Raw genomic sequence first — 57,671 nt, 5'->3', positions numbered from 1 at the left:
TGATCGAGATCTTTCAGCGGATGGCGAATATCCATCAGTACAACCAGCCCCTTCAGGCTGTTACGCTTTTGTAGGTATTCACCGAGTGCACGCTGCCATTTGATCTTCATTTGCTCCGGCACTTCGGCATAGCCATAGCCGGGTAGGTCGACCAAACGCACGCCATCTGCCACCTGAAACAGGTTGATCAACTGGGTACGGCCCGGTGTTTTACTGGTTCGCGCCAGGTTTTTCTGGTTGGTCAGCGTATTCAGCGCGCTGGATTTTCCGGCGTTAGAGCGCCCAGCAAAGGCCACTTCAATACCGCTATCCGTTGCCAGATGACGAATATCCGGGGCGCTGATGATAAAACGCGTCATGTGGTAGTTATATTGCTGGGTCACGATGGTTATCTCTATCTGGATCTCTGTCTGGTTGGCGATTATACCTGTAACTGACAATAAAGGCGGCTTTATCTGCCTCGAAATGCAACAAGTGAGTGTGAAAAGAAAAGCTCAGCCGTCTGATGCGGGCGCTTTTTTATTACCCAACTTTCTGCTAGATTCCGCCGCACTTCCCTTATATCTGTGTACCTGAGAACAACATTATGAACCGACCTGTCAAAGGGGCTGCCGATAAGGCAGGAAAACCTAAAGTAAAAAGAAAAACCCGCGAAGAGCTAGAGCGTGAAGCGCGTGAGCGGAAAAGAGATAAAAAACATCGTGGTCATGCTGCGGGTAGCCGGACTCAGGAAAAATCGTCTACCGATCAGAATTCTGGCCAACGTAAAGTGGCCGATCCACGTATCGGTAGCAAAAGGCCTGTACAGCTTGGCGTGTTGGATAGCGCTGTCGCCAAACCGAAGCCTAAGTCGAAGCCTTCTGAGCCCGTGGAGAAAGTTGTTGCTGCCAAGCCAGCGATGTCACCGGAAGAAGAGCTGGAAATGTTAGAAAACGATACGCGTCTGGATGCATTGTTGGATCGGCTGGATAGCGGTGAAACGCTAAGTGCCAAAGATCAGTCATGGGTTGATGAAACACTGGATCGCATCGATATTCTGATGGAAGAGCTTGGAATCGAACTGGGTGACGACGATGACGAAGAAGAGCAACAGGAAGACATGTTGCAGCTTTTAAAACGTAACAACCCGAAAGACGCGTTCTAATCAATGAAATGGCTGTTTCTGTTTCTGATATTGCTGGTTGCGTTTTATCTGCTCTGTCTGTTCAGTAAACTATGGCTATTATCGAAGCGTAAGCACCGGTTGCATCGCGCCCTGTTTAATGGGCGCGTGAATCAGGTTCGACGCCAACGCCCCAGACAAAAACGCCGGGAGCGTTTTTGAGCGTCACAAACGTGACGGCCCTTTAGGGCGAGTCTCAAGGATGAGACGAGTAACAAAACGTAGGAAACGTCTTTGAACGCCATTTTTGGCGATCTGAAGGAGGGGAAGGATAACCCACCGAGTAAAAACTGGAAGGAGTGAGCGAATATGTCGATACAGTCCGTTGACTGGGATCTGGCCCTGATTCAAAAATATAACTATTCCGGGCCGCGTTATACATCATATCCCACAGCGTTAGAATTCAGTGAAGCTTACGATGAGCCTGCTTTTCAGCATGCCGTCGCCCGTTATCCGCAGCGACCGCTGTCGCTGTATATTCATATCCCTTTTTGTCATCGGCTGTGCTATTTCTGCGGCTGTAATAAGCTGGTTACGCGTCAGCAGCATAAAGCGGATGAATATCTTGATGTGCTGGAGCAGGAAATTCGCCAGCGTGCGCCACTATTTGCAGGACGAACGGTGACGCAACTACATTGGGGCGGCGGTACGCCAACCTACCTGAATAAAGTACAAATTAGCCGACTGATGTCACTGCTGCGCGAGCAGTTCTCTTTTTCCGAGCAGGCTGAGCTGTCGCTTGAAGTCGACCCGAGAGAAATTGAACTGGATGTCCTCGACCATCTGCGTGCTGAAGGGTTTAACCGCCTGAGCATGGGGGTGCAGGATTTTAATAAAGACGTTCAGAAGCTGGTCAATCGCGAGCAAGATGAAGACTTTATTTTTTCCCTCATTGAGCGGGCAAAGGCGCTTGGTTTCTCCTCAACCAATATTGATTTAATTTACGGCCTGCCGAAGCAAACGCCGGAAAGCTTCGCTTTTACACTACAGCGCGTTGCTGAATTAAGTCCGCACCGGCTTAGCGTTTTTAACTATGCGCATTTACCCAACTTGTTTGCGGCACAGCGCAAGATTAAAGAAGCGGATTTGCCAAGTGCGGAGCAAAAGCTGGATATTCTGCAACAGACGATTGGGTCGCTGACGCAATCGGGCTACCAGTTTATTGGTATGGATCACTTTGCTCGCCCGGACGATGAACTGGCTGTGGCACAAAGGGAAGGGAAGCTGCATCGCAATTTCCAGGGTTATACGACGCAGGGCGATAGCGATCTTCTCGGTATGGGTGTTTCGGCGATTAGTATGATCGGTGATAGCTATGCCCAGAACCAGAAGGAGCTGAAACAGTATTATGCGCAGGTCAAAGACAAAGGAAATGGCTTGTGGCGTGGGTTACAACTGACGCGTGATGATTGTCTCCGTCGTGACGTGATTAAGACGCTGATTTGTAATTTCCAACTCTGCTATGCGCCTATTGAAGCGGAATATGCGATCGATTTTAAAACCTACTTTGAGCAGGATTTAGCGTTATTGGCACCGCTGGTGGCTGATGGGCTAGTCGATAGTCAGGAAGATGGGTTGGAGGTGACGCCGAAAGGACGTTTGCTGATCCGTAATATCTGTATGTGTTTTGATGTTTATTTACGTAGCAAGCTTAGAACGCAGCAATTTTCCCGGGTGATATGACCTGTTTCGTTGATGAATGAGTAAAAATATTGTTTGTAAGTAGTAGAAAATAAGATGCGCATCTACCCTGAATAATGTGAGTTTCAGGAAGACGGTAAGGCAAGGAATCCTGATGAGCCTACTCAGATAAGTATTCGGGTGACTGACAATTATGTCAGAGACTGATTTGAATGCTGCTGGCGGTAGTCACTACGGAGCTAGGCACACACGAGTGTGCCTAGTAGCGCACCCAACGCACATGCAACTTGAAGTATGACGGTATAAAAAACTCCGGTGTGTGAAAAACCACACACATCGGAGTGATATTTATATATTGATTCACAATATGAGTAAAAACACTTCGTACCTTTATAATTCTATAATTAGAATGTTCCCATTTAGAAAAACATATTTTCATAAAATGTTTATAAAGATTGAGTGGTAGGGAATCGGAAGTATAGAGAATATCTAGTGTTTACATGAAAATGACTGGATAGAATCAAGAAATAAATGGAAATAGAAATGATTTAGATATGTTAATAAGTGAGAATGGTTATGCGTAAACTTATTGATTTCAGGTCATTGTTTTTTAAGATTATTGTTTTGTTTTTACCATTGTTTTCTTTGTTTTTTTTAACTGGCTGGGGTGTTTATGAGTTCTATCTGAAGAGTGTGATGAACACAGATAAGATGAGATTGGACATGTATAAGGCAACACTGCATTCAACAATAGAGCAATACTATTATCTGCCTTATATGATGGCGATGGATCAAGTCGTTTTTTCTGCTGTCAAAAATCAGGATGAAAAAGAAAAACTCAATGAGTTAAATCTGCATTTAAAGAAAATTAATGAGCTGACTAAAGCGGCCGCACTTTATGTCGTTGATGTGAATGGTAAGACGATTGCGTCCAGTAATTGGGATGAACCTGGAAGCTATGTTGGGCATAATTACAGTTTTCGTCCTTATTTCATTCAGGCGATGAAAGGAACATTAGGGAAGTTTTATGGTATAGGGGACACGACATATAAGCCCGGTTTTTTCATTTCATGGGCGATTGAGGATAAGGGGAAAAAGATTGGCGTCATTATTGTTAAGATAAGCCTGAATATTTTGGAGAATGCCTGGTCGGAAGGGCCTGATAATATTATGATTTCCGATGAAAATGGTATTGTTTTTCTCAGTTCTGATGAAGATTGGCGTATGAAAGTGCTACAGCCACTTAGCGTGCAAACCAGAAAAAAACTACAAGAAACCCGACAATATTTTATTCAGTCTTTAGACTCCATCAACATATACACGTGTTTTTCTACTAATGATTTTATGTTGTTGAATTTTACCGCTCAAGAAAGCTGTTATTTTCCAAGTTATTATTCTCAAAAAATACTTATACCGGAATTTAACTGGACAGTGACCTTGCTGTCTAATATTGAAGGTGAGTATTGGTCTGTGGCGATAGTCTTTTTTGTCGTGATAAGTACTTACTCTATATTACTGGTCATTATTGGTTATGTCCGTATGAAGATGCGTTCGCAAGCGTTGCTGAAAGAAGCCAATGAATTGCTGGAACTCAAAGTTAATGCCAGAACGCAGGAGTTAAAGGAGATTAATCAGCAGCTCATTCTGGAAATGAATGAGCGAATTCAGGCGGAGAAAGGGTTGCAGACTGTACGGGAAGCATTAGCCGAGTCCAGCAAGTTAGCCGCTCTAGGGCAGATGGCAACGGAGATGGCTCATGAACAAAATCAACCGTTAGCCGCTATCCGGGCGCTAACGGATAATGCTCGAAAAATGCTAGAAAAAGAGATGTATACGCAGCTCGACCAGAATTTGAAATATATCATTTCACTGGTCGAAAGAATGACCCAGTTAATTACTGAACTCAAAACATTTGCGTGTCGGCACCGGGTACCGAAAGGACAGGCTGACGTGGTAAAAGCAATTTATAAAGCGGTAGCGTTACTTAATCACAATCTGGAAAAAAATAACGTCATTCTACGAGTTAATGCACCGTCAACTCCATTAATCGCAATATGTGATGAGTTAGGATTGGAACAGATATTTAGCAATCTGTTAATTAATGCGTTGGATGCAATGGAGCTATCTCCGGTAAAACGATTGGATATTCATTTAAAACGAATGGCGGACCGGGTCTTAGTCACGATTAAGGATTCAGGGCCTGGTTTTGCATCTGATGTGGTGGATCGAGTATTTGACCCATTTTTTACCACCAAAAAGCGGGGAATGGGGCTGGGGTTGGCGATAGTGAAAGAAATTATTCGTAATTCTGAAGGCAATATACAGGCAGAAAATCATGCCGATGGTGGAGCCATTTTTACTATTTCCTGGCCGGAAAGGAGAGACACACATGAATCAACCGAAAATTAACGTCAAAATCGTTTATGTGGAAGATAGCCCGGATGTGCGTTTTGCCTGTGAACAGACAATGCAACTTGCTGGATATGAAGTCTTGTCTGTAGCGGATGCGGAACAAGGGCTTGTGATGATCAATCAGGAACCGGCATCGATTCTAATGACTGATTTGCGCTTGCCTGGGATGTCTGGTCTGGAACTGATGAACCGTGTCCTTCAGTTGGATTCCGGCATCCCGGTGATCCTGATCACTGGTCATGGGGATGTTGAGATGGCAGTAGAAGCGATGCGTGAAGGCGCTTTTGATTTTATCGAAAAACCCAGTACGGCGGAAAAAATACTGGAGGTTATTGAAAAAGCGAGGGAAAAACGGCGTCTTATTTTAGAAAATCGTGAACTGACATCTCGGTTACAACAAGGGCAAGGCCCCCTGTTGATAGGACACAGCCATGGCATGAATCAACTGCGTGAAGCCCTAGCCAATGTCGCGGATACTTGCGCTGATGTGCTAATTCAAGGAGAAACAGGCTGCGGGAAAGAGGTAGTGGCACGCACGCTGCATCATTGGAGCTCATGCCGTAATGGTAATTTTGTTGCGCTTAATTGTGCAGCATTGCCGGAACCGTTGTTTGAGAGTGAAATATTTGGTCATGAACTTGGGGCGTTTACCGGTGCGGCTAAACGTCGGGTTGGTAAGATTGAACACGCGAATGACGGCACATTATTTCTGGATGAAATAGAAGGTATGCCGCTCAGTATGCAAAGCAAATTGTTAAGGGTATTGCAGGAGCGAACCCTTGAACGTCTTGGCGCTAATCAATTGATTCCGGTTAACTGCCGAGTGATTGCCGCAACGAAAGATGATCTTCTGGCACTGAGTAAAGACGGGCAATTTCGTCTTGATCTCTATTACCGTCTGAATGTTGTGGCTATTCGTGTCCCTCCGTTGCGTGAGCGACGTGAAGATATCCCTGAACTCTTTTATTGGTTTGCTAGTCGGGCGGCGCAGACTTACCGTCGCCCATTACCGGATATTTCCCCGATGTTGCTTGCCTGGTTACAGGCTCAGAGTTGGCCCGGCAATGTGAGGGAACTGAAACATTATGCGCAGCGTTTTGTTCTGGGATTAAACACGCCAGATGAAATCTCTATTACCTGCCGTGAGGCGCTGGGGTTAACTGCCAGTATTGATGCGTTTGAAAAGAAGCTTATTGAAGACATGTTGCGCCAGACGGGGGGGCAAGTGAGTTTGACTGCGCGGCAGTTGATACTGCCGCGCAAAACGCTCTATGACAAACTCAATCGGCATAACATCAATCCGCAGGATTTCCGTTTTACCGAATTGCCTAACAAATCAGATCGACGGTCTGATGATGTACATCGAGGCTGATGCCTTTCGCGGTGTAAGTCATGGTTAGCCATTGCCAAAATGAAGATGACAAGGTCAGCGATTGATTCCGCTGACGTGACGCAGCTTCTGGCATTCCAGGATAAACCACTTCTGAGTTTCCTGATTGTGGTTGAGTTGCCAGAAGGTATTCCATGAAATACGCGCATTTTTGCGATGATTGATCGCAAAAATGCTCAGGTGAGAGCAGTAAGGCGAAAAAATTATTGTGGGGTGAACCAGATTCAGCCTGATCTTCTGCGATGGTTTCTCCACCGGAGAGTATCCCCGCCATCAGCTCGATCATCAACGCCAGACCAAAGCCTTTATGCTGGCCGAACGGCAGCAGCGCACCAGCAGGAGTGGTGAACAGTACTCCTGGGTCATTTGTCGGGTGGCCGCTGGCGTCAATTAACTGTCCTGCTGCGACATGCTCCCCTTGCTCTGCCAGTATTCTGGCTTTATTGAGCGCCATACTGCTCGTGGCGAAGTCAACCAGAACAGCTGGCTTTCCGCCGGGAACGGGCCAGGTGAAACAGAACGGATTGGTGGTCAGACGAGCCTCCGCCCCACCCCAGGGGGCGACGGTTGGACTTCTGCCAGTAACGTTACTAAATGACAACATGCAAAGCTCATTGTCAGCGGCGAGCTGGCCGTAATGTCCTAACCGGCCGAGATGGTGGCAGTGGCTAAGGGTTAAAATGCAGTAGCCGTCTTGTTTCGCTTTATTAATGGCCGCTTTTGTTGCTGTTTTAGCGATGTGTTGTCCGAAGCCGCCCTGTCCATTTATTTGCAGTAAACCGTGGGTGGAGGCAGTAATATCTGCACGGGCATTCGGTTTGACCTCGCCTTTAGCGATACTATCGAGATACTTTGGTAGCAATGCTACCCCGTGGCTGGCGTAGCCGTTTTGTTCGGCTTCGATCATGTGCTCGGCGATATCCTGAGCAATGTCTGCGGCACAGCCGTTAAGTTCAAACAGCCCTGTGACTAACCAGCGTAATTTTTCGGAAGAGATCGTGATTGACATGATTTTTTCTCCGTTACATGAGTCCCAGCATTGGCCACAAGGTTGCTGCGAACAGTAGCAGCGTCAGGTAACCAATGATGGTCAAGCTAATACCGATACGAGTGAACTGGCGCGGGCTGAATGTGTCCGTTCCCAGACACACCATATTTTGTGGTGCATTGATTGGCAGGATAAAACCAAAGCTGACACTGAAAGCCAGAATGACGGTCATCCCGACTGGGTTGACGCCAAGTTCTGGCGGCAGGCTACTCAGCAAGCTGATAAGAATAGGTAGAAGCGCAGCGGTCAATGCGGTGGCGCTGGCAAATCCCAGATGAATAATAATGAGGAACGCGGTCAGTACCGCCAAAATACCGATAGGGGGCAATGCGTGCAGGTTAAACCCTTTGACGACATAATTCGCCAGCCAGGATGCCGCTTGTGTATCCAACAAGGCAGAGCCGAGGCTAATTCCAATACCGAACATGAGCAACGTGCCCCATTGCACACGCTTTTCTACATCCTTCCAATTCATCACGCCGATTCCCGGCATCAGCATGATTGCCAGACCAGCCAGAGTCACAGAGGTCGTATCGATATTGTGCAACTTGCCTTCCGTCGCCCAAAACAAAAGCAACAGAACCGAAATTGCGATTAGACGTTTTTCCACACTTTTTGCCGGACCAAGTTCAGCCAGCGATTTTTTTATCGCATCTGTACCACCTTCTATCGCTTCAGTTTCCGGTGGCATCATCTTTCTCACCAGAAAAAATAGCACTACAGACATGGTGAGGCTCCAGGGTGCCCCCGCCAACAACCAATCGAGCCAGCTGATCGTATATTCAGCGCCGAATGTTTTGTTGATAAAGCCAATCGAGAGTAAATTTTGCGCGGCTGATGTTTGAATACCAACATTCCAGATGCTGGTGGCTTGTGCGACAACGATCATCATAGACGCCGCCAGCCGGGAGTGTTTATCAACATTGAAGGCTGCGATCACGCCCATCATGATCGGGACAACGCAGGCGGTACGGGCTGTCGCGCTGGGGACAACCAGACTTAGCACGATAGTCACGACGATCGCGCCGATCAGAATACTGCTGCTGCTGGCACCGATGCGAGACATCGTGAACAGCGCGATGCGTTTGTCCAGCCCGGTGATGGTCATTGCGGCGGCGATAAACATCGCTGCCGCTACTAATGCCAGTGCAGAGTTCGAGAAGCCAGACAGGGTCATTTTCAACGCATTGACCGTGCCAGTCATCGTTTCTGGATGGTGGATATCCGGCGAGAAGCCAATCATAAAAATGATCAGCGCGGAAATGACAATAGCGCTGGAAGTGTAGTCCATCGCTTCGCTGATCCAGACGATGATCGCAAACACCAGAATCGCGATCATATTTTGGCCAGCTTTGGGAATATCATCTCCTAATGGGAGTAGCGTGATGGCGATTGCGGCGATAATCGCGATGTAGAGTCCCAGATAAGAGGATAGCTTGTTCTTCTTAATTATTGGTTTTGATACGTCAGTCATAATAACCTCGTCGTAGAGAAGTAATATTTCCTGACGGGGAATTGCAGGTCTTATGCCAGTTTGTTTTTATTTTTAATTGTTTGTTTTATATTTATTTTTTTGTTTTTTGCGTTGTTTTTTAGGCGGGTATCCGCACAAGCCAGCCATAGGGTGTGGTAAAGCCACACAGCGTCAATTGGCGAGTCATGTCATCCGATCGCCTGCGGTTGAAAAGGGTCAATCATGATGAAAAACTTGTATTCCTGATAAATAGAAAGGTGGGCAGAAGCGGGAAGGGTGTCGTTTTGAGCGGCGTCATCGCTGACGCCGCGAGGGGGGTTAACTGACAGTGAGTGCGCGGCTAACTGCTATCATGATAAGGGTCAGGAAATGGCCTCAAGTAACGTGGTACCGATCTGTGCGGGGTTGCGCGTCCATACCATCCCTGCGCGTTCAAACGCCTGAAATTTTTCCTCTGCCGTTCCTTTGCCGCCAGCGATAATGGCACCTGCGTGTCCCATACGTTTCCCTTTCGGCGCTGTCGCTCCGGCGATATAGCCCACGACGGGCTTACTCACGTTAGTTTGAATAAATTCCGCAGCCTCTTCTTCCGCTGTTCCACCAATTTCCCCAATCATGATGATGGCATCGGTGTCGGGATCGCTTTCAAATAAATGCAACGCGTCAATAAAACTGGTGCCGGGAATAGGGTCGCCACCAATACCAATACAAGTAGATTGACCCAGACCAAGTGCGGTGGTTTGGGCAACGGCTTCATAGGTGAGGGTGCCGGAGCGGGAGATGATTCCGATGCGTCCGGGTTGATGAATACTGCCCGGCATAATACCGATTTTGCATTCACCGGGGGTGATGATCCCTGGGCAGTTGGGACCAATCAGACGAACGTCGGGATACGCTCTGAGGAGGCGTTTGGCTTTTAGCATATCTTGAGTCGGTACGCCTTCTGTGATGACCACAATCAGCCCGATACCTGATTCCACCGCATCTACAATCGAATCTAGTACTGCGGGAGCAGGGACGTAGATCACACTGGCTTCCGCACCCGTGGCCGGAACGGCTTCTTTCATGCTGTTGAATACCGTTCGACCCAGATGCATCTGTCCACCTTTACCCGGCGTCACGCCGCCCACGATTTGGGTGCCGTAGGCGATAGCGTGTTCAGAATGAAAACTGCCGTTTTTTCCGGTAAAGCCTTGAACCAACACTTTGGTTTGTTTATTGATTAATACGCTCACGCTACCCTCCTAGTTATTGACAGTTGCAATGATGGTCTGTGCTGCTTCATCCAGTGTGTGGACGGGCGTAATCGGCAATCCGCTTTCTCGTAACAGCCTCATGCCTTCCGCCGCATGGTTGCCGGATAAGCGGGCGACAACAGGCAGGGTAATTTTTTCCTGTAGTAAGGCGTTGATGATCGCTTTTGCGATCATGTCGCAGCGCACAATACCGCCAAAGATATTGACCAGAATTCCATTCACCTTAGTGTCGGAACTAATGAGTTTGAAGGCTTCCGTTACTCGTTCTTGCGTGGCACCGCCGCCCACATCAAGAAAATTGGCAGGTTCACCACCATAGAGTTTGATGATATCCATCGTGGCCATCGCTAGCCCTGCGCCGTTAACCATGCAGCCGATATTGCCGTCCAGCGCCACATAATTCAGATCCAGTGCGGCGGCGGCGCGTTCACGCGGATCTTCCTGTGTTTCATCTCGCAGGTCGGCTAATTCGGGGTGACGGTATAGCGCATTGTCGTCAATGGTGATCTTGGCATCGACGCACATAAAACGGCCGTCCTGAAGGATGGCCAGTGGATTGATTTCCAGCAGCGAGAAATCCTGCGTGGTGAATGCTTGCCAGATGTTATCGATCAGCGTGCCAAACTCCACCAGTTGAGATTTTTCCAGTTTTAGCACGGATGCCAATTGACGGATGTGGCAAGGCTGTACGCCAACTAACGGCTCGATACTCACCTTGGAAATCTTTTCTGGCATTTCCTGCGCCACCTGTTCTATTTCCATACCGCCTTCTGCGCTGGCGATAAAGGTGACTAACTGACTACCGCGATCCACCACGGCGCTGAGGTACAGTTCCTGACGCACTGGATAAATATTTTCACACACCAGAACGCCACTAACCGGTTGGCCTTCTGGTCCGGTCTGATAGGTAGCCAGCCGAGAACCGAGCATATTTTGGGTGAATTCCTTCGCGCTCTGATAGTGGTTTACTACCTTGACTCCTCCCGCTTTACCGCGTCCTCCGGCATGGACTTGTGCTTTTAGTACTGCCCCTTTTTCTCTATCCGCCAGTACATCCCATGCCTCTTGTAACTGAGGCAAGGCATCAATATAGATCTCGCGTGGCACTGGTAGCCCGAATGTCGCCAACAGTCGTTTTGCCTGATATTCATGTAGGTTCATATCGTTTTCCGTTTTGGATGGTTAGCCGTGCAGGGCTTGTTTATTGATGGCCAGTGCAGCTTCATGCAACACCTCGCTTAACGTCGGGTGTGCATGAACGGTACAGGCGAGATCTTCTCCAGATGCGCAAAATGCCATCGCCAACGCGATTTCATTGATGAGTTCAGAGGCTTGTGGACCGATGATGGTTGCGCCCAGAAGGCGATCGCTGGCGGCGTCAGCCAAAAGCGATACACGCCCTTCCGCTTGTCCTAACGCCATCGCTCGCCCGTTTGCCGCAAATAACGCGTTGCCTTTATTGAACGTGATACCACGCTGTTTAAGCTGTGCTTCAGATTGCCCTATCCAGGCGATTTCTGGATGGGTGTAAATCACCCAGGGGATCAGATTAAAATCTACCGGCTCCGCTGCTTGACCCGCGATGAGATCGGCAACCATGACACCTTCGGCCATCGCCTTGTGTGCCAGCATCGGCCCTCGAACCACATCGCCAATTGCCCAGAGTTGCGGGTGAGAGGTGCGACAAAATTCATCGACTACCACCCCGCCCCGGATGTCTTTCTCCAGCCCTAACTCCTCGATTCCCAGCCCTTCCAGCATCGGTTCTCGCCCGATAGCGACGATGAGTTTATCGACGATCAGCTCATGAGTTTGGTCACCTTGTTCATAGGTCACCTGCACCTCATTTTTGCGTGTGACGATCTTGACGATACGGATACCGAACTGCATATGTAAGCCGTCAGCGGCCAGCTGTTTCTGAGCCTCTTTTGCCAGACGGGATTCCAGCGCAGGCAGAAAAGTCTCTGCCATTTCCAGTAATGTGACGTCAGAACCCAGCCGATTCCAGACGGAACCCAGCTCCAGCCCGATGACGCCTGCTCCAATCACCGCCAGCCGTTTGGGGGGCACCGTCATTGCCAGTGCCCCCTGATTATCCAGAACCAGCTCGTTGTCTACCGTGATATCAGGGAGTGCGCGTGGACGAGATCCCGTGGCGATAATGACGTGATGCGCCTGGATGATTTGTGATTCGCCTCCTTGTGTGACATCAAGGCACCAGATGCCGTCAGCGTAACGTTGCAGCGTGGCCCGACCGGCGAGTGTCGTTACGCCATTCTTCTGAAACAACAGGCCAATCCCTTGAGTCAACCGTGCAACGATATCGTCTTTACGCTGGACCATTTGGGCGGCGTTTATCTGCACCGAGTGCGCGGTGATGCCGTGTTCCTGTGCTTTATGACTGATTTGGTTAAACAACTCAGAAGATTGCAATAGAGATTTGGATGGTATACAGCCCACATTCAGGCAGGTGCCGCCCAGAGAAGGATCGCCGTTGGCATTGGTGAACGCATCGATACATATCGTATCGAGTTTACGTTGTGCGGCTCTGATGGCGGCGATATAGCCGCCTGGACCTGCACCAATGACGGCGACGTCATACACTTTTGTCATGTTTTTCCCCTTGTCAGATATCCAGCAAAAGCTGTGCAGGCGCTTCCAGCAGGCGTTTAATCGTCGCTAGTGTTTGTACGGCTTCCTGGCCGTCAATCAGGCGATGGTCGTAACTCAGCGCCAGATACATCATCGGGCGAATAACGACACAATCGTTTTCTGCTACCGGGCGTGGCGTGATGGCGTGCATCCCTAAAATGGCAGACTGGGGCGGGTTGATGATTGGCGTTGACATCATGGAGCCGAAAGTGCCGCCGTTAGTGATGGAAAATGTGCCGCCCTGTAGCGCTTCCAGCGGTAGTTTTCCTGCTCGTGCTAATTCGGCGTACTCATTTATCTGGCGCTCGATTTCTGCCAGAGACAGCAATTCAGCATTACGTAATATCGGAACCATCAATCCACGTGCGCTGCTGACCGCGATGCCTATATCACAGTAGTCACGCCAGATGATGTTCTGCCCATCAATAGCGGCATTAACGATAGGGAATTGACGGAGCGCGTGACTGGTAGCTTTGACAAAAAACGACATAAAACCCAGTTTTACCCCGTGTTGCTTTTCAAAACGCGCTTTATAGGTATTACGCAGCGTGATGATCTCTTGCATATTGACTTCATTGAATGTCGTCAGAATGGCGTTTTCCCGCTGTGAAGCGAGTAAGCGTTCGGCGATCCGTGTTCGTAGACGACTCATTGGTTCGCGGCGTTCTTGTCGGCTATCCGTCGGTTTTTTCTCCGGTATTGTGGTTTTTGCTACTGTATCTGTTGGGCGGTCGAGTATTGGCACGGCTGTGTCGGTGGGAAGCGTGTCCGTTGGTGCGCTGGTATGGCTAGCCTGCGTCAGAACATCCTCTTTTATTATTCTGTTATGGCGTCCGGTACCCGTAACCTGCGCCAGATCGATATCCTGACGGATTGCCTCTTTGCGGGCGGCAGGCATGGCAATCGGCGTTTCGGTTGGAATTTCTGGTGTGGGGGAAGGTGCGGTGTTCTGGGGAATGATCCGCGCCAGTAGCTGACCTGATGTAACGCTCTCGCCTTCGGCGATGAGCTGCTCGGATAACAGGCCATCGGCAGGCGCGGGAATTTCCAGTATGACCTTGTCGGTTTCCAGTTCAGCAACAACATCATCGCGTTTGACGATATCGCCAGCCTGTTTGCACCACGTTGCCAGAACGCCTTCTGTGACGGATTCCGGTAGTTGTGGGACATTGATTTCTATCATTTTTTTCTCCGGTATTCGTGATTGTTTTTATGAAAATTATCAAACGTTAACGAAGTGAAATGCCTCAGCGAGAAAATCGGCTATTTGTTGTTGATGTACGGCTCTATATCCGGTAGCTGGAGCGGCGGCGGCGGGGCGTCCGGCATATTGAAAGTGCATGTTTTCCGGAAGGAGGCGATCCAGTTCATGACGGATTTGTCGCCATGCCCCTTGATTGGCGGGTTCTTCCTGAAGCCATAGCCAGTTTTTTACCTGTTGATAGGGCGAGATTGCCGCTTTGAGGGCCTGATGAGGAAATGGATAGAGCTGCTCAACACGGATCAACACAACTTTATCGGTTAATCCCTGAGCTTCTCTTGCCTGCAAGATGTCATAATAGACCTGTCCCGCACACAGGATGACTTGCGTGACATCTTTGGCATCCGGGTTACGCGCATCGGCGATCGCTGGCCGGAACGCTCCCTCACTCAGTGCAGTTAACGGACTCATGGCATCTTTGAAGCGCAGCAGGCGTTTGCTCATGAAGATAATGAGCGGCTTGCGCATATTGCTTAACATTTGTCCCCGCAGGAGATGGAACATTTGCGCGGATTCTGATGGCATCACCACCCGCATGTTGTTTTCTGCGCAGAGTTGCAACCAACGCTCTAGACGTCCTGAAGAGTGCTCGGGCCCCTGACCGTCATAACCATGCGGCAGAATGACGGTCAGCCCACAGTAGCGATCCCATTTAGTTTCGCTGGAGGAAATAAACTGATCGATGGCAATCTGGGCACCGTTGGCGAAATCACCGAATTGTGCTTCCCAGATAACCAGTTGGTCGGGGGCAGAACTGGCATAGCCATATTCGTAAGCCAGAATGGATTCTTCGTTCAGAACGGAGTCGATGATCTGAAAATCGGCCTGTGAGTCACTAATGTGCTGAAGTGGAATGTATTGGCGCTGATCGTTTTGTTGTGGTTTTTGGTTGTGTACCACTGCATGACGGTGACTGAAGGTGCCGCGTCCAGAGTCCTCTCCTGAAATCCGTACACCAACACCGTCGTCCAGTAGAGAGGCATAAGCCAGTGTTTCCGCCATGCCCCAGTCCAGCGGGGCCTCATTGCTGCCCATTTTCTGACGTAGTGCGAGCTGTTTTTGAATCGTCGGATGCGGCACGATCTCATCAGGAAGGGTAGTCACTTTGTCTGCATAAGACATCAGTGTTTTCAGTGGTAGGCTGGTGTTCGGCGCATCATGCCAGCTGCGATTGTCAAAACGCTCCCAGATATTATCCCTGAGAGGAGATGTCTCCACGGCGGTATTGGCATCGGTAATTGCACAGGAAGAAAGCCACTGGCGGTAGCGCTCGATCATCCCGTTTTGCTGTTCGTTTGTTATCAGGCCGCGCTGTATCAGTTTTTCACCATAACGGGTGCGTATACCGGGGTGATTATCCACGGCCTGATACATTAACGGTTGAGTCAGGCGTGGTTCGTCACTTTCGTTGTGTCCTAATTTGCGAAAACAGACCAGATCGATAACGATGTCGCGGTTGAAAGCCATACGCCATTCACAGGCCAGCGCAATGACCTGACAAATCGCATCTACATCGTCGCCATTGACGTGGATAATGGGGGCGCCAATCATTTTCGCGATATCAGTACAGTAGTGAGAAGAACGCATGTCATGCGGATTGGAAGTGGTAAAACCGACTTGATTGTTGATAACCAGATGAAGTGTGCCGCCTGTACCATAGCCAGCGGTTTGTGAAAGGTTAAAGGTGGTTTGATTAACGCCCAGTCCTCCCAGTGCTGAATCACCATGAATGAGTAATGCCATGACTTTATCTTTACCATGATGATGATGGCGCTGCTGATGTGCACGCACCTGGCCTTGTACTACTGGGTTGACGATTTCCAAATGAGAAGGGTTGTAAGCCAGTGAGAGATGCATGACCCCTGCCGATGTGGCGACTTTACTGGCATAACCCATGTGATATTTAACATCGCCAGAACCCGTTCCGATGGGCTGTCGGCCCTCAAATTCGGCAAACAGCAATGCCGGATCTTTCCCCATGATGTTGACCAACACATTCAAACGTCCCCGGTGTGCCATTCCCATCACAATTTCTTCCACACCGTGCTGGCTGGCGTGGTTGATTACGCCATCCAGTGCGGCAATAGCACTCTCTGCGCCTTCGAGCGAGAAGCGTTTCTGCCCGACGTAGCGGGTATGGAGATAGCGCTCCAGAGTTTCGGCTGCAATTAGTTTTTCCAGCGTGTGCAGGCTTTTCTCGGCACTTTCCTGTTGCGGGGACAGGTGTTCGATTCGTTCCAGCCACCAGCGTTTCGCATCTGCATCGTCTACATGATCGAACTCATAACCGATATGGCCACAATAGGTTTGCTCCAGTAGCGACAGGAGTTGCCTGAGCGACATCATGGTTGTGTGGCGTCCGACGTTAACCATGAATTCGGCGGATAAGTCCTCAGTGCTCAACCCCCAGCCTGCCAGGGTGAGCTCTGGAATATCTGATAAAGGAGAGAGAGAAAGCGGATCGAGGTGGGCTTTCAAATGACCTTTACGCCGGAATGCGTCTGCCAGTTGGGTGACGGCGGCTTGTTTTTTCAGCCAGAGAACGGTGTTGCCGGGTAAATCTCCTCCCAGAATGTCGGCGGGTGTGGTTCCAGAGGCAAAAAACGTTTTCCAATCGGCTGGGAGATCGTTGGGTGACGCTAGCCAGATGTTGTAGAGGGCTTCCAGAAATGAAGCGTTTTCGCCAGAGAGTGGGGTACGGGTTGGCATGATAGTCTCCTATGAATGTGACCTCATTTTTCTCTCCCGTGACTTAGCAGGGAATGTGCCAACCTTTAAGGTTATTTATTATCAATAGCTTATGTTGTTTTATTGCTGAAGGAGTGGCTGGAAAGAGAAACAATTTTACTTCGGGTGGCGGAAAAGGTGACAAGAAGGGCTAGATGAATGTAAGGCGAGACGATAACGCTGTTCGATGAGAAAAAAAGTAATAACAAAAACAGCCAGTCGATGTTAACACCGACTGGCTGTTCTCGCGCTTTTATAGGATCAACTAAAGAAGTTAATCAGTGCGGCACACAAAACGGCGGCAATAGCAGCCTGCGGCGAATGGCTTGCCGCGGAGCCAATTTCAGCGCCGTGTGTTGCAACGGAAATCAATGAGTCCAGCATGGTGTTCCTCCCGAATCAGCGACACGATCATACTGCTGACTCGAGGCAAGTAAAGGACAAATTAATGACAATTTCGTGCGCCAGATTGTATTTTTAATCACCAGTTTGTTTATTAACAATTGAGCAATAAAAAAACAATCTCGCTACTCCATTCCCAGCTCTTTTAGTTTACGCGTCAGGGTATTTCTGCCCCATCCCAGCAATCTTGCGGCTTCCTGTTTATGTCCCTGCGTGTGCCGTAATGCTGTCGTAAGCAGGGTTCTTTCCATTTCTGGTTGTGCTTCCGCTAGCAGATTTTGATGACCGGAACGCAGCGCGCGATCGGCCCATTGTGCCAATAGCGTTGCCCAACTGTCAGGCAGAATATGCACGGTAGAATCGGGCGCTGTGGTCTCGAACAGCTCAGGCGGCAGATCCTGAATCAGCACTTCCTGACCGGCAGCCATGACCGTCAACCAGCGGCAGGTGTTCTCTAACTGGCGCACGTTACCGGGCCACGGTAAACGGGTTAGCGCGGTTTCCGCTTCTGGGTGCAGATTTTTCGGCTCGACGCCCAGCTCTTTGGCCGTCGCCTGCAAGAAATAACGCGCCAGGCGGGGAATATCTTCCCTACGTTCACGCAGTGGTGGCAAATGAACGCGGATCACATTCAGGCGATGAAACAGGTCATCACGGAATTTACCTTCCTGCACACGCTGCTCAAGATTTTGGTGTGTTGCCGCGATAATGCGGACATCCACCTTCACCGCGGCATAGCCGCCAACGCGATAAAACTGCCCGTCGGCTAATACGCGCAACAGGCGTGTCTGCACGTCTAGCGGCATATCGCCGATTTCATCCAGAAACAGCGTACCGCCATCGGCCTGTTCAAAGCGGCCCTGACGAATTTGGTTCGCGCCCGTAAATGCGCCTTTCTCATGACCAAACAATTCCGATTCGATCAGATCCTTGGGAATGGCGGCCATATTCAGGGCAATAAAAGGGGCTTTGGTACGTGGGCTGTGGCGATGCAGGGCATGTGCCACCAGCTCTTTACCCGTTCCCGATTCGCCGTTAATCAGCACGCTGATCGATGAGCGAGATAGGCGACCAATGATGCGAAAGACATCCTGCATGGCAGGTGCTTCGCCAATAATGTCCGTTGTCGGGCCATTGATCGGCTGATTGCGTACCGGTTGCTGTTGTTCCAGATAATGACTGATTGCACGCTCAACCAGTGCGACAGCTTCATCAATATCAAACGGTTTCGGCAAATAGTCGAACGCGCCCTGTTGATAAGCACTGACGGCGGCATCCAGATCGGAATGTGCCGTCATAATGATGACCGGGAGCATCGGGTGACGCTGTTTGATTTGCTGTAAGAGCGCTAATCCATCCATCCCTGGCATGCGGATGTCGGACAGCAAAACGTCAGGCGTTTGTGTTGCTAGCGCATGCAGTACCTGATTTCCGTTTTCAAACGTTGCGCAGGTTAAACCCGCACCAGCAAGCGCGCGCTCAAGCACCCAACGGATGGAGCTATCGTCATCGACAATCCAGACTATCCCTCGTTGCATTGTGAACCTCACTGGCGAATGGGCAGGTAAACCGAGAATTCGGTGTGTCCTGGCCAACTGTTAAATTCAATTTTACCGGAGTGCTGGTCGATAAGACTGCGGGCGATGGAAAGCCCTAAACCGGTTCCCCCTTCGCGTCCGCTCACCATCGGGTAAAATAGTGTGTCCTGAAGCTGAGCAGGTACGCCGGGGCCGTCATCTTCCACGTCAATACGTGCTGCAAGACGATAGCGCACGCCGTGCAGAGTAAGCTGAAAAGCCGTTCGAGTACGTATCGTAATGGTTCCGCCTTCCTCACCCAGCGCCTGTAGCGCATTGCGGGTAATATTCAGCAGTACCTGTTCAATCTGGTCGGGGTCGTGCGTCAACTCTGGCAGGCTGGGATCATAGTCTTTCACCAGCGTCACGTTATCTGGTTTTTCCAACGAGACGAGCTGGCAAACGCGTTCAGCGACTTGATGGATACTCTGGGTGACGTGCAAGCCGGGCTGCTGTGGCCCGAGCAGGCGATCAACCAGATTACGCAGACGATCCGCCTGTTCGATGATGACCTTGGTATATTCCGTCAATGCTGGATCTGGCAAGGCCTTGGCAAGCAACTGTGCAGCCCCGCGCAATCCACCAAGCGGATTTTTTATCTCATGCGCCAGGCCTCGGACCAAATCACGAGCGGCCTGCTGCTGTGCATGTTGAAGCTGTTCTTGGCTGAGACGGCGCTGGTTATCCATCGGCGCCATTTCCAGTAAAATAAAATCGTTTTGTACCCGCTGAGCGGTGAGCGACATGATGTGCGCTTTACCATCCACGACGAGAGTGACTTCGTTATCGGTAAAACCTTGCCCTGAATCCAGACTCTCACGCAGTAAATCGATATTCAGAGAAAAATATCCCAGCAAGTCTGGCAGCGGTGTGCCGGATAATTTACGCGAACTTTGTGCCAGTAATTGCTGTGCTGCCGGGTTGGAATAGTGAATCGCCAGATCGTTATCCAGCAATAAGATGCTGTTTATCAGGGAATTTAGGATCTGCCCAGCATCGGGCAGCGTGCCTGTTGCCATAACGCAGACTCCCGCACCAGCATGGTGCATTGTAGTGTGGATGATGGATGTTACGTCGCAACGGCCAATGCCGATGGTGAAAAAAGCCCATCCGAAGATGGGCTGAAGCGTTTCCACGGCAACAAGAACAAACTTCTTAGTATTCTGTTGTTTATCGGTCATGGTTGGGTATCAGCACACCCAACCACGCCAAGGCAGAGATTATTAAACGCTGTAGTACAGTTCGAACTCAACTGGGTGTGGCGTCATACGAACGCGGTCAATTTCAGATTTACGCAGTTCGATATACGCTTCGATAGCGTCATCAGTGAACACGCCACCACGGGTCAGGAACTCGCGGTCTTCGTTCAGTGCAGCCAGGGCCTCGTCCAGAGAACCGGCAACTTTTGGAATCTCTGCTTCTTCTTCCGGCGGCAAGTCGTACAGGTTTTTGTCCATTGCATCGCCAGGGTGGATTTTGTTGATGATGCCGTCGAGGCCAGCCATCAGCAGTGCAGCGAAACACAGGTACGGGTTAGCCGCTGGATCCGGGAAGCGCGCTTCGATACGACGTGCTTTCGGGCTGGCAACAACTGGGATACGGATTGAAGCAGAACGGTTACGGGCAGAGTAAGCCAGCATAACTGGTGCTTCGTAGCCTGGAACCAGACGCTTGTAGGAGTTGGTGGTCGGGTTCGCCAGGGCGTTGATAGCTTTAGCGTGCTTGATAACACCGCCGATGTAGAACAGAGCCAGTTCAGACAGGCCGCCGTATTTGTCGCCAGCGAACAGGTTAGTGCCGTCTTTAGACAGAGACATGTGGCAGTGCATACCAGAACCGTTATCACCGAACATTGGTTTTGGCATGAAGGTCGCCGTTTTACCGTAAGCGTGAGCCACGTTGTGCACGACATATTTGTAGATCTGAATTTCGTCCGCTTTTTTGGTCATGGTGTTGAAGCGGGTAGCCACTTCGTTCTGACCAGCAGTAGCCACTTCGTGGTGGTGAGCTTCAACAACCAGACCCATTTGCTCCATGGTCAGACACATAGCAGAACGGATGTCCTGTGATGAATCGACTGGTGGAACTGGGAAGTAGCCGCCTTTCAGACCTGGACGGTGACCTTTGTTACCGCCTTCGTATTCTTTACCGGAGTTCCAGTAAGCTTCGACGTCGTCGATAGCAACGTGGGAACCGGAAGTGCTGCTACCGAAACGGATGTCATCAAACAGGAAGAACTCTGGCTCTGGCCCGAACAGTACGGTATCGGCGATGCCTGAAGAACGCAGGAAATCTTCCGCACGTTTCGCGATAGAACGCGGGTCACGGTCGTAGCCCTGCATGGTGCCTGGCTCAAGGATGTCACAACGAATGATCAGCGTGGAATCTTCGAAGAACGGATCAATCATCGCGGTGCTGGCATCGGGCATCAGAACCATGTCTGACTCGTTAATACCTTTCCAGCCGCCAATCGAGGAACCATCAAACATTTTACCTTCTTCGAAGAAGTCGGCATTGACTTGATGAGCCGGAATGGTGACGTGCTGCTCTTTACCTTTAGTATCCGTGAAGCGTAAATCAACAAACTTCACTTCGTGCTCATTCAGCATCGTCAAAACATGTTCTGCGGACATACTTGGTTCTCCCGATTGGTCATTTATCGTCGTGGAACGAATATCGTTGTGGATTGATGTTGTTGCCGTGAGTAGACTAAAGCTAAAAGTGTGCCAACTTTTTAAATGTGTGCAATGTGTTGCTACTTGGGGCTTTCTCACGGAAATCCACTGCACCATTATAGTCTAAAGCACCAAAATGGTGCTCCATGTGTGAATTATTGCACTTGTTTAGTGCATTCGTGTTCGCTTGTTGCGCTTTTGCACCGTGAAAGGGATCACAAAGCAGGCAGCTCTAGGTTGTTTATCATAGATGCTTGTGATCTTGTTTAGTCCCTCGATTAATACGTGTACAATAGCGCGCTATTTCTAAATGCCTGAGGCAAAGCTGTGATCGAAAATTTGCGTAACATCGCCATTATTGCGCACGTTGACCATGGGAAAACCACCCTGGTTGACAAGCTGTTGCAACAATCCGGAACGTTCGGTGAACGTGTCGAAGCAACCGAGCGTGTAATGGACTCCAACGATTTGGAGAAAGAGCGTGGAATTACTATCCTCGCAAAAAATACCGCCATTAATTGGAAAGACTATCGTATTAACATCGTAGATACCCCGGGACACGCCGACTTCGGCGGCGAGGTTGAGCGTGTAATGTCGATGGTTGACTCGGTACTGCTGGTTGTGGATGCGATGGATGGCCCGATGCCGCAAACTCGTTTCGTGACCAAAAAAGCGTTTGCCAACGGTCTGAAACCAATCGTGGTTATCAACAAAGTTGACCGTCCTGGCGCGCGTCCTGACTGGGTTGTCGATCAGGTATTCGACCTGTTCGTGAACCTGGATGCGACTGACGAGCAACTGGATTTCCCAATCATTTATGCTTCTGCGCTGAATGGTATCGCGGGACTCGACCATACCGACATGGCGGAAGATATGACCCCGCTGTATCAGGCGATTGTCGATCATGTGTCTCCGCCTCAGGTTGAGATGGATGCGCCGTTCCAGATGCAGATCTCTCAGCTGGACTACAACAACTATGTTGGCGTTATCGGTATCGGCCGTATCAAGCGCGGTAAAGTTAAGCCTAACCAACAAGTGACTATTGTTGATAGCGAAGGCAAAACCCGTAACGGTAAAGTAGGTAAAGTTCTGACTCACCTGGGTCTGGAGCGCATCGACGCAACTGAAGCGGAAGCGGGCGATATCATCGCGATTACCGGTCTGGGCGAGCTGAACATTTCCGACACTATCTGCGATCCGCAGAATGTCGAAGCGCTGCCAGCACTGAGCGTCGATGAACCGACGGTTACCATGTTCTTCAACGTCAATACTTCACCATTCTGCGGTAAAGAAGGTAAGTATGTGACCTCGCGCCAGATTCTGGAGCGTCTGAACAAAGAGCTGGTACATAACGTTGCCTTGCGCGTTGACGAAACTGAAGACGCCGATGCGTTCCGCGTTTCCGGCCGTGGTGAATTACACCTGTCAGTTCTGATCGAAAACATGCGTCGTGAAGGCTTTGAACTGGCCGTATCACGTCCGAAGGTTATTAACCGTGTTATCGACGGTCGTAACCAAGAGCCGTTTGAAAACGTTACGCTGGACATCGAAGAACAGCACCAGGGTTCAGTCATGCAAGCCATGGGTGAGCGTAAAGGTGATGTGAAAGACATGATTCCAGATGGCAAAGGTCGTATCCGTCTGGATTACCTGATCCCAGCTCGCGGTCTGATCGGTTTCCGTACCGAATTCATGACGATGACGTCTGGTACGGGTCTGCTGTACTCCACTTTCAGCCATTACGATGATGTACGTCCGGGTGAAATCGGCCAGCGTCAGAACGGCGTGCTGATCTCTAACGGTCAAGGTAAAGCTGTCGCATTTGCACTGTTCAGCCTGCAAGATCGCGGTAAGTTGTTCCTCGGACACGGTGCGGAAGTGTATGAAGGCCAGATCATCGGTATTCACTCACGTTCTAACGATCTGACAGTAAACTGTCTGACCGGTAAGAAACTGACCAACATGCGTGCATCAGGTACTGATGAAGCAACCACACTGGTTCCGGCGATCAAAATGTCTCTGGAGCAAGCGCTGGAGTTCATTGATGACGACGAACTGGTTGAAGTTACACCGCAATCTATTCGTATTCGTAAGCGTCACCTGACCGAAAACGATCGTAAACGCGCTAGCCGCGGCAGCAAAGACGTCTAATTTCTGACGGATTTGTCTTGTTACGCAACAGGGCACCTTCGGGTGCCCTGAATTTTATGCGCTTTCTTCCACTTTAACCTTTCCTTATATTTCCTCCCTGTTCAGTTCCGCTATTTCCCGCTACAGTGAAAATCCTACGATTACGTCAGGAGGTGGCTGCCATGCTGTATATCTTTGATTTGGGTAATGTCGTCATTGATATTGATTTCAAAAGAGTATTGGGCGTCTGGAGTAATCTGAGCAGCGCGCCGCTCGCGACGTTGCAAGAACGCTTTGTCATGGGGGAAGCGTTTGAGCAGCATGAACGGGGTGAAATCAGCGATGAAGAATTTGCCACCAGACTGTGTCAGGAAATGGGCATTGCTCTGAGCTTTGAGCAGTTCACTGCTGGCTGGCAGGCTATTTTTGTCGCGTTGCGTCCTGAGGTTATCGACATCATGCAGCGCCTGCGTGAGGAAGGGCATCGTGTGGTGATTCTGTCGAATACCAACCGCCTCCATTGTTCACACTGGCCGGCGTTATTCCCGGAAGTGGGAGCTGCAGCTGACCGACTTTATCTGTCTCAAGACATTGGATTACGTAAGCCGGAATTGGAAATTTATCAATATGTTCTGACGCAGGAAGGCGCTACGCCAGCTCAAGCCGTCTTTTTTGACGATAATTCCGCTAACGTCGATGCTGCTCAGAGTTTGGGCATTTACAGCATTCTGGTGACCGATCGTCAGGTAGTGCCGGACTTTTTCGCTATGCAGGTGACGACGGCCAAAGCATGATTTATATCGCAGGGGTGGATACAGTCCCTATTGAGAACAATAACATCAGGAGTAGTTGGGTTTTATGATTGCGCTAATTCAGCGAGTTTCCAGCGCCAGCGTTACGGTAGAAGGCAATATCATTGGGGAAATCGATAAGGGTTTGCTGATATTGCTGGGTGTTGAGCAGGGCGATGACGAACAAAAAGCCACGCGACTTTGCGAACGCGTGTTGGGCTACCGAATATTCGGTGACGATGATGGGAAAATGAACCTCAATGTGCGTCAGGCTGGCGGTAACGTGCTGGTGGTTTCCCAGTTCACGCTGGTGGCTGATACGCAGCGTGGCATGCGACCTGGGTTTTCTCGTGGTGCGCATCCCTCAGAGGCCGATCGTCTCTATCAGTATTTTGTCGGGCAGTGTCGTGAGCAAGGTGTTCATACGGAAACGGGACAGTTTGCGGCGGATATGAAAGTGGCATTGGTGAATGATGGCCCGGTGACGTTCTGGCTACAGACATAATTGGGTTACAGACATCGGTTATAAAAGCGGTGTCACCGTTGTTGTTCCGTGTAGTAGTTTGTTGGCAGTTTGAGATCTTATGAAGCATGGTGCACTAAAGCATCATCGGCACAGAGGAAGGGTTATGTATCATCTGAGAGTACCTGAAAGCGCGGAAGAACTGGATGCGTACTATCAATTCCGCTGGGAAATGTTGCGTAAACCTCTACACCAGCCGCTAGGTTCTGAGCGCGATGCCTATGATGCATTGGCGCACCACCAAACAGTGGTCGATGAACAAGGAAGGATGGTCGCGATTGGGCGTCTTTCTATCAATGCGGATAATGAGGCGGCAATCCGCTTTCTAGCCGTCCATCCCGATCTACGGGGAAAAGGGTTAGGAACACTGCTTGCGATTACTCTGGAGTCTGTTGCACGTCAGGAAGGTGTCAAGCGCGTAGTCTGTAGTGCCCGCGAAGACGCAATGGATTTCTTCTCCAAGTTGGGCTTTGTTAATCAAGGGGAAATCACTGCGCCACAAACCACGCCTGTGCGGCACTTCCTGATGATCAAGCCAGTGGCGACGTTGGATGATATTTTGCACCGTGCTGACTGGTGCGGGCAGTTGCAACAGGCCTGGTACGATCATATCCCTCTAAGTGAAAAAATGGGCGTACGGATAAGCCAGTACACTGGGAAAAAATTTATCACTACCATGCCTGAAGCGGGTAATCAGAACCCGCATCACACGCTTTTTGCTGGCAGCATGTTTTCTCTCGCTACGCTCACGGGTTGGGGATTGATTTGGCTATTGCTGCGCGAACGGCACCTTGGTGGAACGATCATTCTGGCGGATGCGCATATTCGTTACAGCATGCCAGTAAGTGGCCGACCGAGTGCTATTGCTGATTTAGGGTCGCTGAGTGGCGATCTGGATCGTCTTGCGCGCGGGCGTAAGGCACGTGTGCAGTTAAACGTTGAGCTATTCGGTGATGACCATAAAGGGGCGCTATTTGAGGGCGTGTATATTGTGCTGCCTGCTCAACCGGATGCGCCATTGGAAGAGGGCGGGTCAGAAGTGGATTAACCTACGGCTGGACGTTATGACGTTCTTCCCATCCGTACATCATTCTTCGCGCTAACCAGCAGTACCTCATGACATCTGTATTTCGTTTTAGTGATTCCCGTGGTTTTCACGGGGTTTATCCTAATGCCGAGCGTTTAAGGATCGAGATACTGCGTGCTAACACGGTGCGAGGCATCCCAGTGGGAGCCTCATCACCGTATCTCCCCCTAAGACTATACGTTAGTGGCCTGTATGAGGGTTTACCCTGTTGTTTCAGCACGCTATGACGCTACGATACTTTGCTGCACGACCATATTTTGAAAACGTAATCGTTATGGCGTTTCCGTCACCGTTCCCTGATGCATTTGCTGCCTGACAGTGTGATCGTTGCTATCCACAGCTTGCAGCGTACCGTTTAACGTCGGCTTTAGCGGTGTATCGGCGGCAATCCGCCCATTCAACTGCAATTGCAGATTCGTGTTGCCCGTCGTTGCGGTTGCAGGTTCAGGCCATCCCCAACGCGTCAGAACATCCAGTGGTACGGCTCGCCCTGTCAGTGACAGGGAGAAGTTACGTGCTGGTTGCTGATTGATAGTCGCCTTGGCATCCAGCATGCCATTTTGCGTAAATGCGCTGAGTTCGTTAATGGCGATCTGGTTATCGTCGGCGACCAGTGCCATCGAAGGACGACGCACATCGACTTTATTGAACGTTGCATCGCTGGCATTAAGGTTCAACGATCCTGTCCACATTCCCCACTGGTGATTACGAGCCAGCAGTAAATCACTGCCGTAGCCATCTAATGCGGTCAGCTGGAAAGGAAAATCCGGGTTGATATCGATTAGCAGGTTGCGATTCGCCGTGAATTTTCGCACATTCACTTCCGCTAGCCATGATGGCAGTGTCGCTTGCCAGCGCTGACGCCAGTCGCCAGGGAGCGTGTATTCCATCCCAGCGACAACAAATTCGTTCAACTGTAGACGGCGATTACTACGCTGCCAATTGCCATTGGTTCGCAGCAGGCCGCCTTCCCAGCGGGTAGAGAATTGCTTGATGGCAACGCCCGCCGGTGACAAATCCAGATTCACGATAGGGTCGATGAGATGCATGTTGCCGTTCACAATGTCGGTGGCATTGAACGACAGCGTACCGCCTTCGCTCTGCCAGTCATTCTGCTTAAATGTGACATTTTGCAGTGCGACATCAAGGTCGATAAATGCCCATCCTGGCCCTTCAATACGGGCATCAATCAGGTCAAAGCGGTTAACCGTAACGGAAGGCAATTCGGTGACGGGCTGCCAGAAGGCTTCCGGCGTTCTCTGTGTTTGCAAACGAACATTGCTGAGCCGTAGGCTACCTATCTGCCAACTGCCATCTTCTGCGCGGCTGGCGTTACCCGTTAACTGCCCCTGAGCGACATCAGCGCCGAAATTGCTCAGAATCAGCTGGTTGTGGTTGATTTCGCCCTGAACCAATACCTGACTGGCAGGAATATCGTTGAGTTCGAGTGAACGCGCGCTGAGCTGAAACTGCCCTTCTTTGCCCAATAGATAACCCGCTTCGGGCTGCCACGGCATAATACCGCCGTTGATCTGTTGACCATTCAGGCGCCAATCACCGTCCTTTGCCTGCAATGCCATTGTACGCAACTGTAGTACATCGGCTTCGATAGGGAGCGTGGCAGCCTGTGAGGAAAGGTTTAGCGTTCCGCCTTCCAGTTCCAGGCTAGCAAAATGGCGCGGTTCGGTAATTTGACGCACGCTAAACCCTGCGGAAACCTGCTTTGCAGTGAGGGTCGGCGGCTGGTTTTTCTGACCAAAACTGACGTCGGTGAGTTGGATATGATCGGCGGTTGACCAGTCATGATTAATTTTTCCCAGTGATAACTGGTAGTCGGTGTTCTGGTTTACCCAATTACTTACCCAGCCTGCCGCCCAACTGGTTTGCAGTAATACGTAGACCACCACCAGCGCTAAAAAGGCTAGGAGTAGTAGGGTCAGCAATAATTTCCCGATAAATTTCATCGTGTCAGTCCATGCCAATCGTCAGGGAGAACTGTTCTTATGCCGCAATTTCCCTGAAGGCTCAATAGGTAATGCTGTTACAGACAGTAAAAAGCGAGCAGTGTTGCATCACCGCTCGCTTTTACATGAACTGAACAGAAATTATTGCGTGCTGGCGCTATTTTTCTTCGTGTGGGAAGACCATATTCAGCACGATTGCCGTAATCCCGCCAGCGGCAATACCGGAAGACAGTAATGTTTTAATCCAGTCCGGTGCAAATTGCAGAATCAATGGCTGCTGCGATACGCCAAGACCGACAGCCAATGACAGCGCAATGATCATGATCGCACGGCGGTTTAGTGGTTCACGGGACACAATGCGCACACCAGAGGCGGCGATAGTACCAAACATCACGATAGTGGCACCGCCCAGAACGGGCTCTGGAATATGCTGTACAAATCCGCTAACGGCGGGGAATAACCCCAGTGCGATCAGCATCAGTGAAACGACAAAACCGACATAGCGGCTGGCAACACCCGTAAGCTGGATGACGCCGTTATTCTGGCCGAAACAAGAGTTAGGGAAGGTGTTGAACACGGCAGAAAGGCAAGAGTTCAGGCCGTTGGCCAGCACGCCGCCTTTTAAGCGTTTCATGTACAGCGGGCCTCTGACCGGTTGCTCTGAAACGTCAGAGGTCGCGGTGATATCACCGATGGTTTCTAACGATGTCACCATGAATACCAGCATCAGTGGGATCAGCAGGTTCCAGTCAAAGCCTAAACCGTAATACAGCGGCGTGGGTACCATAATGACCGTATCGTGTTGCGCCGGTGCATTTTCTGGCAGCATACCCATTAGCCAAGCACCCAGATAACCTACCGCCATGGCAATCACCAGCGAGGCGACGCGCAGGTAGGGGTTACGCTGACGGTTCAGCAGAATAATCACCAGCAACACCGCACCCGCTAATAGTAGGTTCTTGGGCGCGCCGAAGGTGTTATTACCCATTGCGGCGTAGCCGCCACCGATAGAGGTCAGGCCGACCTGAATCAGTGACAGACCAATGATCATTACCACAATGCCGGAAACCAACGGGGTAATGATACGGCGGGTTAAATGCAGGAAGCGCGAAAGAATGATTTCGGTGAAGGAAGCAACCATCAATGTACCGAACAGTGCTGCCATCATCGTCGGAACGTCTGCTCCACCGTTTTTCAGCGCCAGTCCACCCATAATCAGCGGCGTCACGAAGTTAAAGCTGGTGCCCTGAATTGACAGCAAACCAGAACCGACTGGACCCCAGGTTTTAATTTGTAGAATAGAGGCTAGGCCGGAAGCGAAAAGCGACATGCTGATGATGTGCTGCGTATCCTGGGCGGGTAAACCTAATGCCTGACAGATCAGCAGCGCGGGGGTAATTACTGCAACAAACATAGCAAGCAGATGCTGGCTGGCGGCAAACAGCGTTTGCGGCAGCGGCGGCCTGTCTTCAAGACGATAGATGAGTTCACTGCGCTGAGGTGTGGCAGCGGTTTCTGTTTGGGACGTTTCCGTGGTGGTAGTCATGATGTAAGTTGGCGTTCCTGAAACGACAAAAAGCGCATTTTAATGATCTCTTTGTCGAAAGCAAACGTTTGCTAACTCACCTTTTCGATATGAATTTTGTCTGATGAAAAAGACCTTGTTATTTAAATGGATAATTTTAGGGGGGGGAATGAAGAATGCGCTGCTGCGATTAGGCGTTGGTGTAGCGTGTGCGTTCGGGTAGCCAACGTTCAATTAGCGCAATAGCATGCTCGGGATAGTGCTCATGTAGATGGCGGGCAACGCGCTGCACCTGTGGAATCAGTTCCTGATCGCGTAGGAGGTCTGCCACTTTGAACTCGGCATTGCCTGTTTGCCGCGTACCTAATAATTCACCCGGTCCGCGAATTTCCAGATCGCGTTGAGCGATAACAAAGCCATCGTTGCTATCGCGTAGAACCTGGAGTCGTTTTTGTGCAGTCTTGCTCATCGGTGTTTTGTAGAGCAGCACACAGTGAGAGGCCACTTCACCGCGCCCGACACGTCCGCGCAACTGGTGCAACTGAGCCAGACCCAGACGCTCCGGGTTCTCAATGATCATCAGGCTGGCGTTGGGGACATCCACACCGACCTCGATGACGGTTGTTGCCACTAGTAGTTGCAGTTCCCCCTGTTTGAAGGCCTGCATCACCGCCTGTTTTTCCTGTGCTTTCATGCGGCCGTGGACCAATCCAACCTTGAGATTCGGCAGCGCTGCCTTTAGCTCTTCGCTGGTGGCTTCTGCTGCTTGGGCTTCCAGAAGATCGGATTCTTCAATCAGCGTACACACCCAATAGGCCTGCCGACCTTCTTGCTGACAGGCGCTATTCACCCGTTCGATGATGTCGCTACGGCGTGAATCCGGTATGGCGACGGTGGTGACGGGGGTTCTGCCCGGCGGCAGCTCATCAATGACGGATGTATCCAGATCGGCATAGGCCGTCATCGCCAGCGTACGGGGGATCGGGGTGGCTGTCATAATCAGCTGGTGGGGATGGAAGCCTTGTTCTTCGCCTTTTTCCCACAGGGCAAGGCGTTGATGAACGCCAAAGCGATGCTGTTCGTCAATGATGACCAATGCCAGGCCGTTGAATTTCACCTGTTGCTGGAAAATGGCGTGCGTCCCGACAACCATGGAAACCTGACCGTTAGCGATAGCGTCCTGCTGCGCCTGACGCGCTTTTCCTTTTTGTTTGCCAGCCAACCAGCCGACTTCAAGCCCTAATGGTTCGAACCACTGGCGGAAATTATGGGCGTGTTGTTCGGCCAATAGCTCTGTTGGTGCCATCAGAGCGACCTGTTTGCCGTTGGCAATAGCACGCAATGCGGCCAGTGCGGCAACCAGCGTCTTTCCTGAACCTACATCGCCCTGTACCAGACGCATCATCGGGAAATCTTTCGCCATATCCGTTTCAATCTCAGCCACAACACGATCTTGTGCCTGCGTGGGTTTGAACGGTAGGGCGGCGAGCAGGCGTTTTTTCAAGCTGTCTTGTGCCTGTAGCGGCGAGGCTTTATGCCGCTGTTCCCCTGCCCGCACGGCGAGCATACTCAGGTTATGCGCTAGCAGTTCTTCCATAATCAGCCGCTGCTGTGCCGGGTGTTTTCCATGCTCAAGCTCGCTGAGCAGCATATCCGGTGGGGGACGATGTAACGTGCGCAGCGCATCCGGCAGACTAATTAGCGATCGGCTTAGGGATTCAGGCAGTAATTCATCGATGCGGTTTGCGGCGAGCAGCTCCAGCGCCTGATCGGTGAGCTTGCGCAGGGTTGCCTGACGAATGCCCTCGGTGGAGGGATAAACGGGTGTGAGTGATTCTTGTAGCTCAACCTGCGTATTGTCCCCCTGAACACGATATTCAGGATGGATGATCTCCGCACCGATTTTCCCGCGTTTGATTTCACCGTACGCGGTAACGCGCTGTCCTGGCGCGAGGCTATTTTTCATCGCTGCGCTGAAATTGAAGAAGCGCATGGTCAGCATGCCGCTGCCGTCGCTGATTTGGCAGGTCAACATGCGACGGCTGCCAAAGGTGATGTCATTTCGTAGGATTTCCCCTTCTACGGTGGCATACATACCGGGAAGGAGGTCGCCAATCGGGTAAAGATGTGTGCGATCTTCGTAGCGTAAAGGCAAGTGCAGCAGGAGGTCCTGCACGGTTTCCAGCCCGAGTCGGGCGAGTTTTGCTGCCTGGCTCGCACCCACGCCGGCAAGTGTACTCAGCGGTTGGGTGTTCAGCAGGCGGCCTTTCATCAGCACTCCGACGATTGCATCGCGGCCCACCACGGGGTATCCGCTATAATCTGACCCTGATGGTCGATATAGGGACGGGGTAGCCCTTTGCGTTTTGCGACTCGTGCCAGTACGGGATAACCCCCTTCAAACAGCAGGCGCTGCTGCTCTTCTTCATCCAGCGGGCTATCTTCACGCTGGTACATGCCGGCGATTTGGCGTTGACGCTGGGCTTCATACAGGATTAACGCTGAGGCCACCGAGACATTCAGTGACTGCACCATGCCAGTCATCGGAATGATGATATCACGATCGGCCAGTTTTAGCGCTTCGGCAGTTATACCGGTTTTTTCTTGTCCGAGCAGAATACAGGTCGGGCGGGTGTAATCAATTTCCCGAAAATCGACGGCGTGTTCAGACAAATTGGTCGCCAGAACTTGCATCCCCCCATCCTTCAGATGGCCTACCGCATCATGTATGGTGCGATGGGTTTTAACTTCTACCCAACTATTACTGCCCGCGGCGGAGGAAACCAGCGTTTTCATCCGACTGGTCGGCCAAATCGCATGGACCTGATGTACGCCAACGGCATCCGCGGTACGGATAACGGCAGAGATATTATGGGGTTTATGCACCTGCTCCATGCAAATCGTCAGATCGGGCTGACGGCAGTTCAGCATTTCTTTTATGCGTGCATAACGTTGAGGGGTCATGACGATTAATTTCGGTTACGGTTAACTTTGATGACATCCGGCATCACGCGAATCTTACGCATAATGTTAGCCAGATGAACGCGATCGAGGGTAGTGAGGCGGATAAAGGCGCTGTATACGCGGCCGTCTCTTTCTTCCGTATTGATGCTCTGAATATTGGAATTCGCGGCGTTGATCGCTGCCGTCAGGTTCGCCAGTGCGCCTTGATGGTTGAACATATCCACTTTGATTTCGGCGATGAACTCTTGTTCCGTTACCTTATCCCACTCTACGGCCATGAATTTTTCAGGTTCTTTCTGATAGCCGCGAATGTTGCGGCAGGACTCATGGTGAATAACCAGCCCTTTACCGGGGCTGACGTGGGCAATGATCGGATCGCCGGGGATGGGGCGGCAACATTTGGCAAAGGAGATCATAACGCCATCTGCGCCTTTGATCGGCAGTTTGCGCAGCCCTGTCGTTCCCAGCTCAGATTGCTCATTCAGCAGATTTTTCGCCACGACGACGCTCATGGCATTACCCATACCAATTTCCGCCATCAGATCGTCCAGCGTAGCGAGCTTCATACGATCGAGCTCAAGCTGAATAGATTTTTCAGGGATATCGGAGAGTTTGCGACCGTTGCCTAATGCGTGGTTCAGCAAACGGCGACCGAGACTCACGGAATCATCACGCTTGAGGTTTTTCAGCATCTGGCGAATTTTGGAGCGCGCCCTGGAGCTAACCACGAAGTTAAGCCACGCGGCATTCGGTCTTGCACCCGGCGCGGTAATGATCTCAACGGTTTGGCCGCTGGTGAGTGACTGTGACAGCGGGTAAGGCTGACGGTCAACGCGTGCACCGACGCAGGCGTGGCCAATGTCTGTGTGTACTGCGTAAGCGAAATCGACGGGCGTCGCGCCTGCGGGGAGTTCCACAATGCGGCCTTCCGGCGTAAAGACGTACATCTCGTCAGGGAAGAGATCGGACTTAACGCTTTCAATAAATTCAAACGAGCTGCCGGCGCTTTGCTGAAGTTCCAGCAGGCTTTGCATCCAGCGTTGGGCGCGCACCTGTGCGGTGGTGCTGCTCTCGCCTTCTTTATAAGCCCAATGCGCGGCCACACCCATTTCCGCCATTTGATCCATGTCGTCGGTGCGAATTTGTACTTCGACTGGCACGCCGTGCGGGCCAATCAGAGATGTGTGCAGCGATTGATAGCCGTTGGCTTTAGGAATGGCGATATAATCTTTCACCCGGCCTGGGCGCGGCTTATACAGGCTGTGAACCTGACCGAGCACGCGATAGCAGGTATCCAACTCTTTGACGATGACCCGAAACGCGTAGATATCCATGATGGAGTGAAAACGCTGTTCTTTCAGGTGCATTTTGCAGTAGATAGAGTACAGGTGTTTTTCGCGACCGCTTACGCGGCAGGCAATCCCGGCTTCAGTCAAACGCCCTTCGATTTCCGACAGGATTTTCTGAATCATTTCCTTGCGGTTACCGCGAGCGGCCTTAACGACCTCTTTAATTACGCGATAACGATTCGGATAGAGCGCTTCAAAGCCCAGTTCTTCCAACTCGGTTTTGAGGTGATGGATACCCAGTCGGTGTGCCAGCGGACTGTATATCTCCAGTGTTTCGCGGGCAATGCGGCGACGTTTATCCGGGCGTAATGAGCCCAGCGTGCGCATGTTATGGGTACGGTCTGCGAGCTTGATCAGGATGACGCGAATGTCCTGCACCATTGCCATAATCATTTTGCGAAAGTTTTCAGCCTGCGCTTCTTTCTTATCGCGGAACTTCAGTTTGTCCAGCTTGGAAACGCCCTCTACCAGTTCAGCAACGCTTTTACCAAAAAGCTGTTCCATGTCCTGATAGGTGGCGGGGGTGTCCTCTATGACATCATGCAGCAGTGCTGCCATCAGCGTTTCGTAATCGAGACGCATCTCCGCCAGAATACAGGCGACGGCAACAGGGTGTGTGATATAGGGTTCACCGCTGGAGCGAGTCTGCCCCTCGTGAGCATCACGTGCAACTAAGTAAGCCTGCTGTAAACGTTTAATCTGATCTTCTGGCAGATAACGTTGAATCAGCAGATTAAGGCTTTCAAAAATGTACAAGGGCGACTCGTGGTGTGATTAACGGCGGCCTTCAGCAATCGCGGTAACCGCCTGAATCTCTGCGGCTTCCTGCTCTTGCTGTTCCTGACGGTCACGAACATCCAGAATCTGGTTGTTGATCAGACCTTCTTCGATTTCACGTAGTGCGATCACGGTGTACTTATCGTTTTCTTCAGGAACCAGCGGATCTTTGCCGCCAGTCTGGATTTGACGGGCGCGACGAGCAGCGACCAACACCAGGTCAAAACGGTTACCAATTTTCTCTACAGCGTCTTGAACAGTTACGCGTGCCATAATGTGCTACTCCACAGGAAATAAAATGACTGGGCATCATACTGAAAGAGGCGTCAGTCTGCCAATAGTTTGGTGATTAATGCATCATGCCGAACTTTTTGTCTGCTCAAACGCAGACGTTCGGCGCGAATAATGGTTTTCAGATCGAGCAGAGCCAGATCGAAATCATCATTTACAATCAGGTAATCATACTCGCCGTAATGCGTCATTTCAGCCACGGCCTGTGACATACGACGAGCAATGACTTCATCACTGTCTTGTCCACGTCCACGCAGACGGCGAGCCAGTTCTTCTTTTGACGGCGGCAGAATGAAAATACTGCGTGCGTGCGGCATCTGCGCCCGAATTTGCTGAGCACCCTGCCAGTCGATATCCAGAAAAACATCAACGCCTGTCGCTAACACCTGCTCAATCGCAGGTCGGGATGTACCGTAGTAATTACCGAAGACTTCCGCGTGTTCCAGAAACTCACTATCCTGAATCATACGCTTGAATTCATCGACTTCGACGAAGAAATAGTGCTCGCCGTGGTTTTCTCCCGGTCGTTTCGCTCGTGTGGTATGCGAAATTGATACCTGAGTGTCGTAAAGCGGCTGAGTTTTTAATAACGCCTGAATCAGGCTGGATTTCCCGGCCCCGCTGGGAGCAGAAACGATATATAACGTGCCTTGAGCCATAATGAAGTTTTATTAACGGTTACGATGATGAATGTAGATATGCAGCAGGAAAATGCTCATATCCCCGCATTATACACGCCAATATGTCATCAGTCGCGCTACGATAAATTCTCCGCTAACTGTTTTTTCGTTATGCCATCGGGAAAATCTTTTGCCAACGTTTCTTTTTTAGATTGTGAAGCGCGTTCCCGTCTTTTTCCCAGAAGCTGCAAACGATAAATCATCTTGCGGCGCGTTTGGCATTTCTTCTTTTTTCGCCTCGTATTTTTCCCTCTGTTGCTATGTACTGCGGCCATTCGCTATGGATAGCTGGAGATTTTATGTGGCTCAGGAAAAACGCATTTTTGATCATTATTGTTGTTGAGGGCATCAGCGGTTTTGCTGCTGCGGCCGAAGTTTGCCCCGATTGGGATAACACGCGTTCAAGCAAAGAAATTGCTGCATTACGCCAGCAATTAGATCAGTGGGATGATGTGTATTACATCGAAGGGAAAAGCCCGATAGAGGATGACGTTTATGATCAACTGCGGGAACAGTTAACCCAGTGGCAGGGCTGTTTTCAGCCCCAAAATGCGATTCCTGCCCGGTTACCCGATAATGGTAAACACCCCCATCCTGTTGCCCACACGGGATTAAAAAAATTGTCCGATCACGGACAGTTGGTGCAATGGATCGCACAGCGTGAGGATTTATGGATTCAGCCCAAAGTTGATGGTGTTGCCGTCACGCTGGTTTATCAGCATGGCAGACTCACGTCTGCGGTTAGCCGAGGTAACGGTCTGCAAGGTGAAGACTGGACGGAGAAAGCTCGCCTGATTCCGGGAATTCCTCATTTATTAACCGAAGCACCTTCCTCATTGGTATTACAAGGGGAGCTTTTCCTGAAGGTGAGCGATCATCGACAGGATATTCAGGGGGGTGTTAATGCACGCTCGATAGTGGCCGGTGAAATGCGTCGTCATCAGCCTTCTCCCGTGTTGTCGCAGATTGGCTTTTTTGTCTGGGAATGGCCGGATGGCCCAAAAGTGATGGCGGAACGTCTGGATAAATTGAAGGAAATGGGGTTTGCCATGACGGAGGACTATACCCATGCTATTGGGTCATTCGCCGACGCGGAGAAATGGCGCGATCACTGGTATCACAGCCCGCTACCCTTCGTGACGGATGGCGTGGTTATCCGCCAGACTAAAGAGCCGCAGGGGCGCTATTGGCGTAACACCTCTGCCGATTGGGCGATCGCATGGAAATATCCACCTGTTCATCAGGTTGCGGAAGTTACCGATGTGGCATTTTCTGTCGGGCGTACGGGGAAGATCGCAGTGGTGTTGAAGCTTAGTCCTTTGAAATTGGATGATAAATCGGTTAGTCGAGTGAATGTAGGCTCGTTGTCTCGTTGGAAACAATGGGATGTGATGCCCGGCGATCGGGTGAGCGTCAGCTTGGCTGGGCAGGGGATTCCACGTCTGGACGATGTGGTATGGCGGGGGACTGAACGGCCTGCCATCGTTTCCCCCCGTGAACATGATTTCCATATTTTTAGCTGTTTTCGGTATAGTTCAGCTTGCCAGCAGCAATTTCTGGCGCGCTTAGTTTGGCTGAGTGGAGAGTACGGTTTAAATCTGGCGGGAGTGCGTGACGGAATATGGCTGCGCTTGATGCAACATGATTTACTGGAAGATGTGCTGTCATGGTTATTTCTAACGGAGGCGCAGCTTAATGCGGTCGATGGCATAGGTGATAAAAGAGCGAGAGATATCTATAAGAGTTTACAGTCGGCTCGGCAGATGCCGCTATCTCGCTGGTTACTGGCGTTAGGTATCCCCGTTCCACGTTCCGCAATTAGCGCATTGGACAATGTAGATTGGCTGGCGTTACAGCAGCGGACGGCGCAGCAATGGCGACAGTTCTCAGGCATTGGGGAACGACGTGCAGAAGAGATTATGGCGTTTCTGAATCACCCAATCGTGATGGAATTCATTGCTCGATTAGATCGTGAAGGAATGCATCGGTAAGTTGTGGTGATCTTTCAGGAAGCTTTGGGAGAGCAATTTTTATTTTTTCGTGGATTATTCACGTAAAAGGGCCATTTTTTCTGTTTTTCCTACTCAACCATAAGTAAAATTTACGAATTAAATGATGTAAGCCTATTTGCTGTTTTGCGATATAAAAATGCCTGAGACGCTGATTATTTCCGTTGAACTCAGGCATAGGGATGTTGTCGTATAGCTTCAGATAATAAGAAAGGTTTTGTTGGAGCACTTGTCATAATGAAGTTTGTAGCATCTTTTTCGCAACCCAAGTTATCGTTTGTCCTGGCAATCTACATTGGTCTTTTTCTCAATATCTCAGTGTATTATCGGCGTTTTGATTATTTTTCACTCTCTGCCGGTAGCCAGGTTCCAACATTTATTCCCGCTCTTGTCGAATTGACCGCGAGTATATTATTCACCTTTTTCCTGATGAGAATTATCTCACTCGGAGGACGCCGTTTTTATCGAGTTATTGCTTCTTTCTTAGTGCTAATTTCCGTTGCGGCAAGCTATTACATGACGTTTTTTAATGTCGTGATTGGCTATGGCATTATTGCAGCGGTCATGACCACAGATATTGATCTTTCCAAAGAAGTTATTGGTTTTCGTTTTGTACTATGGATGTTGGTAGTGAGTGCGCTACCGCTGTTTTTGATCTGGAAAAACTCGCTGCGTCATACGCTAATCGAACAGCTTAGATCACCGGGAAAGCGTTTGATTCCTCTTCTGGTCCTTGTGGCTGTTGTTGCGTTGGTTTGGATGCCACTTCGCTATATGGACAACATTCAGTCAGTCTCCGAGCGAGAATCCAATGTGGATTTACCCAGCTATGGCGGCGTAGTGGCTCACTCTTATCTGCCTTCTAACTGGTTGTCTGCATTAGGTTTGTTTGCGTACACCAAGTATGATGAGAGTCAGGATTCTTCCAATCTTTTCGATCCAGCTCAGCATTTTACCTATGTACCACCGAAAGGCATTGATGATACCTACGTGGTTTTCATTATTGGTGAAACGACCCGCTGGGATCATATGGGGCTGCTTGGCTACGAGCGAGATACGACGCCAAAGCTATCAAAAGAAAAAAATCTGGTCGCATTCCGTGGCCAATCGTGTGATACCTCAACCAAGCTTTCCATGCGCTGTATGTTTGTGCGAGAAGGCGGTGCGGAAGACAACCCGCAACGAACGCTGAAAGAACAGAACGTCTTTTCCGTGATGAAAGAGTTGGGCTTTACCTCCGAACTATTTGCTATGCAAAGTGAGGTATGGTTTTACAATAGCATTGAGGCGAATAACTATTCTTTCCGCGAAATGATTGCGTCAGAGAAACACAATGACGGAAAATCGGTGCAGGATATGTTGCTGGTTGATGAGGTCAAGGAATCGCTGGCTCGTTACCCTAAAGGCAAACATTTAATTGTGCTGCATACCAAAGGCTCTCACTACCTGTATTCCATGCGATATCCCCGTAGCTATGCGCGTTATCAGCCCGAGTGTATGGGTGTTGATGCATCCTGTACGCGTGAGCAGTTAATCAACGCTTTTGATAATAGCGTTCTCTATACCGATAGCTTTATTGATAGCGTGATCGATCAGGTGCGGGATAAGAAAGCGATTGTGTTTTATTCCTCCGATCATGGTGAATCGATCGATGATAACTACCATTTGCATGGCACACCGCGTCAGATGGCTCCGCCTGAGCAGTTCCGTTCACCGATGATGGTATGGACATCGGATAAATTTCTGGCTGACCCCGATAACCTGCAAGCGTTTGAGCAGTTGAAAGCGCAACAGAGCGTTGGCAAAACACATCGTCATGAAGAGCTGTTTGACACGGTTCTTGGATGCCTGGGATACACGTCGCCTGACGGCGGTATTAACCCTAAAAATAACTGGTGCCAGAAACCTGCTAATTGATATGTGTCACGGACAAGGACGTCTGTTTCAGGCTGCAAATACAAGGAGTGGATACTTTAACGGCAGCCGAAATCCTTTTGTTAAAAAAGGGATTGACGCTTCAATAGGGTAGCAGTAATATGCGCCCGCATTCGGCGAGTAGCGCAGCTTGGTAGCGCAACTGGTTTGGGACCAGTGGGTCGGAGGTTCGAATCCTCTCTCGCCGACCAATTTTCTTCCCCAGTAAATCATTCCCTCTTTTTCTCCTGCTTCAACATCGTCTGTTAATACAAATGCTATTACAAAAATAATCCTTTATGAAAATAGGGTTTACCCCTGCATGTTGTGATGTCTAACGTTGGCATATTTCCCTTGCCTTTGGTTCGGAATTTTCCCAAAAATAGAGTGAAGAATAGCTCAATAATTACCCTTAATAATATTTATCTTTTTGTTTTTTAATGATTAAAATAATTATCATTCTGGTTGTTTGAAAATAAGACTGACTTTACCTGGCTGTATTTAAATGTAAGTTTGTGTGCGGTCAACATGCGCGATAGTTATATGTTCGCTTTGTTGAAATCGTCTTTTTATTCAAACATGGAAGATGTTTCTATCATGAAAAAAACAACTCTGCTGCTTTCCTCTCTGATTGCTTGCACTATGGGAATGTCTGCTGCTCAGGCGACACAAACGGTATCACTGGGTTATGCTCAAGCGAAAGTCGATGATTTCAAAGATCCAAAAGGGATTACGGCAAAATATCACTATCAGGGTGAGTCCGCTCTCGGCATTATTGGTTCTTTCACTTATGTGAGCGCGGAGCAAACAGAGTATTATCAGAATTCAAGCAGTGATGTTTATAAGTTGAAATACTATTCACTCATGGCTGGGCCATCCTACCGCTTTAACGAATATGTCAGCGTTTATGGCTTAGCGGGTATTGGGCGTGGTAAATCCAGTTGGGAAGAGGGAGATGCTGTCCGTGAATCGGGTAGTGAAAGTAAATCCAGCTTTGCTTACGGTGCCGGTATTCAAATTACGCCTGTAGCAAATTGGGCGATTGATATTGGCTACGAAGGCACGAAAATCTATGAAACGCGTGTAGACAGCTTTAATATTGGTGTCGGTTATCGTTTCTGATTTACCTGGCATAGAAAACCGGTGGGTAAATTTCTGCCGGTTATTACTTCTGTTCTCCTTCTTCATTTTTATTCATAAAGCTCTCAATCGATTTATGGCCGTTATAATGCAGCCAGACGAGTAGCGATTCATTGTCCATCGGCTTGGCATAAAGAAAGCCCTGTATATATTTGACTCCTCGTCGTTGTAAATATATGAGTTGCTGTTCGGTTTCCACGCCTTCTGCTATCGATTGAAGTTTGATGCGATGACTCAAATTAATAATGGCATCAAGAATGGGGGCTTCTTCATCCGGTGATGAAATCGAACTGACGAATCCCTGATCTATCTTCAGACAATCTAGCGGAAAGTTTTGCAGGTAAGAGAGTGAGCAGTGGCCGGTGCCGAAGTCATCGATGGCAATCATAATGCCATCCTCACGCAACTGATGCAGGCGCTGTATGATTTCAGGACCGTTGCTGATGAGGTTACGTTCTGTGAGTTCCAGCGTGATGCTTAATAAATGCGATGCGACTTTATTTGCAAAGCGGTGGACGTCTGGTACGAAACTTGGATGATGCAAGTGCTCGGCTGCAACGTTGAGCCCCAGATGAAATCCGGGCTTTACTTGCCAACTGGCGATATCGGATGCGACCAGATCAAATAAATGCCGAGTGATGGGAATAATCATACTTTCTGCTTCGGCGGCAGAGATGAATATATCAGGTCTAATCCACTGGCCATTACTGCGCCGCCAGCGTAGTAATGTTTCGACTCCGGTACAAGAGCGCGACTCTACATCATAAATGGGCTGGTAATATACGGAAAATTCGCCGTTAGCGATGCCTTTACGGATTTCATCGCGGAATAATAATTTACGTTTTTGCCAGTACCACATCGCCGTAGTGAACAGCACAGAGAGAATAATTGCTAGTGGCAGGAACGTGAAGAATGCCTGTTTCCAGTTTGTTATTTCCTGAGAAGCAGGGGCGGTAATATAGAGGGTAATCGGGAAGCGATTCGACTTTATTTCAAGTGCAGAGGTAGAAAATAAGCCTGTGTGGGGTGTAATTGTTGGGCCTGTTTGAATTGGGTGACCGTTGTCCATTTGCAGAATGAGTTCATAGCCACGGATCTGGCTAATCGCAATCATAAGATCAATGAGATATTGCGCATCGACCATGGCATAAGACCCGTAACCTGAGATGGGCATCTGGACGAAGATCAGCGCTGGGCGTCCTTTTACGTTGTCTGAGCCTGCAATCGACAGGCTCCAGCGTTCAGAATAGGTGGCCGGTAACGGCTGTTGAATGACGCGGCTGAGTGGCGTCAATGTATTGCCAAAGGTCGAAGAGCAGTAGACGTTGGTATTATGGATAACACCGATCGCGCGGAAGTAAGAAAACACTGAACCGAGACGTTGTAGTTTATCGCCGATAGCGCTACAGGGTTGACCATGAAAGCGTTGGAGGCGATCCACCATTGTCCATGCTTGCGTCGAAATATTCTCAGCATGATTCATAGCGATTTGCGCAGTGGATTCCAAATCGCGCTTTACCATTAATCTGGACTCTACAAAAGTGAACAACAATCCGAGTAGCAGTGGCAGCATTCCTGCAAGCAGTAACTGCAACATATTGATTTTATGTTCACTAAGTCTGGGGCTCATCCACATCTCCTGTCTGGCAGCAGAGGCCTATGTAGAGACGTCCTTTTCTCCGTGAATTCAAGGAGAGCGCTGAATAGAGGTTATTATAGTGCCTATTTGCTAAAAGGCAGCGCCTGTGCACACGCCCATGCTGAACTCCACGCCCACTGAAAATTATAGCCTCCGAGCCAGCCAGTTACATCGACCACTTCGCCAATGAAATACAGCCCCGGAACCGCATTCGCTTCCATGGTTTTAGAGGAGAGCGCTCGAGTGTCAACGCCGCCGATGGTCACTTCAGCAGTGCGGTAGCCTTCTGTGCCGTTTGGTTGTACGCGCCACTCTTGCAGGCTCTGTTCAATGTGCGTTTGTTGTGTGCTGTTGAGCTGCTTCAACGTGACGTCCGGCAATTGTCCTAACGCTTGCAGGCATTCGACCAGTCGTTTAGGTAGCCACTGTGCCAACGTGTTTTTCAAACTTTGGTTCGGATGAGCAGTACGCTCGTCATTAATAAGCTGCGTAAGATCGCGGCCGGGCAGCAAGTTGATGGTAACGAATTCACCAGCCTGCCAGTAGCTGGAAATCTGCAAAATAGCGGGGCCAGAGAGCCCACGGTGCGTGAACAGAATGTTTTCACGGAACGTTACGCCGTTTTCGGCAGTGACGACGGTAGGCACGGAAACGCCGGAGAGCGTTTGCAGTTGCTCAAGCAGCGGCTTGTGCAGCGTAAAGGGCACCAGCGCGGCGCGGGTTGGGAGCACGTTGATACCAAACTGCGCGGCAAGCTGGTAGCCGAACGGCGTCGCACCCAGACCCGGCATCGACAGGCCACCGCAGGCAACGACCAGCGATGCGCTTTGGAATGATGTACCGTTGTTCAGGTGGATGGTGAATAGATCGTCTGATTTCTCCACCGAGGTCACTTCGCTACGCAGACGGAGAGTGACATTAGCACGCTCGCACTCTGTTACCAGCATGTCCACGATTTGCTGCGCGGAGTCATCGCAGAATAGCTGACCGAGCGTTTTCTCGTGGTAAGCGATGCGGTGGCTGTTGACCAGACTAATGAAATCCCATTGGGTATAACGCGCCAGTGCCGATTTACAAAAATGGGGATTGTGAGACAGATACGCCGCCGGTTCTGCATACATATTGGTAAAATTGCAGCGACCACCGCCGGACATCAATATTTTTCGGCCAGCCTTCTTGCCGTTATCGAGCAGTAGAACACGCAGTCCGCGTTGTCCTGCCTGTGCAGCACAAAACATGCCTGCTGCACCAGCACCAATGATGACAGCGTCAAACTGTTCCACAATGCATTTCTCCGATGAGTGATTTTATCTTCTTGGATTGCCGCAGGCTGATAAGCCATGGGGCGGCAAATTGTAGTGTTGGTTTTTGTTCGATACCAGCGTAACAATTTGCATAATTTAGTAAAAATATATAATTATTTGATTTTTATTGATTAAGTTCTTTCTTCACCGATCGCTGTCACATTTTAAGTCAAAAAAATGTCATATTTTGCTTTTCCCGACCCCCGCTTGTCGCCGATAATGCGCCGCGTTCATGACCACTAAATGGCCTAACGTTTATGCTACATTTATTTGCCGGACTGGATTACTACACCGGCCTGATGTTGATATTGGCTTTGTTGTTTGTATTGATGTACGAAGCCATTAACGGTTTTCACGATACTGCGAATGCCGTTGCCACTGTTATTTATACCCGTGCTATGCGCGCCGAGTTTGCCGTTGTTATGGCGGGTGTCTTTAATTTCTTCGGTGTACTGCTGGGCGGCCTGAGCGTTGCCTATGCGATTGTTCACCTTCTCCCCACGGATTTATTGCTGAACGTGAGTTCGGCGCATGGTCTGGCGATGGTCTTTTCCATGCTGTTGGCCGCCATTATCTGGAACCTGGGTACCTGGTATTTTGGTATTCCTGCCTCTAGTTCTCACACACTGATTGGCTCCATTATCGGTATTGGTTTGACCAATGCGCTGTTGACGGATACCTCCGTCGTGGATGCGTTGAACGTGCCGAAAATGATCAGTATTTTCCTGTCGCTGCTGCTATCACCGATTGTGGGGATGGTAGTCGCAGGCTTGCTGGTGCTGGTGCTGCGTCGGTTCTGGAACAATAGTAAAAAACGCAAGCGTGTGCATTTGACACCTGTCGATCGTGAAAAGCAGGACGGCAAACGTAAGCCGCCATTCTGGACGCGCACTGCACTGATTTTATCGGCGATTGGCGTAAGCTTCTCTCACGGTGCAAACGACGGTCAGAAAGGTATCGGCTTGATTATGCTGGTGCTGATTGGCGTCGCGCCAGCTGGGTTTATTGTCAACATGAACGCATCTGGCTATGACATCAGTCGTACTCGCGATGCCGTTGTCAATTTGCAGGAATACTACAAGCAGCATGGTGACGCGCTGACGCACGTTATCGATCTGTCTCCGCCAGTGATTCCTGCACCAGAAAGCACGATTCCCGGTAACGGCCAGAAAGAGTTCCACTGTGACAGTTCACGCGTGATGATCGCGATTGAGCGTACTCAGGGCCTGCTGAATAACCTGAAAAGTTACGACCAGTTGAATCCTGACGATCGTAGCAGAGTGCGCCGCTTGTTGATGTGCATTGCGGACACGATGGATCGAGTGGTTAAGCTGCCAGAAACGTCGGGCGAAGATAAACGCTACCTGAGCAACCTGCGTAAAGACATGCTACAGACGGTGGAATACGCGCCTCTCTGGATTATTGTCGCGGTTGCATTAGCGCTGTCTCTAGGCACCATGGTGGGCTGGAAACGTGTAGCTGTGACCATCGGTGAGAAGATTGGTAAGAAAGGCATGACTTACGCACAAGGCGTTTCGGCGCAGGTGACGGCGGCCTTGTCGATTGGTGTTGCCAGCTACACCGGTATGCCGGTTTCCACCACGCACGTATTATCCTCGGCGGTTGCCGGGACGATGATTGCGGACGGTGGAGGCGTACAGGGCAAAACGATAAGAAGCATTCTGCTGGCTTGGGTATTGACGCTGCCAGTTTCAATGCTGATGTCCGGTACGTTGTACTGGCTGGCATTGAAACTGATCTAATCGCGGTTATTCATAACGCATAAAAAAGGCGATTCTGTGGGGAATCGCCTTTTTACTTTTTATCGATATTCATGTTGTTAATACCAACGAGGGTGTTAATACCAGAGATTGTGTAAGTACCAATAATTATCTAAGTACGATGTTTTAATACCACATCATCATAGCAATCAAGCTGATGACAATGAGGCCACACAGGGCGGTCGTGAGCAGAAATTGTCCCCGCACCCGCTCGCAGCGGCGAATAAATTCAGGGTCGTGATGATCAAGATAGCGTTGCGCGTAGATATAACCTACCAACCTGATTTGCTTGCTTGGCTGACCGTGCGATGTAAAAAAACCTCCTCCATCAACGTATTGGTAAAGCAGTGGGTCACAGTCACGCAAAATCAGCAGTAACACACGTAGTGAAGAGTAGTACCTCGCCATATTGATGATGCAGACGATACATAAAGCCCAGAAAAGCGCAAATGTACTAATCATGCTTCCCTCCCGGTCGTTCTATTCGTCTCGTCAGATTCGATGGCCACGCATTTCCGTGGTCTACCTGTGCCTGATGACAAACGTTATTATCCGCGACGCTTATCTACGACGTTTTTCTGCGACGAATAGTTATGCCACGCGCTTGCGCACGATTTTATTGCCATTTTGGATAGCCAACAGCATCACGGCTAGCCCCATTCTCGTTTCCCATCCTAGGGCGCGGCGGACAGGCCCACCACTCCCTACTTGTAGTGTAGAAGAAGAATGTTCGTTTGTACCAGAGGGGCTGCTGCAATCGGGAGAAAGGACGATTTTCGACGAGATAATGCCCTTTCAGAAAGAACAAGCTGCGCAATTTAACTGTGAAAAGGAGCGGTTTCTACTACACTTATCAATAGAATTAACAGGTTTGAAAACAGGTTGTGATCGACTGAACAGTCCAATAGCGCGGACGAATGCTATCTTATACCTGTCATACTTCAAGCTGCTTGCACGTTGGCTGCCCCAGTCACTTACCTGAGTAAGCTCCTGGGGATTCGCGCAGTTGCCGCGTTACAAGGCCCATAAATGAGCCTTGCCCTAGAGGGTCAACGCTTTGGCGTTGTTCAAAACGCTAGCGTTTTGTCACGCAACTCGAATTATTTAGGGTATATAGCTCTCTGTTAAGTATTAGATTGGCAGGAAAAATATCTGCTAACCCTTAATTAGTCTTTACGGAAGGAGTCTTATTATGGCTTACAAACACATCCTTATTGCTGTTGACCTTTCTCCAGAAAGCAAAGTGTTAGTGGAAAAAGCGGTTTCGATGGCAAGACCGTACAATGCGAAAGTCTCGTTAATCCACGTCGATGTGAACTACTCCGATCTCTACACGGGGCTTATCGACGTCAATCTGGGTGACATGCAACAGCGTATCTCTGAAGAAACCCAGAATGCGTTAACCGAGCTGTCCCAAAATGCGGGTTATCCCATCAGCGAAACGCTGAGCGGTAGCGGCGATTTAGGGCAAGTGCTGGTTGATGCGATTAGGAAATACGATGCTGACCTCGTGCTGTGTGGGCACCATCAGGACTTCTGGAGCAAACTGATGTCTTCCGCACGTCAGCTGATTAATACCGTACATGTCGACATGCTCATCGTGCCGCTGCGTGATGATGAAGACGAATAAAAATTAGCTTTTTTTGCATTTTTTTTCAGTGACGAAAGGCACGGCTTCTTGGCTGTGCCTTTTGTTATATAACAAAAACTTATGTCAAATTTCCCTTCCTGAATCGCTGAAAAACCCTTTCTATCCCATTGGATTATAACGTTTATCTGAAAAGAAAACGCTTGCTTAAATATCCATCGCCAGTGTTATAGTCCAGAGGACACAACATCATTTTCACCTATCCCATAAGCTTCTACGTGTCTAAAAATAAAGAAGCAGAAGGGAACTTATTCGTTCAATCAGGAGCTGTTCATGGCACAAATCGTATCTCTGGCGAGTTTTCTTGATTCTGTTCAACAACGCGATCCGCATCAGCCTGAATTTCTACAGGCCGTAAATGAAGTGCTTTCCACTCTGTGGCCTTTTTTGGAGCAGAACCCACACTATGCGGATTACAGCCTGCTGGAACGATTGGTAGAACCAGAACGTGTGATTCAGTTTCGCGTGGCGTGGACGGATGATAAAGGTCAGGTTCAGGTGAACCGTGCCTGGCGCGTCCAGTTCAGCTCCGCGATCGGCCCGTACAAAGGTGGCATGCGCTTTCATCCGTCCGTTAACCTGTCGATTCTGAAATTCCTTGGGTTCGAGCAGACGTTTAAAAATGCGCTGACGACGCTGCCAATGGGCGGCGGCAAAGGGGGTTCGGACTTTAATCCGAAAGGGAAAAGTCAGGGCGAAGTCATGCGTTTCTGTCAGGCATTGATGACAGAACTGTATCGTCATCTGGGCGCGGATACGGACGTTCCGGCGGGCGATATCGGCGTGGGTGGTCGCGAAGTTGGCTTCATGACTGGCATGATGAAGAAACTGACTAACAACACTGCATGCGTATTCACCGGCAAAGGGCTGTCGTTTGGTGGCAGTCTGATTCGCCCTGAAGCGACAGGCTACGGCCTGATTTATTTCACAGAGGCGATGCTGAAACGCCACGGTTTGGGCTTTGAAGGCATGCGTGTTGCGGTATCCGGTTCCGGTAATGTGGCGCAGTACGCGATTGAAAAAGCGATGGAGCTGGGTGCTCGTGTGGTCACTGCATCGGATTCCAACGGCACCGTGGTGGATGAAAACGGGTTTACCCCAGAGAAACTGGCACTGCTGGAAGAGATTAAAAATAAACGCTATGGCCGCGTGGAAGATTACGCGCGCGAAGCGAAGCTGACCTACCTTGCAGGTAAAACACCGTGGGAAGTACCGGTAGATATCGCGCTGCCGTGCGCCACGCAGAATGAGCTGGATCTCCCAGCGGCGCAGATGCTGATTGCTAACGGTGTGAAAGCCGTGGCAGAAGGTGCCAACATGCCGACCACGATTCCCGCGACTGACGCGTTTCTGGATGCGGGAGTGCTGTTTGCGCCGGGCAAAGCGGCTAACGCAGGCGGCGTGGCGACATCTGGGCTGGAAATGGCGCAGAACGCGGCACGTTTGGGCTGGAAAGCAGAGAAGGTCGATGCGCGCTTGCATCACATCATGCTGGATATCCATAATGCGTGTGTGCAGTACGGTGGTGAAGATAGCCAGACGAACTATGTGCGCGGTGCCAACGTGGCTGGCTTTGTAAAAGTGGCCGACGCGATGCTGGCACAGGGCGTCGTGTAACGCCTTAGTCCTTCTGAGCGCCTGTATTTGCAGGCGCTTTGACTTTTCACTTATTTATCTATGTGTTAGCGATATTTCTTGCTGGACACCGCTTCCTGCCTTTCTTTATCTTAATCCGCATTGTGTATCGTCGGGCTTTTGCCGATACAACCCGTTCTTTTCAAGGTTTACACCATTGTGAAAATCAAACATCTTCCTTTCGATCAGAATCGTAATGGCTGGTTGGCAGATCTTATCGATAAACCGAATTACCCACAGCAGCGTGGAAAAATAACCGCGGACTGGCTGGTGACCGGCGCTGGCTATGCGGGGATCGCTTTTGCTCAGCGTCTGGCTGAACAGCGTCCGGATAAACACATTATCCTGCTGGATGCGGGAGAGATTGGCGACAATGCCTCTGGGCGTAACTCCGGTTTTGTCATCGATTTGCCGCATAACATCGGCAGCTCTACGGCGGAGTTAGAAAAGGCTGCGGCTTATCGCCGCCTCTTGCAGTCCGGCGTGGCGCATCTGAAAGAAAAGGTAGATCGCCATGCTATTGCGTGTGACTGGAGCGTGGCGGGAAAATATCACTGTGCTGTTAGCTCTACATTCAACGGCCTGATCGATACCTATGTCCGTGAATTGAACGACCTTGGCGAACCCTATCAGGTGGTTGAAAAAGACGAACTTGCTCGTCGCCTCGGAACATCTTTCTATCAGCGCGCCGTGTATACCCCCAATTGTATCCTGCTAAACCCGGCGGCGCTGGTGATCGGGCTGGTGGCGAATCTGCCTAAGAATGTGACGGTTTACGCCCATTCCCCTGCGTTGAATATCGAAACTGGATCGCGCATTCGCGTAGAAACGCCCTATGGTGAGATTCAGGCAGATAAGCTGATGATGGCGATTAACGGCGCAGCGCGCGGCCTGCCGTTGTTTAATGGTCGGGTTTTTGCCGTAGCGACCTTTGCGACGCTGACTGAGCCGCTGAATGCGGAACAGATTGCGCGAATTGGCGATATGCCAGATTGGGGGCTGACGCCAGTCAATGCGCTAGCTAGTGCGACGCTCCGTTACACGCGCGATCGCCGTTTCCTGATTCGGGAACATGTGAAATTTGCTCCTGAGTTGGTCAATAGTGCGGTAGAAACCGGGCGCCACGCGCGTCGTCACGCTGCTATTTTTTCTCGAATGTTCCCACAGTTGAGCGATGTGAAAATGGCGCACACGTGGTCAGGACTGATTAGCGTCACACGCAACGGGGCACCAATTTGGGGGCAGCTAAGCGACAATGTGTTCGCATCCGCTGGCTGTAACGGGGCGGGGCTGTCGAAGCAAACTGCCGCCGGACATATTCTGGCGGATCTGGCGTTAGGTGAAGACAATCCGTTGATTAGCGATATGCAATCGCTCGGACAGGCGAACTACCTGCCGCCACGCCCTTTTCTGGATGTGGGCGTGAACGGCTACCTGACGAGCGAACGCTGGAAAGCCCGCAGCGAGAGATAGCAATACCAGCCTATGGCAGGCATTGAAGACCGTTGGAAAATCTCTTCGTAGGATGATAATGGAATAGAAGAGTAAAGCGTCCGCGCCAGGGATGGCGCGGTTCGAGCTTACAGGGACGTACTTGCAGCGTCTTTACGATCTATCCATTATCACTGCGCGATGCACTTCGTTTGGAATCTTGGGTTTCCGTAAGGTGTCGGTCAGTTAATCGCCGCGATAATCGTTAGCTGATCGTTCAGCCGCTGTTTGGTCAACGCATTGGTGGTACTGTCGCGCTGTTGCGTCAGCTCCGCCACGTGTTTCTCCCTCTGCGCAGTGTCCGGCAGCAGTAACGACTTCACATTGATGGATTGCACGTTGCTGTAGCGGCCATCGTCTGAGGTCGGCACGCTGATTTTTCCACTGTTAAGCAGGGATTCGACTATTTTGCGTTCACGCTCATAGCCCTGCAATCCTGACAGCTTCCAGCGCTGTGGTACCGTACCCTCGTATTGTCCTTTTTTCACCTCAGTCAAATAACGGATGGTCAGGTTACGAATCGTGCCCGCCTCTTCGCCATATTCCACTTTGGTATCCGATAGCACCGGGAACTGCATACCTTCCAGCACGCCGCCTTTCTGCGTCAGGTGGCCCATACGGTAGCTGTTCATACCCAGACGGATCGGCATGCCGTCGGTAACTGGCGTGCCGTTATTCATTTTCAGATCGGTAATACGCTGTCCGGCGGGCTTCGTCAGGTCGATGGTGTACGTCACGCCGTCGAAGAAATCATTGGTGGAATACTTGGAGGCGCGACGCTGCGGATTGAAACTGTAAGTCACATCCCCGTCTTGCAACTGGTTGAAGTAACCTGCTGACCATTCCATGTATTTCTTCAGTTCTTTTCCGGTTAGCTGATAAACCGTGATTTCACCGCCAGCATATTGATAGTTAAAGGCGATGTCTTTTGCGGAGATGGTGCCGACGTTCAGCTTGGGCCGATCGTTATCAATTTGCAGCGCGATAACCTGCGCTTTGGGGGCGTAATGACGGCTGGCTTCCTGGAACAGGGCGCTGATGCCAGTGTCCTGTACGTGCACCTGAGGGATGCCTTTTACAGCATCTTGCGGTACCAGATCGTGCTCTATGAGCTGTGCAATCGGACGGTTGGCGTTGGCGCGTAGAGTGTTATGGTAAGGCTCGTAGATGTCTTCCATTTTACGGTCAGAATCTACGTCTTTAATCGAATAGGTGTAGCTGTCTTTGTTGATCAGCACGTATTTGCCGTTCTGCTGCTCAAACTGCAAATCGATGCGCGACAGTGCGCGACCATATTTGTCCGGTTCGGTGACGATCACGCCATTAATCACCTCTTTATCCACTTTTACGTGCATATGGCCCGCGACGATAGCGGCCAATTCAGGGTTAGCGCGAGCAATATCACCCACGCCAGTACCCGGTCGCTGGTTCTCGTTATCGATCCCCATATGGGCGACCAGCACGATGGCGTCCACTTTGCCGTGGATTTGCTGGATAACGGTTTTTACTGCCCCGACGGGATCGGTAAAGTTCAGCCCTTTTACACGGTCAGTACCCTTGGCGAATTCAGCGGTCATCGGCGTATCCATACCGATGATGCCAATCTTCACACCCTGTCGTTCGACAATTTTATAGGCGGGTAAGTAAGGCTTACTGCTCTCCCAAAAAATGTTGCCCGCCAGCGCGGTGCCAGTGAACTGGTCAAGCGAGGTGGAAAGCACGTTCAGTCCGAAATCGAACTCGTGGTTGCCCATCACCCAGACGTCATAATCCAGGGCGTTAAAACCGAGAATCATCGGGCTGGTTTTGTCATTTTTGAACGTTTCGACAAAGTTGCCCTGAATGGTGTCGCCTGCATCAACCAGAATCACATTTGGCTGTTGCGCACGAACTTTATGTACCTGCGTCGCGATCTGGCTCAGGCTGCCAGCCATGTTGGCGGTGTCGGTAGCGTAATCCCAGGGAACAAAGGTGCCATGCAGGTCGGATGTACCCAGAATCGTGATATTTACCGGTTCTTGAACGGCCATAGCAGAGGTACTCAAACAAAGCAGAAGTGACAGAAGCGTTTTTTTCATTATGTCATCTTAGTGTAATAAGAAGTGATAGCGCGAAATTATGCGATTTGCTTCTCATTTGTGCTACAGACTTTGCAAATACAGCATAGGAAATGCGAAGCAGGATTGGTTTTATACTCCAAATAATTCGAGTTTCAGGACAAAACGCTAGCGTTTTGAACAGCGCTTGCGCTGACCCCGAAGGGGTGAGGCCATAAGGCCGAATAACGCGGCAAGAGAGGGCGCCCCGATGAGCTTACATAAGTAAGTAATTCGGGTGACTGAATGCAGCCAACGCACATGCAACTTGAAATATTACGAGTATAGCCGCTGACGCATGTAGCGGCACAGCGGCGAGGTGTGTCAGGCGGGAAGGTAGAAGTCGAAACGGTGGCTTTTGGTTTCCAACATGGACTGTGCGGGCATGCCAGCCAGCGGCGGCGCATAGTCAGGTCGTTTCACCACGACGCGTTTCTTTGCCAGCGCGCGTGCGGGTTCCAGCAGTGCATCGGCGTCGTCATCTGCACCCACCAGCGACTGAAACACCCGCATCTCTTTCTTCACCAGTGCGCTCTTTTGTTTGTGGGGAAACATGGGATCGAGATAGACCACATCCGGCGGCGGCGTGATGTCACGCAGCGCAGTCATACTTGATGCGTGTAGCAGCGTGAGCCGTTCCCGTAGCCACGGTCCGATTTCTGCATCCCGATAGCCACGCTGCAACCCGTCGTCCAGCAGTGCCGCAACGACCGGATTGCGCTCCACCATGCGTACGTGGCAGCCCAATGCGGCCAGTACAAAAGCATCGCGTCCTAGTCCGGCGGTCGCATCTACGACATCCGGCAGATAATCTTTTTTGATACCGACAGCTTTGGCGACAGCCTCACCGCGTCCGCCGCCAAAGCGGCGACGGTGTGCCATCGTCCCGGCAACGAAATCCACGAAGATAGCACCGAGCTTCGGTTCATCCTGCTTGCGCAATTCCAGACGTTCCGCGGTTAGCACCAGCGCCATCACCGCATCGGGATCGGAAACCAACCCCCAGCGCTCTGCCAGAGAAGATAAGGCGCCACTATCGGCGCCTTCTTCTGCGATTAAGCAGATGCTCATCCTTTGATGCCGTAATGCGCAAGCATGGCATCCAACTGAGGTTCACGGCCACGGAAGCGTTTGAACAGCTCCATTGGCTCTTCGGAACCGCCGCGAGTCAGGATGTTATCCAGGAATGACTGACCGGTTTCACGGTTGAAGATACCTTCTTCCTCGAAACGGGAGTAGGCATCGGCCGCCAGCACGTCGGCCCACAGATAGCTGTAGTAGCCTGCGGCATAACCGCCCGCGAAGATGTGGCTGAATGCATGCGGGAAACGACCCCAGCTTGGGCTTGGCACCACGGCTACCTGCGATTTGATCTCCGCCAGCGTTGGCAGAATCTGGGCACCTTTCGCAGGGTCAAACTCGGCATGCAGGCGGAAATCGAACAGGCCGAACTCCAGCTGACGTAGAATGAACAGCGCGGCCTGATAGTTCTTCGCTGCCAGCATTTTATCCAGCAGTTCCTGCGGCAGCGGTTCACCGGTTTCGTGGTGGCCAGAGATAAAGGCCAACGCTTCTGGTTCCCAGCACCAGTTTTCCATGAACTGGCTTGGTAATTCGACTGCATCCCACGGTACGCCGTTGATGCCAGCGACACCGGCGGTATCGATCTGGGTCAGCATGTGGTGCAGGCCGTGGCCGAATTCGTGGAACAGGGTGGTGACTTCATCATGTGTGAACAGCGCGGGTTTGCCATTGACCGGACGGTTGAAGTTACAGACCAGATAGGCGACCGGTTTTTGCAGCTCGCCGTTACCTTTACGCAGTTTACCCGCGCAGTCATCCATCCAGGCACCGCCACGTTTGTGTTCGCGGGCGTACAAATCGAGATAGAAGCTGCCGCGCAGTTCACCGCTTTCATCGAACAGATCGAAGAAGCGAACATCCGGATGCCACACATCGACGTCTTTACGCTCTTTCGCTGTGATGCCGTAAATGCGTTTAACCACTTCAAACAAGCCATTCACCGCGCGGTCTTCCGGGAAGTACGGGCGAAGCTGCTCATCGCTGATGGAATACAGGTGCTGCTTCTGCTGCTCGCTGTAGTAGGTGATATCCCAAGGCTGTAATTCATCCACGCCGTAGTGTTCTTTAGCGAAGGCGCGCAGCTGTGCGAGTTCTTCTTCTGCCTGCGGACGGGCGCGTTTCGCCAGATCGCTCAGGAAGTCGAGTACCTGCTGTGGGTTTTCCGCCATTTTGGTTGCCAGCGACTTATGCGCGTAGCTATCGAAGCCCAGCAACTGTGCCAGTTCGTGACGTAGCGCCAGCTTCTCCGCCATAATTTCGCTGTTGTCCCACTTGCCCGCGTTAGGCCCCTGGTCGGACGCACGGGTGCCGTAGGCGCGGTACATCTCTTCGCGTAGTGCCTGATTGGTGCAGTAGGTCATCACCGGCAGATAGCTCGGGATATCCAGCGTCAGCAGCCAGCCATCTTGTTCTTTGGCTTCTGCCTGCGCTTTGGCAGCAGCCAGCGCGCTTTCCGGCATGCCATTCAGCTCGGCGACGTCGGTAATCAGTTTGCTCCAGCCCATCGTGGCATCCAGCACGTTGTTGCTGTACTGCGAGCCAAGTTCGGATAGACGAGCGGAAATTTCGCCGTAGCGTTTCTGTTTTTCCGGTGACAGGCCGATGCCGGACAGTTCAAAATCGCGCAGCGCGTTATCAACGGATTTCTTCTGCGCCAGGCTCAGCGTGGTGTAGTATTCGCCGTCACGCAGGCTGCGATAGGCCTGATACAGTCCGGCATGTTGACCAACCCAGGTACTATGTTCGGACAGCAGTGGCAGACATTGTTCATAAGCACCGCGCAGCTCCGGGCTGTTCTTCACGGCGTTCAGATGGCTGATAGGGGAAAAAATGCGGCTAAGACGATCGTCGCTGTCCGCCAGCGTCTGACACAGATTATCCCATGTAAACGGCCCGGCCTGTGCGACCACTCGTTCTACCGTTTCGCGGCATTCATCCAGTGCAGATTTCACTGCTGGGACAATATCTTCCGTTTTAATGCTGGAGAACGGGGGCAGGGTAAATGAGGTCAGTAATGGATTCGTCATGGTGCCGTCCTGATAATTGTGGGTGATCTCGTTGCCGGTAAGTGGAATCTGTTGAAGAGCGGCCGGCAAGGCGGATATCTATTGCGGATTGATTACTAAGATGAGGTCTAGTGCCATGAAAATCAATGGTAGAGGCGGTGCTCATCGTGGCCAAAGGTGCGTTTTCCGTCGTCAATAAGCCCTGCGCGTTGCCTATTCAGGCTCGTTAACGCGGTGCTAAATGCGTTTCCCTGAAAATTTTTGCTATTTTTCTGCCCGATTTTGTTTTTCGCGTGACCTACCTGATGTGTCTTTTTTTTCAATATTTCAGGGGAATGACAATGGCAATAAATAATCATAATGGTGGGTGCATCGCGCATAAACCCGCCTTGGCGGTAGCGCGGGCAGTCCATTTGGCACTGTCTGGCGTGTTGATCTTAAGTGTCGGAACAGCCAGCTCGGCGCTGGCGGCAGAAACTGCCGCTTCTGTCGCGGTACCGACAATGGCGTTTTCCATTCCGGCAGGGCCATTAGGAACATCGTTGCAGGCTGTCGCCAGCCGCGCCAATGTCATTCTCACGTTTTCTCCCGATCAAACACAGAATAAAACCAGCGGGAGCGTGCAGGGAACCTACACTGTTCAGGAAGCCTTTGCGGACGCGCTGGCAGGAACGGGACTACGTGCGGTACAGACGGCCACGGGATATCGGCTGGAGCCCACGCTTGCTGCCGAGGGAAGCGACGGCAGCCTGATGATCCCGACGCTCTCGGTCGTTGGCGGTACGTCGGACAGCGCCGCTGCCGGACGCTCCGTTTTACGCCAGGCCGATGTCGATCGCGTACAAGCCGACAATATTGCCAGCCTGCTCGATAAACTTCCCGGCGTGTCGATGGCGGGTTCTCCTCGACCAGGTGGACAGAGCCTGAATATCTGGGGCATGGGCGACATGGAAGACGTCAAAGTCGTTCTGGACGGTGCGCCAAAAGGCTTTGAGAAATACCGTCAAGGCTCAGTGTTCATTGAACCTGAACTGATTAAGCGTATCGACGTTGATAAAGGCCCACATGATATTCGCAGCGGCAATGGCGGCTTCGGCGGTACCATTCACGTTGATACCAAAGACGCCAGCGATCTGCTGCTGCCGGGAGAAAACTTTGGTGGGATGGTCAAGTACAGCTATCACACCAACGATCGACAAAATATCTACAGCGGCGCGCTGTATGGCCGCACGGAAGACGGGATGGCAGATGGCCTGCTCTACATGAGCAAGCGCGATGGCGACAACCTCGAGCGTCCTGATGGCACGCGCTTTGTCTACTCGACCAGCGACATGGCGTCTTATTTACTGAAAACCAATATCTATCTGACGGATTCCCAAACGCTAACGCTCTCCGCTATGCGCTCTGAATCTGACGGCTGGCAGCCGTTTGCCGCGAAGCGTGATGATATGGCAACCCCCACACAGGCAGAAATCACTCGTTATGGCTGGGAAGAGGCGTGGCGGCGTAAGCTGGTTTACCGCGATCAGGTCGATAAGAACTACTCGCTGAAATGGAATATCGCGCCAGCGGATCAGCCGTGGTTGAACCTGACCGCGTCATTTGCCACGTCGAAGACTGAACAACACGACAGGCGTCCTGATTCGGCGTCACAGAGCAGCTATCTGGGATCGCTGGGGAATGAAAGCTGGGTGAGTTATAAAGATCAGCTTGCGGAAGTCAGTAACGAAAGCCTGTTCACTACCGGCCCGCTCGATCATAAGCTGCTGGTGGGTATGCGCTGGCACCAGCATAAGCGCGATACGCTTATTTATTACCCGTCTGGCAAGAATAGCGCCGAGTATAACTATGGTTATTTCCAGCCTTACTACATGCCAGCAGGGGAACAGGAAACCCGCAGCCTGTATGTGCAGGACGCGGTAACACTCGGTAGCGTAACCATTACGCCGGGTGTGCGTTATGACCATGTCACGAATACGGGGAAACCTAATTTCGCACCACGTTATAACAGCAGCATTCCGGCTGCCGGACATGACTACAGTAGTGTGACATACACCGGTTGGTCGCCGCGTATCGGTGCACTCTGGAAAGCGACGGACAATCTCTCGCTGTTTGCCGATGTCAGCCGCACCTGGCGTGCGCCTGTCGTCGATGAGCAATATGAAGT

41 protein-coding genes and 1 tRNA gene (2 of these 42 cut by a window edge) are annotated in these 57,671 nt (G+C 50.7%); 17 read left to right on the top strand and 25 right to left on the bottom strand.

The features are described from left to right. Positions 1-383, bottom strand: the 5' portion of a protein-coding gene (gene yihA, locus CLR69_RS20850) for a ribosome biogenesis GTP-binding protein YihA/YsxC (RefSeq protein WP_129713043.1). It extends 253 nt beyond the left edge of the window; 383 of the gene's 636 nt are visible here — the first part of the coding sequence; its start codon is at positions 381-383; its stop codon lies beyond the left edge, outside the window. Positions 384-586: 203 nt separating this feature from the next. On the opposite strand from yihA, the gene yihI reads away from it, so the two are divergent. From yihI to CLR69_RS20825, 4 genes are all read left to right on the top strand, one after another. After that, positions 587-1,144, top strand: a complete 558-nt coding sequence (gene yihI, locus CLR69_RS20840) for a Der GTPase-activating protein YihI (RefSeq protein WP_129713044.1) — start codon at positions 587-589, stop codon at positions 1,142-1,144. Positions 1,145-1,471: 327 nt separating this feature from the next. Beyond that, a complete protein-coding gene (hemN, locus tag CLR69_RS20835; protein ID WP_129713045.1) occupies positions 1,472-2,845 on the top strand; it encodes an oxygen-independent coproporphyrinogen III oxidase in 1,374 nt (457 codons plus the stop codon). Positions 2,846-3,379: 534 nt separating this feature from the next. Continuing rightward, positions 3,380-5,212, top strand: a complete 1,833-nt coding sequence (locus CLR69_RS20830) for an ATP-binding protein (RefSeq protein WP_165346005.1) — start codon at positions 3,380-3,382, stop codon at positions 5,210-5,212. Next, on the top strand, positions 5,193-6,587 hold the full coding sequence (locus CLR69_RS20825) for a sigma-54-dependent transcriptional regulator (RefSeq protein ID WP_129713046.1): 1,395 nt from the start codon (positions 5,193-5,195) through the stop codon (positions 6,585-6,587). Before CLR69_RS20830 ends, CLR69_RS20825 begins: the two co-directional genes overlap by 20 nt. On the opposite strand, the gene CLR69_RS20820 is transcribed toward CLR69_RS20825, so the two are convergent. The 11 genes from CLR69_RS20820 to glnA all read right to left on the bottom strand — a co-directional run bounded on the left by CLR69_RS20820 (position 6,544) and on the right by glnA (position 21,635). Continuing rightward, complete coding sequence (locus CLR69_RS20820) at positions 6,544-7,614, bottom strand: Ldh family oxidoreductase (protein WP_129709474.1); 1,071 nt, start codon at positions 7,612-7,614, stop codon at positions 6,544-6,546. The genes CLR69_RS20825 and CLR69_RS20820 overlap by 44 nt on opposite strands. A 13-nt stretch (positions 7,615-7,627) precedes the next feature. Further along, a complete protein-coding gene (locus CLR69_RS20815; RefSeq protein ID WP_129713047.1) occupies positions 7,628-9,127 on the bottom strand; it encodes a DASS family sodium-coupled anion symporter in 1,500 nt (499 codons plus the stop codon). A 362-nt stretch (positions 9,128-9,489) separates the two neighbouring features. Further along, entirely contained in the window at positions 9,490-10,362 is an 873-nt protein-coding gene (sucD, locus tag CLR69_RS20810) for a succinate--CoA ligase subunit alpha (RefSeq protein WP_129713048.1), read from the bottom strand. 9 nt (positions 10,363-10,371) lie between these two features. Next, a complete protein-coding gene (gene sucC / locus CLR69_RS20805) occupies positions 10,372-11,544 on the bottom strand; it encodes an ADP-forming succinate--CoA ligase subunit beta (protein WP_129713049.1) in 1,173 nt (390 codons plus the stop codon). A gap of 21 nt (positions 11,545-11,565) precedes the next feature. Further along, the gene (lpdA, locus tag CLR69_RS20800; RefSeq protein WP_129713050.1) at positions 11,566-12,996 is read right to left on the bottom strand and encodes a dihydrolipoyl dehydrogenase; all 1,431 of its coding nucleotides are present in this window, start codon (positions 12,994-12,996) and stop codon (positions 11,566-11,568) included. 13 nt (positions 12,997-13,009) lie between these two features. After that, positions 13,010-14,218, bottom strand: coding sequence for a 2-oxoglutarate dehydrogenase complex dihydrolipoyllysine-residue succinyltransferase (gene odhB, locus CLR69_RS20795; protein ID WP_129713051.1), 1,209 nt, complete (start codon positions 14,216-14,218; stop codon positions 13,010-13,012). 39 nt (positions 14,219-14,257) lie between these two features. Further along, entirely contained in the window at positions 14,258-17,005 is a 2,748-nt protein-coding gene (locus CLR69_RS20790) for a 2-oxoglutarate dehydrogenase E1 component (protein ID WP_129713052.1), read from the bottom strand. A gap of 279 nt (positions 17,006-17,284) precedes the next feature. Continuing rightward, positions 17,285-17,407: a YshB family small membrane protein gene (locus CLR69_RS22940; protein WP_015842303.1), complete on the bottom strand. Its 123-nt coding sequence runs from the start codon at positions 17,405-17,407 to the stop codon at positions 17,285-17,287. A 143-nt stretch (positions 17,408-17,550) separates the two neighbouring features. Beyond that, complete coding sequence (glnG, locus tag CLR69_RS20785) at positions 17,551-18,963, bottom strand: nitrogen regulation protein NR(I) (protein ID WP_039349760.1); 1,413 nt, start codon at positions 18,961-18,963, stop codon at positions 17,551-17,553. 8 nt (positions 18,964-18,971) lie between these two features. Beyond that, on the bottom strand, positions 18,972-20,021 hold the full coding sequence (gene glnL, locus CLR69_RS20780; protein WP_005968247.1) for a nitrogen regulation protein NR(II): 1,050 nt from the start codon (positions 20,019-20,021) through the stop codon (positions 18,972-18,974). A gap of 204 nt (positions 20,022-20,225) precedes the next feature. Beyond that, on the bottom strand, positions 20,226-21,635 hold the full coding sequence (gene glnA, locus CLR69_RS20775) for a glutamate--ammonia ligase (RefSeq protein WP_015842300.1): 1,410 nt from the start codon (positions 21,633-21,635) through the stop codon (positions 20,226-20,228). Positions 21,636-22,004: 369 nt separating this feature from the next. On the opposite strand from glnA, the gene typA reads away from it, so the two are divergent. From typA to fabY, 4 genes are all read left to right on the top strand, one after another. Then, a complete protein-coding gene (gene typA / locus CLR69_RS20770; RefSeq protein WP_010298147.1) occupies positions 22,005-23,828 on the top strand; it encodes a ribosome-dependent GTPase TypA in 1,824 nt (607 codons plus the stop codon). Positions 23,829-23,989: 161 nt separating this feature from the next. After that, complete coding sequence (gene yihX, locus CLR69_RS20765; RefSeq protein ID WP_129713053.1) at positions 23,990-24,601, top strand: glucose-1-phosphatase; 612 nt, start codon at positions 23,990-23,992, stop codon at positions 24,599-24,601. Positions 24,602-24,665: 64 nt separating this feature from the next. Beyond that, a complete protein-coding gene (gene dtd / locus CLR69_RS20760) occupies positions 24,666-25,103 on the top strand; it encodes a D-aminoacyl-tRNA deacylase (RefSeq protein ID WP_014702091.1) in 438 nt (145 codons plus the stop codon). Between the two features lie 124 nt (positions 25,104-25,227). Beyond that, positions 25,228-26,169 carry a fatty acid biosynthesis protein FabY gene (fabY, locus tag CLR69_RS20755; RefSeq protein WP_129709456.1) on the top strand — a complete coding sequence of 314 codons (942 nt, stop codon included), beginning with the start codon at positions 25,228-25,230 and terminating at the stop codon, positions 26,167-26,169. 311 nt (positions 26,170-26,480) lie between these two features. On the opposite strand, the gene CLR69_RS20750 is transcribed toward fabY, so the two are convergent. The 7 genes from CLR69_RS20750 to gmk all read right to left on the bottom strand — a co-directional run bounded on the left by CLR69_RS20750 (position 26,481) and on the right by gmk (position 35,737). Next, positions 26,481-28,172 carry an AsmA family protein gene (locus CLR69_RS20750; protein WP_129713054.1) on the bottom strand — a complete coding sequence of 564 codons (1,692 nt, stop codon included), beginning with the start codon at positions 28,170-28,172 and terminating at the stop codon, positions 26,481-26,483. 157 nt (positions 28,173-28,329) lie between these two features. Next, a complete protein-coding gene (locus CLR69_RS20745; protein WP_129713055.1) occupies positions 28,330-29,718 on the bottom strand; it encodes a nucleobase:cation symporter-2 family protein in 1,389 nt (462 codons plus the stop codon). A gap of 169 nt (positions 29,719-29,887) precedes the next feature. Beyond that, a complete protein-coding gene (gene recG, locus CLR69_RS20740; protein WP_129713056.1) occupies positions 29,888-31,969 on the bottom strand; it encodes an ATP-dependent DNA helicase RecG in 2,082 nt (693 codons plus the stop codon). After that, on the bottom strand, positions 31,969-32,661 hold the full coding sequence (gene trmH, locus CLR69_RS20735) for a tRNA (guanosine(18)-2'-O)-methyltransferase TrmH (RefSeq protein WP_129713057.1): 693 nt from the start codon (positions 32,659-32,661) through the stop codon (positions 31,969-31,971). The genes recG and trmH overlap by 1 nt, the downstream gene beginning before the upstream one ends. A 5-nt stretch (positions 32,662-32,666) precedes the next feature. Further along, positions 32,667-34,766 (bottom strand): bifunctional GTP diphosphokinase/guanosine-3',5'-bis pyrophosphate 3'-pyrophosphohydrolase, encoded by a 2,100-nt coding sequence (gene spoT / locus CLR69_RS20730; protein ID WP_015842293.1) that lies wholly within the window; start codon positions 34,764-34,766, stop codon positions 32,667-32,669. 18 nt (positions 34,767-34,784) lie between these two features. Beyond that, entirely contained in the window at positions 34,785-35,060 is a 276-nt protein-coding gene (rpoZ, locus tag CLR69_RS20725; protein WP_005968230.1) for a DNA-directed RNA polymerase subunit omega, read from the bottom strand. Positions 35,061-35,113: 53 nt separating this feature from the next. Then, positions 35,114-35,737: a guanylate kinase gene (gene gmk, locus CLR69_RS20720; protein WP_129713058.1), complete on the bottom strand. Its 624-nt coding sequence runs from the start codon at positions 35,735-35,737 to the stop codon at positions 35,114-35,116. 320 nt (positions 35,738-36,057) lie between these two features. Between gmk and ligB the strand changes: the two genes are divergently transcribed. The 4 genes from ligB to CLR69_RS20700 all read left to right on the top strand — a co-directional run bounded on the left by ligB (position 36,058) and on the right by CLR69_RS20700 (position 40,803). Then, positions 36,058-37,749 (top strand): NAD-dependent DNA ligase LigB, encoded by a 1,692-nt coding sequence (gene ligB, locus CLR69_RS20715; RefSeq protein ID WP_129713059.1) that lies wholly within the window; start codon positions 36,058-36,060, stop codon positions 37,747-37,749. A gap of 255 nt (positions 37,750-38,004) precedes the next feature. Beyond that, positions 38,005-39,684 (top strand): kdo(2)-lipid A phosphoethanolamine 7''-transferase, encoded by a 1,680-nt coding sequence (gene eptB, locus CLR69_RS20710; protein ID WP_129709444.1) that lies wholly within the window; start codon positions 38,005-38,007, stop codon positions 39,682-39,684. A 132-nt stretch (positions 39,685-39,816) separates the two neighbouring features. Further along, positions 39,817-39,893: transfer RNA gene (locus tag CLR69_RS20705), tRNA-Pro, on the top strand. 385 nt (positions 39,894-40,278) lie between these two features. Further along, positions 40,279-40,803 (top strand): Ail/Lom family outer membrane beta-barrel protein, encoded by a 525-nt coding sequence (locus CLR69_RS20700; protein ID WP_129713060.1) that lies wholly within the window; start codon positions 40,279-40,281, stop codon positions 40,801-40,803. A 43-nt stretch (positions 40,804-40,846) separates the two neighbouring features. Here CLR69_RS20700 and CLR69_RS20695 read toward each other — a convergent pair whose 3' ends face one another. Next, a complete protein-coding gene (locus CLR69_RS20695) occupies positions 40,847-42,451 on the bottom strand; it encodes an EAL domain-containing protein (protein WP_129713061.1) in 1,605 nt (534 codons plus the stop codon). A 92-nt stretch (positions 42,452-42,543) separates the two neighbouring features. Continuing rightward, positions 42,544-43,743, bottom strand: coding sequence for a BaiN/RdsA family NAD(P)/FAD-dependent oxidoreductase (locus CLR69_RS20690; protein WP_129713062.1), 1,200 nt, complete (start codon positions 43,741-43,743; stop codon positions 42,544-42,546). 278 nt (positions 43,744-44,021) lie between these two features. Here CLR69_RS20690 and pitA point away from each other — a divergent pair, with 278 nt between their 5' ends. Next, positions 44,022-45,527, top strand: coding sequence for an inorganic phosphate transporter PitA (pitA, locus tag CLR69_RS20685; protein WP_129709436.1), 1,506 nt, complete (start codon positions 44,022-44,024; stop codon positions 45,525-45,527). A 144-nt stretch (positions 45,528-45,671) separates the two neighbouring features. On the opposite strand, the gene uspB is transcribed toward pitA, so the two are convergent. Continuing rightward, positions 45,672-46,007: a universal stress protein UspB gene (gene uspB, locus CLR69_RS20680; RefSeq protein WP_107169339.1), complete on the bottom strand. Its 336-nt coding sequence runs from the start codon at positions 46,005-46,007 to the stop codon at positions 45,672-45,674. A gap of 730 nt (positions 46,008-46,737) precedes the next feature. Here uspB and uspA point away from each other — a divergent pair. The 3 genes from uspA (at position 46,738) to CLR69_RS20665 (ending at position 50,301) form a co-directional block, all read left to right on the top strand. After that, a complete protein-coding gene (gene uspA / locus CLR69_RS20675; RefSeq protein ID WP_129709434.1) occupies positions 46,738-47,175 on the top strand; it encodes a universal stress protein UspA in 438 nt (145 codons plus the stop codon). Between the two features lie 291 nt (positions 47,176-47,466). Next, positions 47,467-48,810 (top strand): NADP-specific glutamate dehydrogenase, encoded by a 1,344-nt coding sequence (gene gdhA / locus CLR69_RS20670; protein ID WP_129709432.1) that lies wholly within the window; start codon positions 47,467-47,469, stop codon positions 48,808-48,810. Positions 48,811-48,987: 177 nt separating this feature from the next. After that, positions 48,988-50,301: an NAD(P)/FAD-dependent oxidoreductase gene (locus CLR69_RS20665; RefSeq protein ID WP_129713063.1), complete on the top strand. Its 1,314-nt coding sequence runs from the start codon at positions 48,988-48,990 to the stop codon at positions 50,299-50,301. Positions 50,302-50,501: 200 nt separating this feature from the next. Here CLR69_RS20665 and CLR69_RS20660 read toward each other — a convergent pair whose 3' ends face one another. The 3 genes from CLR69_RS20660 to prlC form a co-directional block, all read right to left on the bottom strand. Then, on the bottom strand, positions 50,502-52,397 hold the full coding sequence (locus CLR69_RS20660; protein ID WP_129713064.1) for a bifunctional metallophosphatase/5'-nucleotidase: 1,896 nt from the start codon (positions 52,395-52,397) through the stop codon (positions 50,502-50,504). Positions 52,398-52,739: 342 nt separating this feature from the next. Then, positions 52,740-53,486: a 16S rRNA (guanine(1516)-N(2))-methyltransferase RsmJ gene (rsmJ, locus tag CLR69_RS20655; RefSeq protein ID WP_129713065.1), complete on the bottom strand. Its 747-nt coding sequence runs from the start codon at positions 53,484-53,486 to the stop codon at positions 52,740-52,742. Continuing rightward, complete coding sequence (prlC, locus tag CLR69_RS20650; RefSeq protein WP_129713066.1) at positions 53,483-55,525, bottom strand: oligopeptidase A; 2,043 nt, start codon at positions 55,523-55,525, stop codon at positions 53,483-53,485. The genes rsmJ and prlC overlap by 4 nt, the downstream gene beginning before the upstream one ends. Positions 55,526-55,845: 320 nt before the next feature. Here prlC and CLR69_RS20645 point away from each other — a divergent pair, with 320 nt between their 5' ends. Beyond that, positions 55,846-57,671 carry the 5' portion of a TonB-dependent receptor gene (locus CLR69_RS20645; protein WP_129713067.1) on the top strand. Its footprint extends 724 nt past the window's final position, so the window shows 1,826 of its 2,550 coding nt (coding positions 1-1,826); its start codon is at positions 55,846-55,848; the stop codon falls past the right edge of the window.

The sequence above is a fragment of the Pectobacterium zantedeschiae genome, from assembly GCF_004137795.1.
GTDB lineage: Bacteria > Pseudomonadota > Gammaproteobacteria > Enterobacterales > Enterobacteriaceae > Pectobacterium > Pectobacterium zantedeschiae.
The sequence above is the reverse complement of the archived record's forward strand: the minus strand, read 5'-3'. Positions and strand labels throughout refer to the sequence as shown.

Coding starts and splice junctions, on each gene's coding strand:
- recG (WP_129713056.1), bottom strand. CDS start 31,969: ATGAAAGGCCGCCTGCTGAACACCCAACCGCTGAGTACACTTGCCGGC.
- sucC (WP_129713049.1), bottom strand. CDS start 11,544: ATGAACCTACATGAATATCAGGCAAAACGACTGTTGGCGACATTCGGG.
- CLR69_RS20660 (WP_129713064.1), bottom strand. CDS start 52,397: ATGAAAAAAACGCTTCTGTCACTTCTGCTTTGTTTGAGTACCTCTGCT.
- odhB (WP_129713051.1), bottom strand. CDS start 14,218: ATGATAGAAATCAATGTCCCACAACTACCGGAATCCGTCACAGAAGGC.
- gmk (WP_129713058.1), bottom strand. CDS start 35,737: ATGGCTCAAGGCACGTTATATATCGTTTCTGCTCCCAGCGGGGCCGGG.
- eptB (WP_129709444.1), top strand. CDS start 38,005: ATGAAGTTTGTAGCATCTTTTTCGCAACCCAAGTTATCGTTTGTCCTG.
- trmH (WP_129713057.1), bottom strand. CDS start 32,661: ATGACCCCTCAACGTTATGCACGCATAAAAGAAATGCTGAACTGCCGT.
- glnL (WP_005968247.1), bottom strand. CDS start 20,021: ATGGCAACAGGCACGCTGCCCGATGCTGGGCAGATCCTAAATTCCCTG.
- prlC (WP_129713066.1), bottom strand. CDS start 55,525: ATGACGAATCCATTACTGACCTCATTTACCCTGCCCCCGTTCTCCAGC.
- pitA (WP_129709436.1), top strand. CDS start 44,022: ATGCTACATTTATTTGCCGGACTGGATTACTACACCGGCCTGATGTTG.
- dtd (WP_014702091.1), top strand. CDS start 24,666: ATGATTGCGCTAATTCAGCGAGTTTCCAGCGCCAGCGTTACGGTAGAA.
- rpoZ (WP_005968230.1), bottom strand. CDS start 35,060: ATGGCACGCGTAACTGTTCAAGACGCTGTAGAGAAAATTGGTAACCGT.
- CLR69_RS20750 (WP_129713054.1), bottom strand. CDS start 28,172: ATGAAATTTATCGGGAAATTATTGCTGACCCTACTACTCCTAGCCTTT.
- fabY (WP_129709456.1), top strand. CDS start 25,228: ATGTATCATCTGAGAGTACCTGAAAGCGCGGAAGAACTGGATGCGTAC.
- yihX (WP_129713053.1), top strand. CDS start 23,990: ATGCTGTATATCTTTGATTTGGGTAATGTCGTCATTGATATTGATTTC.
- CLR69_RS20825 (WP_129713046.1), top strand. CDS start 5,193: ATGAATCAACCGAAAATTAACGTCAAAATCGTTTATGTGGAAGATAGC.
- glnG (WP_039349760.1), bottom strand. CDS start 18,963: ATGCAACGAGGGATAGTCTGGATTGTCGATGACGATAGCTCCATCCGT.
- CLR69_RS20790 (WP_129713052.1), bottom strand. CDS start 17,005: ATGCCAACCCGTACCCCACTCTCTGGCGAAAACGCTTCATTTCTGGAA.
- rsmJ (WP_129713065.1), bottom strand. CDS start 53,486: ATGAGCATCTGCTTAATCGCAGAAGAAGGCGCCGATAGTGGCGCCTTA.
- CLR69_RS20820 (WP_129709474.1), bottom strand. CDS start 7,614: ATGTCAATCACGATCTCTTCCGAAAAATTACGCTGGTTAGTCACAGGG.
- yihI (WP_129713044.1), top strand. CDS start 587: ATGAACCGACCTGTCAAAGGGGCTGCCGATAAGGCAGGAAAACCTAAA.
- lpdA (WP_129713050.1), bottom strand. CDS start 12,996: ATGACAAAAGTGTATGACGTCGCCGTCATTGGTGCAGGTCCAGGCGGC.
- ligB (WP_129713059.1), top strand. CDS start 36,058: ATGTGGCTCAGGAAAAACGCATTTTTGATCATTATTGTTGTTGAGGGC.
- CLR69_RS20815 (WP_129713047.1), bottom strand. CDS start 9,127: ATGACTGACGTATCAAAACCAATAATTAAGAAGAACAAGCTATCCTCT.
- glnA (WP_015842300.1), bottom strand. CDS start 21,635: ATGTCCGCAGAACATGTTTTGACGATGCTGAATGAGCACGAAGTGAAG.
- CLR69_RS20695 (WP_129713061.1), bottom strand. CDS start 42,451: ATGAGCCCCAGACTTAGTGAACATAAAATCAATATGTTGCAGTTACTG.
- CLR69_RS20830 (WP_165346005.1), top strand. CDS start 3,380: ATGCGTAAACTTATTGATTTCAGGTCATTGTTTTTTAAGATTATTGTT.
- CLR69_RS20745 (WP_129713055.1), bottom strand. CDS start 29,718: ATGACTACCACCACGGAAACGTCCCAAACAGAAACCGCTGCCACACCT.
- CLR69_RS20700 (WP_129713060.1), top strand. CDS start 40,279: ATGAAAAAAACAACTCTGCTGCTTTCCTCTCTGATTGCTTGCACTATG.
- uspB (WP_107169339.1), bottom strand. CDS start 46,007: ATGATTAGTACATTTGCGCTTTTCTGGGCTTTATGTATCGTCTGCATC.
- uspA (WP_129709434.1), top strand. CDS start 46,738: ATGGCTTACAAACACATCCTTATTGCTGTTGACCTTTCTCCAGAAAGC.
- hemN (WP_129713045.1), top strand. CDS start 1,472: ATGTCGATACAGTCCGTTGACTGGGATCTGGCCCTGATTCAAAAATAT.
- CLR69_RS22940 (WP_015842303.1), bottom strand. CDS start 17,407: ATGCTGGACTCATTGATTTCCGTTGCAACACACGGCGCTGAAATTGGC.
- gdhA (WP_129709432.1), top strand. CDS start 47,467: ATGGCACAAATCGTATCTCTGGCGAGTTTTCTTGATTCTGTTCAACAA.